The sequence below is a fragment of the Candidatus Nitrosopumilus sp. genome, from assembly GCF_040878665.1.
Lineage (GTDB): Archaea > Thermoproteota > Nitrososphaeria > Nitrososphaerales > Nitrosopumilaceae > Nitrosopumilus.
This window is the reverse complement of record NZ_JBBDLU010000003.1, coordinates 55,534-113,204: the sequence shown is the minus strand read 5'-3', so window position 1 is coordinate 113,204 and position 57,671 is coordinate 55,534. Positions and strand designations below refer to the sequence as shown.

Below are 57,671 nucleotides of genomic sequence, written 5' to 3'. Positions count from 1 at the left end.
TTGGGTTCTCCTGCAAAAATCGTAGGAAAGGTAATAATTAAAAATAAAAAAGTAGAATTTGAATATTTTAAAAAATAACTGAAATTAGAATCATAAACATCTAAAAATGACAATTATTTTAAATTTATAATGATGAAAATATCAAACCAAAAAACACCATGGATTGATATTATGTTGTAAAGACTTCTCGTATAACCTGAAACAATAATTACTTCATTGAAATAAGAAAAATAGTTGCAAATTAACAAAAACCAAATTCGTAATTATCTTACAATTCGATATGATCCTCTAATAAATTCCTCACATTTAGCAACTTGGAAAGATTTTGAAACTCAAACTTCTGATCCGCATGGGCTCATGACTGAAAACCTTCTTACTCTCTCTTTAAAAAATTCTATCCCTGATGACAATAAATCAATAGCAATTTCGTTAAGTAGTGGAATTGATTCTTCAATATGTTTAGCAATACTACGAAAAACGTTTCCTAAAAGAAAAATAATTGCTATATGTGGAGTTTTCGAAAATGGCTTTGATGAATCAACTGAAGCAAAAAAAATTGCAGACAAATTCTCTGCCGAATTTAAAATACTTCACATGGGTTCAATGTTTACAAACATGCCCGAGATCATCTCTATTTCCAAAAGACCTAGATGGAATACATACACTCATCTTATTGCTAAGGAAGCTAAAAAGAAAGCAAATTTTTTGGTAACTGGTGATGGCGCTGATGAACTATTTGGTGGATATGTTTTTCGATATCATAAATTCAACCAACTTTTAAAGTCAAAGGATCAATGGTTAGAAAAAACTAAAAAATATCTAGAGTGTCATAATCGAGATTGGGTTCCGGATCAAAATAATTTATTTGATAAATGTATCAAGTTTAATTGGAATAAAATTTGTAATTATTTCAAACCTTATTTTCATAATACTCTCGATCCTATTTCTCAGGTAATGCTAGCTGATTTTAATGGAAAACTATTATTTGATTTTATACCTACTGGGAAAGCAATATCTGATTATTACAAAATCAAAAACATTCCAATATTTTTAGATAAATCTTTGATAACTTTTGCACAAAAACTACCATTACATCAAAAATATGACAGCAAAACTAATAGAGGAAAATTAGTGTTAAGAACAATATCAAAAAGATTAGGAATAAATCATATTGAAGAAAAAAAAGGTTTTTCACCTAGTTTACTTTTTGATTGGCAGAAAAATGGTAAAGAAATATGTCAGTTATTCTTATTAAATAAAAATTCTCAGATATATAAAAAAAATCTAATCAATTATGATTGGACTGTAAAAGCATTTGATAAAATTGAATTTGATGGCGACATAAGATATCTGAATCGATTAATTTCTATACTTGCTTTAGAAATATGGATTAAAATTTTTGTAACAAACGAATTAAAAAGTACTAAAAAATTAGTCTAACGTTAATCATTTAGTGTCTTATTTATTATCTTACAAATATTTTCTTGATCTTCTTGTGTTAAATTTTTGTGAAGCGGAAGTGTTAATGCATTATTAAATAATTTTGCAGAATTTTCTAAATTACCTATTTTTTTCATATTCTTGTATGCTGGTTCCAAATGCAATGCGTACGTGCCAATCTGGCTTTGAATATTTTCATCAGCTAGTGCTTTTCTTATCTTATCTCTATAACCGTCTTTTTGTACATAGCAAGTATATGACTGAAATGTCTGCCTTGTGTTATTTCCTACATATGCTGGCTTGACATTTCCAATTTTTGATAATAATTCTTGATAAATTTTTGCCTTTTGAATTCTATTCTCAATTATCTTTTCAATTTTTTTCATCTGAACTAGCCCGATAGCACTTAACACATTTGATAACTTGTAGTTGGTTCCTATAGTTTCAAAGGAAGCACCTTTTGCTCCAAAATGCTTAAAGGAATAACACTTTTCTGCAATTTCATCATTATCTGTAGTTATCATGCCACCCTCTCCAGTTGTTATTACTTTTCTAGGATGAAAACTGAAACATGAAAAATCAGCAATTTTTCCGACAAACTCTTCTCCAATTTTTGCTCCTAAACTACATGCTGAATCCTCTAACATTTTTAGATCTAATTTTTTTGCCTTTTGATAAATTTGAGACTCTAATGGAACTCCTGCCCAAGAAACTGGTGAAAATACAGTCATGTTTTCATTATATGCCTCTTCTAAAATTTCACTAGTCATGTTCATACTATTAAGATCAACGTCTACCAAAACAGGTTTTCCACCTGCAAGAATTACAGCTTCTGCAGTTGCAGGATATGTATAATCTGGAACTATTACTTCCTGACCTTTAATATTTAGACATTCTAAAACGGCATGTAATCCAGTTGTACAGGATGTTACTGCTATTGCATGTTTAACTCCCACATAATCAGCTACGGTTTTTTCAAATTCTTTAGTAGTGATACCTTCAGTCAAAAATCCTGTTCCTAAAACTTCTTTAATCGCCTGCAATTCTTCTTCTCCTATATCCGGAACTGCTAAAGGAATTGTTTTTTTCTCCATTGACTAAATTTAGAGAAATTTTCCCATCTATTAAAGGTATTATAGGTAGATTTTTTAAAACATAAAAAATTTCAATATTGTTGAAAATCCTAATTTTGGGTTCTGAAGGTTTTGTCGGAAATAATTTGGTTGATGGGTTATCAAAAAATCATCAAATTTTTTGTGCAGATATGATTCCAAATAGCTCTCACAAAAATTACACTCAATTTGATGTGACTAATTCTGAGAGTGTTATGAAAACTGTCAAAGATGTAGATGTCGTAATTGACCTTGTAGCACATTCATTAATTTCTTCAATAGAAGGACCCAGAAAAAATGCCGAAGTGAATGTTATTGGTTTATTAAATATTTTAGAGGCATGTAAAATAAACAAAATCAAAAAACTCATTTTTACCTCAGCTTCATCCTTGGTAGGTGAACCTAAAACTTTTCAAGTAGATGAAAGTCACACAGCTATTCCAAAAACTGCATATGGTATTACAAAATTAGCCTCAGAACATTACTTACGTCTTTACTCAGAATTGTATGGACTAAATTATGTAATTTTTAGATTTTTTAATATTTACGGACCTTATCAAAAAAATGGTCTAATTCCAACATTGTATAATAGAATTATTAATAATCAACCTTTAACAGTTTTTGGAAAAGGAGATCAAGTGCGAGATTATGTTTTCATAGAAGATATCATTGATTTTTTTGAAAAATCGTGTATTTCTGATATTGGAAAAAATTCTATTTTTAACATGGGTACAGGCAGTGGCACTACTATCAAAGAGATTATAGAAATTTTAACAAAAATCTTACAAATTGAGCCTGAAATTGATTTTCAACCATTAAGACCTGGTGAAATAGGAAATTTTGTAGCTAACACTGATCACTTAAAATCTATTTTTAATCAAATTCCTAATACTTCTATTCAAGATGGTATAGAAAAAACAATTAAGTGGTTAAAACAACATTGAATTAAAATAACAGCGTAAATGGAAATTAAATATGTCTGTATCTTTATTTAACAATATCAAAAATCATAAAAAAATCATATCAGTTTATGGATTGGGTAATGTTGGTGGATCCATTGCTGCAGTTTGGCTACGTTCAGGTGCAAAAGTAATTGGTGTTGATGTATCTAAAAAACTACTTAACGATATTAAAATTGGAAAATCCCATAAAAAAGAACCTTTTGTATCTGAAACTTTTACAAAGAATTTAGCTTTAGGAAATTTCATTTTATCAACTGATGGAATAGAAGCTTCAAAAAATTCTCATGTAAAAATAATTTCTGTACCTGTAGGACTAATTGGAAAGAAAGTTGATCTTGAAATTGTTAAAAAAGTAGGAAAAAATATTGGATTAGGCCTAAAAAAAAATGACGCTGTTGTTTTATGTCCTTCTGTGCCGCCAGGTACATGTGAAAAAATTCTCTTACCTGTTTTAGAGAAAACTAGTAAATTAAAAGGCGGAAAAGATTTCTTTTTAGTTTACAATCCAGAGAGAATCTATGAAGGAAGAGCTATTGAAGATATTGAAGAAAATTACCCTGCAATAGTGGCAGGATTGGATGAATCTAGTTTAAAATTTGGAAAAGAATTACTCTCTATTATTTCTAAAAAAGGTGTGTTGGAATTATCATCTATTGCTGCTGCAGAGGCTGAAAAAATTTTTGAGGGTGTATATAGAGATGTAAATATTGCACTTGCAAATCAATTAGCTGACTTATCTTCTAAACTTGGATTTAATTATTGGGAAGCAAGAAAAGCTGCTAATTCTCAACCCTTCTGTCATTTACATTATCCTGGAACTGGTGTAGGTGGATTTTGTATTCCTGTTTATCCAAGATTTGTCATTGAATCTGGTGAAAAAATAGGTAAATCTTTGGAATTGTTGAAGTATTCACGAGACATTAATGATTTCATGCCTAAAAAATGTGTCAAAGATGCACTTTCAATGCTTACTAAATATAAAAAATCTAAAAAAGATTTGAAAATTACTATTTTGGGTTTAGGGTTTAGGGGAGACGTAACTGATTCCAGATTGTCACCTACATATGATGTTGCTAAAGAATTCTTACGTTATGGAAAAGTAACTATTCATGATCCATTTATTTTTGAAGATTCAAATCTACCAAAAAATATAACCTTAACTTCCTCATTAACTGAATCTTTAAAAAATGCTGATCTAGTTTTTGTTTCCACTGAACATAAAATGTATCAAAAACTTAAAACTTCTTCATTTTCCGAAACTAAAAAACCTACTTTAATATTTGATGGACGAAACGTATTAGATAGAACAAAAATCCAAAATGCACACATTCGAGTTATTGGAATGCCATTTGATTAGCATCAAATATTTCATAGTTTATTCTTAATAATTTTAATTCTTTACTAAATCCTAATTCTTTTGAATCTAATTCAACACTAAGGTAAGGGATTCCTTTATAATTAATAAACAATTTTGAAATAAACTCTGGTTGATTTAATGATTCTTTTTCAATAATTATGTGTGTTAATTGATTTTCTCTGCCTGCTTTTATGAATTCCTCTAAGGATTTTGATTTTTCATCATACGTTATAATTGGTTTTTCTATTATATCGTTTTTCAAAATTGGAAAATTATTATTTAATATATGAGTGATTTTGATGTATTCAATTCCACTATATTGATTAATTCCATTGCTTTTTTGTGATATTATTTTTGCTAATTCATATTGTTCTTCAGATTCGCTTACATTCAATCCTTTAATCTCTAAATACCCTATTGATGTAACTACAATTCCAATTATCATTATGGTAAATATTAAAGATCTTTTTTTAATTTTCTTTTCAAATAACTGTATTGAATAAACTGTTAGCAGACTAAATACTGGAAATAAAATATACAAATAACGTGTTTCATGAAATTCTCTTGAAAATGCATATAATGAAGGAATTAGCATGAATAAACTATAAAGAATTATTGTAAGTTTTTTATGATCAATATTTTGATATTTTTTTTGACTAATTATTACAAAGAATGCTATAACTATGAATATTATGAATGTGGGTATTGTTATCCAACCACTAAATTTGACTAAATTGATAATCGTGGTAATTGTTGCATCAAGAAAATATAGATTATTCTTTTCATTTATTGGGTATTGAGAAATATTTGAATGGGCTACTGCTCCTGCAGATACATGACTTAGAAAACCATCCTGACCTGTTGTGTCAATCCTAATCACGGTCATAGGTAAAAGTACTAAAATAAAAATCCCTAATGCAAGAAAATATTTTAGAATAAATTTTTTGCCTCTGAATCTAATAAAAAACATAATTGAAAATGGAATTATAATTAACAATCCCTCATATCTAACTAAAGCAAATAATGCTGCAATTCCAAAGCTTAAGTAAACAATTTTCATATTTTTACTAAGAAATAAAAACAATGAAGTAATTCCTAGTAACAGATAACTTGCTTCAGTAATTCCTAAGATGGAATTTATAATTAATCTTGGTTCTAAAGCAAATAATGATGCTCCAATAACCGAATAAAATTTCCCAACAAATCTTCTACATAATAAATAAACTGGAAAAATTGTAATTGTAGATATGACTATTGATACAATTCTTTGAGTTGCCATATAATCAAGAACATTATCTGATGGAATAATATAGAAAAAAATTGATAAAAATGTTGGCCAAGCATTATTAGGAAAGTTAGGTCCATAAGGAAAATGACCAAGTATACTCAAATCATTTGCGTAGAAAAAATACGCTAATCCATCTAATGTTATTGGTAAATTAAATGGAGTATAAATTAGTCTGATAGATATTGCAAGTATTCCAATTATGGATAAAATACATATTGATTTTTTATCAATCAACTTTTCTGTTAAATTATTTTCATTGATCATGTATTTACAATTCATATGTTTTAATTGATTATATACTTTGAAGAAATCCTATTTCCAACTTAGATTTTGTTTTTTGATTCATTTACAAAACATCCATTCCTAATTTAAAATTATTACCTAAAAACTAACCATTAACATTTAATTAATAATTAATATAATTTTTTACATGACACCAAATATCTTGTTTATTACAATTGACTCTTTAAGATCTGATAGATGCTATGGTAAAAATAAATCCTCTATTTTACCATGCATTGAATCTCTTATTGATAAAGGAGTATATTTTTCACAAAATTTTGTTTCGGTTGCACAAACAATGACAAGTTTATCTAGTATTTTCACTAGTGTGTATCCTATTAAATCTAAGAACATTCAATCTAATTTTAATAAAATTTCTACAACATACTTTGATTTTCTTAAAAATAATAATTATTATACATGTTGTTGTGTACCTGATCTTTATTTTCTAAAAGAAATGTCTACTACTTTCGATGATCAGATTGTTTATCCTTATGTTGAGACAACATCTCATATTCACATATCAGATGATCTTGGTAAGAATATTTTGGATAAATTAAATAATTTTGAATCTTCAATTCCTTGGATTTTTTATATTCACTTAATGGATCTTAAGGATCCTAAAGTAGGTTCGTCTAATTTTGATAATTCTAAATATGGGAAATCTTCATACGAAAAAAATTTATCTATAATTGATGTTTGGTTAGGGAAGATTATTAATAAAATTGATTTTTCTAATACCTTAGTAATAGTATCTGCTGATCATGGTAAGTATATTCCTGTTAATGGAAAGGACATCACAGATATTCCTACAATCCAAAAAATAATGAGTAATGGTAAGAAAATTTTACCATTTTTGACACCTTTGGGGGTAAAATGTTTTCATATTTTTCAAAAATTTGCAAAAAAAACTCGAGAAAGAAAACTAAAATCTGTTTATACTGATTATGAAATGAGATCATTTACTAATGAAATTAATTCAAATCTATATGATGAAATTTTAAACACTCCTCTAATAATAACTGGCTGTGGAATTAATTCTTCTAAACCTATATCTGAAATGGTGAGAAGTATAGATATTTTTCCCACAATTATTGAATTGATTGGATTAAAAAATAATATGAGTACTAAAAATGGTAGAAGTTTACTTCCTTTAATTAATGGAGCACAATTTGATGAAATTCCAATTTATTTACAAAGTCCTATTTATCCTACAAAACTAAATGATACTGTTGGAATAAGGACTTCAAAATTTAAATATTTTAGAAATCGGGAAGATCAATCAAAAGATATTCATTTATTTGATCTCCAAAATGATCCTCAAGAAATAACAAATGTAGCACATTTAAATAAAAAAATAATTGACAAGATGGAGTTTTTTTTGAATAATATTTATGATAATTTTTCTGAAATGGAATCACAAGAATTCTCTGATCAAGAATTAAAGAAAATTGAAGATGAATTACACAAATTGGGGTATATGTAAATTTAATTTTTCAAATAATTTGTTTATAAGCATAATTATGTTATAATATACTCAAAAATTGATTTTGAGATTAAAAAATAATAAAACATTATGAATAACCCTATTGTCTACGTTAATGATGTCTAACATTCGTGTGACCTATTCTGGATTATTTTTCTTCATTATCGGAATTATTACAATTTTTACTGGTTTAGCATTCATGTTAATTATAACTAGAAGCTTAACTTCTCAAGAGTATGGTACTTGGAATTTAATTAACGGATTAATCATGTATGCTGCTATTATTCAGCCGGTGACATCATATTGGGTAACTAGAGAAATTGCAAGAGGTGAAAAATCTGGAAAAACAGCAGTTTTTTCAAATGGATTATTTTCATCTGTAGGAATTCTGATTTATCTATTAGTGGCATTTTTCACAAGTAATCAGACTGATGTAAATCAACAAATTCTATTCTTTGGTGTTTTGCTTGTTCCTATTTTATTCCTAAATGGTGTTCTCGGTTCAATAAATATGGGATTTAAACCTCATGCAACAAGTATTGGACAATTTTTCCTAGAAATATCAAAAATTCCTTTAGCTCTGTTTTTTGTATATTTTCTAGATTTTGGTGTATCTGGAATAATACTTGCAGTATTTCTAGGACACATTCCAAGTATATTGTTACTTAGTTATTCTGCAAGAGAAAAAATTGTAGGTACAATAAAAAAAGAATTATTTAAAAAATGGATAAAACTTTCATGGATTTCTCTTTATCCTGGAATTGGTTCATTATTAAGATCCTTAGATATTTTAATTTTTTCAGTAATAACTGGTAGTGTGATAGGCCTTGCATATTATGGAGCCGCTTGGAGTGTTTCAACCTTAGCTGTTCATTCTGGGTCGATTTCTGCAGCAGTATATTCAAAATTATTGGGGGGAGGAAAAGCAGATTACTTAGAAGATAACATTACTCAAATCTTTTATTTTGCAATTCCGTTATCTGCAATTTCTATAACATTTGCAAGACCTGGGCTATTTGCATTAAATCCTATTTATGAAATTGCTGCACCTTTAGTATTGATTATGACAATGCGTGTAATTTTAGATACTTTCAATAAAACATTTGAACAATTTATCACAGGTGTAGAAAAAGTTGATATTAATTCAAAATCAACATTCAAAAATTATGTAAAAAGTAAATTATTTGTTATTCCCACAATTAGACTAATTCAAAATGGCGTCTATATGGTTCTCTTAATAGGAGGATTAATATTTTTAAGTTCTAATGATTTTGAATTTGATTTATTAATTTATTGGGTATTGTTGGGATTTTTTGTTTCTATTCCTACCACAATTTATTTATATATTTTAGTTCATAGAAATTTTCAAATTAAAATTGATTTTAAACGAATAATAAAATATTTATTTATTTGTTTAGTTACTTTTGTTCCAGTATTTCTCTTAGCAGAACAATATTTAGACTATGATGAAAGAATAATTGTTTTTTTACCTAATCTTTTGGTATTCATTGGCTTAGCTATAGGCGGATATCTCTTACTAACTTGTCTTTTAGATCTGAAAACAAAACAATTGTTTAATTCAATTATTACCGAAATTAAGACTAAATTAAAATAATGTTTTTTAGGTGTTAAAAAATCAATATTATTTTTTAATATTTTATTCACGTTCTCTAACAACAGTGACTAATGAAAATAATAGAATTGCTGTAACTATCAGAATCGTACCTAAAATAGTGGCCCCTATTCCTATCAATGAAATGTTTGTAATTATCTGTCTTGATTCCCCAAATATTTGAATAGTCCATACTATGAAAAATAATCCTGTGATAAGAAATGTTAGTCCCGGAATTCCATAAAATTTTAGAGGATGTTCAATTGAAATAAATTTCATAGTACTGAGTATTACTGAAGTTCCATGTGAAACTGGATTATGAGTTGATGTATCTCCATCATACAAAACTTTGATTGGTACTTCAATAATTTTAAATTTTTTTGAATTAGCTTTGATTAAAATTTCTGTTGATACACCCATTCCTTGATCTGATGGAGTGATTTCCTTTAGAACATTTTGATTGTATGCTCTAAATCCACTTTGTGAATCAGTTAACTTTTCATTTAATGATGCATTAGTTAATTTTGTAATTGCTTTAATTCCTATCTTTCTATATTCTGGAATTTCTCTAGTATCTTCATCGTTAAGAAATCTTGAACCAATTACAATATCTGCACTATAATTTTTTATTGGCGTTAAAACTGTCTCAATATCTTCAATTCTATGTTGTCCGTCTGCATCAAATGTAACCAAAACATCTACATTCAATTCCTTGGCTTTAAGAAAAATACTTCTTATTCCAGATCCATACCCCAAATTTTTTTCATGTTTGATTACAATTGCCCCTAATTCTTTTGCTATTTTTCCAGTTAAATCATTTGAACCGTCATCACAAATAATAATCTTATTTGTAATCTTTTTTAATTTTAAAATAATTGAAGCGATATTTTTTTCTTCGTTATATGCAGGAATACCAATTGCTATCTCCAATTTAATCACTAATGCTTATCAAATATTATCCATTGTATTCTATAAGGTTTATTAATTTTATTCTAATAGAAGATATAATTAGACAGTATTTCAAGAATTAACATGATAGTTGAAGAAATAAAAGAAATTTTGAAAAAATATGATTATGGCCAAAACTCTGAAACTACATCTCGAATTGAAGCAATGTTAGAATCAATTCGAGATGATAATCAACTCCACAAACTTGATTATGTTATTGAGTGGTTTAACAAAAAAAGAGAAGAATCAGATATGATTGTAGAAGAAATTGACATTAATGATTTACAGAAATGGAGTGTAGATAAAAAATCTGGAAATATTCGTCATGATTCAAATGGATTTTTTGAGATTATTGGAATTAAAGTTTCTAATACATTTGATCGTGAAGTTGGAAAAAAAGGATGGACCCAACCTATAATTGCAAAAAATCCAGGTGGTATTCTTGGTTTACTAACGAAAAAAATCAACGGCATTCCACATTATCTACTTCAAGCAAAAGCAGAACCCGGAAATATTGGTAAATTACAATTATCTCCAACTCTTCAAGCAACCACAAGTAATCTCCTTAAAGCACATGGTGGGATAAGGCCTCTTTTTGCAGAATATTTTGACAATCCAAAAAATGCAAAGGTAATTTATGCAAAATGGCAATCAGAAGATGGTGGAAGATTTTATTTAAAATCAAATTATAATATGATTGTCGAAGTGGACAAAGATGAAAAATTTGAAATACCTGACTATTTTATTTGGGTGACTCTATATCAAATAAAACAATTATTAAAAATTGAAAACTTTGTTGGTCCCCATATAAGAGGTATCATATCTTATCTATAGAAAAATTGACTCCTATTAGATTTGGAATTATTGGTTGCTCAAGAATAGCCAGACGTTCAGTAATTCCTGCCATCATTAAATCAGAATTTTCAGAATTGGAATTTATCGGTAGCAGATCTACTGAAAAAGCAAAAGAATTTTCAAAAGAATTTAATTGTAAAAAATTTGGTATGTATGAAGACGTAATATCTGATAAAAATGTTGATGCTGTATACATTTCGACTCCTATTGGAACACATGAAGAATGGTCTGTTAAAGCAGCTTTAGAAGGAAAACACATCTATTGTGAAAAATCCTCTACTACATCATTTGAATCTGCAAAAAACATGATTGAATGTTCAAAACAAAATAATGTTAGAATTATGGAGGGGTTTATGTTTAGATTTCATCCTCAACATAAAAAAGTGAAAGAATTGATTGATACAAATAAAATAGGTGATTTAATTTCATTTGATGGGAAATTTGGATTTCCTGCATTTCCTGAAGGAGATATTCGTTATAATAAAGATCTTGGTGGAGGTTTTCTAAATGATTCTGGATGTTATCCAATTGCTGCAAGTAGAATGATCTTTGATAAAGAGCCTGTAAGCGTATCGTGTAATTTATCTATAGATCCAAAAACTGATGTGGATATTAGAGGAACTTCATACTTGGTTTTTGACAATAAAAATACAGCCTCTATAACTTATGGAAATGGAAATTATTATCAGGCTAAATATGATTTATGGGGATCAGAAGGAATTATTTCTTCAGAAAGAGCATATTCAGTTCCCATAAATTTTGAAACCAATATTAAATTACAATTCAGTTCTAATCATGATTGGACTTCAAAAAAAGATGAAAATTATAAAATTACCCCAACAGATCATTTTCTTGAAATGATTAATGAATTCTGTTTAGATATATCTCAAAAACAGAAATCTAAAATTAATTTTGAAAATGAATTAGAAAATCAAGCTAAAGTAATGGAAGCACATAGACTTTCAAATAATAAACAAAGACTTGTAAGTTTAGATGAAATAAATTAGAAAAATCATTTATTTATGGAAGTAAATTGCTTGTCCAGTAGGTAATTTCATAAGAATTCCAGATTTTTTTTCAAAAAATAATTCAATAATGTTTTTTGTATCTTCATATTGATCCCATCCGTAATCATCAAAAATAATTACGCCTCCTGAAACTAATCTAGGATAAAAAAACTCTAAAGTGGCAAGTGTAGGTTTTGAAGAATTAAGGTCTATGTGTAAATAGAAAATTGATTCTGGAGATTCAGGTTTACTATTTAGCGAATCTGGAATATGACCTTTATGATATACTATATTATTTGAAAACTCACTTAGATTTTTTTTAGTCAAATCTATATCTAATTTTTTATATAAATTAACATGCCAAGATTCACTCTCTAAAAGTCCTTCTTCTTTCATATCTTCCCATGCATCATAGAGATGCATAGAGAATTTTGATCTTTCAATTTCATAAGAAATTGTCCTTAAAGCAAAAAATGCAGTATATCCCCATTCAACACCACATTCAACTAATGTATAATTTTCAGTTTTTGCAAATTTTATTGCATGTTTTACTGCATAAGTTATATTCCAATGCCTCCAACTAAGATCATTCATTATTTCCGAAGTTGTTCCTTGAATTTTTTTATCAAACATAAAATTTTTCATAATGAATTCATTTATTTCAAGAAATTTTTTTCCTTCATCATTTAACCACGGAGGTTCATGTATTGTTGTCATTCCCCAACCTGAGAATTTAGGTTTTTCAAAAAAATTCTTTTTTATGAAACTTAAGAATGGCCTCAATGTTGGATGTTTTGAATAAATTTCTTGACCGTATTTTATTAGATTATTTTTTTCCATTACTCATCAAATTTTTTAATACATTTGATAACTTTGTCTTGATATTTTTTTTCAATATTTGGAAATAATGGCAATGCCAAAATTTCATTATATGTTGTTGAACTATTTTTTACATTTGATAATTTACAAAATTCTTTGTATGCACTATACAAATGAATTGGCATCCAATAAACTGTTGTTCTGATCCCTTCTCCCTTTAATTTTTTGTATAATTGATTTCTTGATAATTTGAATGGTTTTCTAACTTTAATTGTATACAAATGATATGAATGATTTTTTGTCTTAACCATATCTGGTAATATTATGCCTGGAATGTTTTGTAATTTGGTATGATAATATAATGCCGCTTTTTTGCGTAATTCATTTATTTTTGTAATTCTTTTGAGTTGTGAAATTCCTAATGCAGCTCGAATTTCATCTAATCTATAATTATATCCAGGCTCAGTTATTTCAAAAACCCAAGGATATCCACTAGAATAACGACTTTTGAGAGATCTTGACATACCATGACTACGTAATTGTCTTAATTTTTCTGCCATTTTCTTTGAATTAGTAATTATCATTCCCCCTTCTGCGGTTGTAATGTTTTTTGTTGGATAAAATGAAAAACACCCAGAATTACCAAATGTTCCAACATGTTTTGAATTATAGAAAGTTCCTATTGCGTGAGCACAATCTTCTATAACTTTTAAATCATTTTCATTAGCAATTTTTAATATTTCATCTAAATTACAAACTTGACCGTATATGTGAACTGGAATTATTGCTTTAGTTTTTTTTGTTATATTTTTTTTTAAATTGGTAATTGACATAAAATAATCATCTTTATTGATATCTACAACTACTGGTTTTGCATTACAAGCTAGTATTGCATTGGCATCAGCAACAAAAGTGAGATCAGGTATAATCACCTCATCATTTTTTTTTATGCCTAATGCCATTAAAGATAAATGTAAAGCAGCAGTACAATTTGATACTGCAATTGCATATTTTGATTTTGTATATTTACAAAAATCTGACTCAAATTTTTCTAATTGAGGACCTAGTGTTAACATAGTTTGCTCTAATGCCTTGCTGACATTTTTTTTATCTTCTTTAGAAATCCATGGAATATATGCTGGAAATTTGATGTTAGGATCATTAAAAATATCTTTTTTCATTCTTTCACACTCTTTTTCTTGTATTTATTCTAATTTTCTCCCCAAAATTGTTTCGTATATTTTTAGAAAATTTTGAGCCATAGACACCGAATTACATTCTTCATGTACAAAATTATATCCTGCCATGCCAAGTTTTTCTCTTAAAATTGAATCATTTAGCAATTTTTCAGTTGCATCTGCTAATTCATTGGGATTTTTGGGTTCCACTAAAATACCGTTTTTCATATCTTGAACAGTATATGGAATTCCATGAGATTTTGTAGAAATTACAGGTTTCTTAAAAGCAAATGATTCTAAAGGAACTAATGGCGATAATTCCCATTGTGATGGGAGTATAAGAAATTCACTTTCTCCATATGCGGATATTACATCCACTCTAGGTGGGTTTTCTATTACAATAATTCGTTCTTTTAGATTAAATTTTTCTATTAAATTGTACATCTCTTTTTGATATCCAAAATCTACACCCATTATAACAAGTTGAATATTATCATTTTTTTTTTCATTAACCACAATATTGAAAGATTTGATCAAAGTTTCAATGCCTTTGCTTATTGAAAATCTTCCAACGAATAGTATAAAATTTGTATCAATATTATATTTAGTTTTAAATTGGATTTTACTTTCCAGTGATTTCAAATTTATTCCATTTCTAATTATTAATGTCTTTGATTTTTTATAAATTGATGAAAAAATATCTTTTTCATATTCATTAGCTGCACATACAGCTGAAGCATACTTTATAATATATTTGATATACCAATCTTGAATTCTATAGAGCAATTTCAAAAATATTCCAGATTCTTTTAAGAAAGGATGAGTTGTTAAACCCCCTTGATCTGACACAATAAGTGGAATGTTAAGATTCTTAGAAGCAAGCCATGCAATTATAGATTGAAAACTTCTTAACCCTATCGTGTGAATGATATCTGGTTTATCATTGATTATCTGTGAGTACATTGAAGGATTTACAAAGAATAATTTTACAGAAAACCATGAATGTGTTCTATTAATTTCAAATTTTTCAAATTTTTCAATCCTAGGTAACTCTTTATTGAATTTGTTTGCACCATTTGAAAAATCTAGATCAGTTGTGTATATAGTCACATCGTGACCTAAACATGATATTTCTCTTGCAATATCTACAGCCAAAAATGCGATACCACCAAACTGCGTAGCAGGAAATGAAGCAGGGCAAATAATAGCAATTTTCACAACTTTTTTTAAATTGTTGAATATTTGAGGGTTACTAGAAATAATTCTGTAAAAAAGAAATTAATTTTTTTATATTTTACATTTTTACTTATTTTTTCCTATATACTTTTCAAATGAAGTAAATTGAAATTTTTTAATAATTTTATCCATTCTAGAAAATGCTTTTTCCAAATTATGATATGTGATGAAATTATCTTTTGTAGATAAAGGGATTTTTTTCATGAATTCAGGTGCAAGCTCCCAAGAATGAATATAAAATGTAGCTGGAATGTTATCTTTTTCATAGGTTTTAATTGCATTTTCAATTATTTTTTGGGGAAGTATTCTAAGATAAAATCCCCCAGCTGCAGGTATTCTTTTGCCTAAAAATTTTGTTGTTAATAATGGAAATTCTATCAACTTTCCATTTGGGTTATCTTTTTCTAATGAATCACTTGAAATTCTATAAGGTTTCTTTGATGCATTGGGCATACCATACATGTTAGTTTTTGCAGGCATGATGCTACTATCATAAATATAATCATTTTTTTCTAATGAATCAATTGCCCATGATGTAGATTCGTTTAATGAAAATGTTGGAGATCTAAAACCTTTTGATTTTCCATTTGTAATTTTTTTAAATATTTTTAATTCCTCATCAAATTTTTCTTTATATCCCTTATCTACTAAATTATTATGATACATTGTATGAAATCCAATCTCATGTCCATTTGAAAGAATCTTATCAATCAATTCAGGTTTAAACTCTAATAATTCTCCAACAACAAAAAATGTAGCTAATGTTTCATTTTTATTCAACCAATTTAATATTTTATCAATTCCATTAATCACGGTAGGTTCTTTTTCTTCATTACCTAGATTTCTCTGAATAAGTTCAGGATGATACCAATCTTCAAAATCAATTCCTAATAAATTCATTTTTTAAAAATTTCCATTTAGAAATCAATATTTGTTCTAGATTTAAAATTTTTAGCATGTTCATCTGTTGTTTCATAGCTTGGACCCACTTGAATAATCTTTTGTACTATTTTACACAGAGCTCGATTTAACAGATCATCTGAAAAACAATAATCTTTGATTGTATATTCTGATATGGTAATATTTTCTAACTGTGCATTTTTTTTAAATATTAAACGTATATCTGAACCATTAAAATTACTATTTGTCAAATCTGCAGCTCCTACATCAGTCGCATATAATTTTGCATTTTCAAAATTGACATTTCTTAAATTTGCAGAATTCAAATATGCAAATGATAGATCAGCTCCTTTTAAATTAGAGTTACTAAGATTACTATTTTTCAGCATTGCATTTTGTAGTTGAATAAATTCTAAATTTTTATTTTCTAAATTAATATTTTGAAAAATTACTCCATTTAATTTAGCATATGTAAGATCAACATTTTCAATAGAAGTATTTGAAAATTTAGAACCATCAAAAATTGCACCCTTAATTTTTACAGAATTTAATTTAGCATTAGAAAAATCTACACCAAATAATTTTGTACCATATAGTGTTGCACCTGACAAGTTTGCACCATTTAATCTTGAACCACTCAGATCTGCTCTTGAAAGATTCACTCCAGTTAAATCTGCATTTTCTAGATTTGCACCTTGAAAATTAACTCCTAACAAATCGGCACCATTTAATTTAGCATTTGAAAAATCACTATTTGCAAAATTTGTTTGAGATAATTTTGAATTAACTAATGATGCATTTCTAAAATTACTATTAATTAAATTAGATTCTGAAAAATCTAAATTATCTAAAATTGCACCCGAGAAATCAGAATTTGGAAGATTTGATGACTTTTTAAGATTATTAATATTTTTTATTTTATCTGTATTTTTTACTAAATTTTCATAATATTTAATATTGGAAAAATCTATATCAATAAGTTTAGCATTAGAAAAATCTACATTTACTATCGTCGTTTTGTCAAATGATGATTTTTCAATTAGAGCATTTTTAACATTTACATCAATAAATATTGAGTTATCTAAATTACTGTTAATTAATTTAGTATTCATTAAATTTGCTCCTTCTAAAAATGCCCCAGACAAATCTGCATTTGTTAAATCAGAACCATATAGATTGGCATTTTTTAAAAATGCATTTGTTAAGATTGCATTTTTTAATTGTGATGAAGCCAAATTAACATATGCTAAATCTGCTCCCGTGAAGTCAGTATTATGCATAAATACATCTCTTAAATTCTGTCCACAAAAATTTGAATATGATGCATCTACATTGATAAATTTTGCTTCTAATAGAATTGTTTTGTATAGTTTTGTATGTCGCATGGATGAATTATTGAGTTCAGCTAATTCTAAATCTGCATCTCTTAGATTGGAGCCATCGAGAATAGCTTCTTCAAGATTTGCTTTAAACAAATTTGCTTCTCTAAGATCAACCCCATACAATTTAGCATTTTTTAAATTTGAATGACTAAGATTTGTTTCCGTTAGATCTGAACCACTTAAATTTGCATTTTCAAAATTTGCATTTTCAAAATTCTTGCCTCTTAAAGATAATCCAGTAAGATCACAATTAGAAAAATTTTTGGTTAATCCATTTTGAGAGTTTTTTTGAATACATCTATCTAATTTTTCATTATTGTCATTCTCTGAATACAAATCAATTGGAAATAATATGATTATAATTATAATTATAAATGAGAATGCTAAAATATATTTCACATTTTTTTAATGCACTTCAACTATAATAATTAACATTTTTCATAATCTCATTGTTTTAATGGTTAATTTTTTTAATCACTCTTCCAGGATTTCCTACTACAACACAATAATCTGGAACATCTTGTGTTACAACACTACCGACTGATATAATTGAATTTTCACCTATTGTTACACCAGCTGTAACTATTGCTCCTGGAAACAAAACTGCTCCAGATTTTATGTTTACTTCTGCTACTTTTCTTGGAAATTCACCATTTTTTAAAAATAAATTTGCTGCTGGATTATTATGAGCATAAACCATTACATTGGAACCAAATGTCACATTATCCTCAATTTTTACTAACTGAGGATATACCAAGTCTAATAATACATAAGGTGAAAAATGACAATTCTTACCAATACTTACACCTCTACTTCTTTGTACTTTTGCAGTAAATCCGGAATGTGGAGATGAATATGCAATAGTATGAAAAATCCAAGATTTGAGAAATTTCATTTTCATTTTCAAGTTTCCAAAAGAGCCTTCTAAACCATAATACTCCATTAACTCTTTTTCATTAACTTTAATTGGATCATCCATCTATATCACTCCTAAATTTATCAAATTTTTAATTCACGCCTATCTGATAAATGCTACTATTAGGTAAAAGGGTTCAAACAATCTGAAGTAATCATAGATTGTTCTCATGACAAATATTAAAAATATGTTATAATGTTTTAATTAATTAATGATCTCAAAAGAAAAATTATCCTATTATATCAATAAATCAAAATCTCTAAAACCTTCAGATTTTGATAAAACGACTAGAGTCGCATTATTAAGTAGTTTTACCATTAATGGATTTGAGGAAACATTACGAGTTAAATCTTATGAAGAAAATATAGGATGTTTTACTTATGTTGCAGGTTATAATCAATATCCTCAAGAAATTTTAAACAAAGATAGTGAATTATATAATTTCAAACCTGACATTACTTTTTTAATCCTTGACACAAGAACAATTTTGGGAGATTTATTTTATTCTCCATATTCAATTTCTTCTGATGAAAGAAAAAAAATAATTGATCAAAAATTTTTAGAAATTACCAATCTTGTTGATAAATTTGTAAGTAAATCAAAATCAAAAATCATTGTAACTAATCTACACATTCCTACATATTCTCCTTATGGATTATATGAAACAAAAATAGAGTATGGATTTCATTTCATGATTAATGATTTTAATACAAAACTCAACAAAAATTTTATGGAGAATAATTCTGTATACATATTTGATTTTAATCAATTTATTTCAAAGTATGGCGAGAATGATATTTTTAATATTAAACAATTTCTATTTGGAGATATTAAGATCGCGTTAGATTTCATTCCATCATTAGTAGATGAATTTTTGGGTTATGTTATTGCATCATTAGGATTATCAAAAAGATGTATTGTACTTGATCTTGATAATACTTTGTGGGGTGGTGTAATTGGTGAAGATGGATTTAACGGAATTCAATTAGGTTCTAATCCTCAAGGAAATGCTTATGTAGAATTTCAAAAATTTTTACTAGCGTTAAATCAAAGAGGTATTTTATTAGCAATAAATAGTAAAAATAATCTTGAAGATGCACTTCAAGTTATAGATGAGCATCCAGACATGGTATTACGAAGAGATAATTTTGCATGTATGAAAATTAATTGGAATGATAAAGTATCTAACATGAAAGAGATCTCTAAAGAATTGAATTTTGGCTTAGATAATTTTGTCTTTTTTGACGACGATCCAGTTAATCGAGAGTTAATGAAATCTAATTTACCTCAAGTTTATACTATTGACTTACCAAAGGATCCATCACAATATTCAACTATTCTTCAAAATATAAAACAATTCAATATTTTTCAATTTACAGAAGAAGATTCTAAAAGAAATCAAATGTATTTGGATCAACAAAAAAGAAAAGAATTTGAAGAGACAATCACAAATCTTGATGATTTTCTCAAACAATTAAATCTAAAAGTATCAATCAAGCCAGCTGATAAATTTACCATTCCTAGAATATCACAGTTAACGATGAAAACAAATCAATTCAATTTAACTACTAAAAGATACAAAGAAGAAGACATACAAAAATTTTCAGAAGATCCCAATTATTTTATCGGTTGTGCACAAGTTGTTGATAAATTTGGTGATAATGGAATTACTTCTGTATATATCATCAACAAAGAAAATAAAAAAGAATGGTACCTTGATACTTTTCTTTTAAGCTGTAGAGTAATGGGAAGAGAAATTGAAAAAGCCATATTTTCATATATTATTTCTAAAGCTAATGAAGAGGGTGTAGAAAAAATTCGTGCAAATTATATACCTACCCAAAAAAATAAACCCATAGAAAACCTTCTTTCCAATTGTGGATTTGAGCATGATCATGATTCATGGATTATTACTCCAAAACATGGCTTCAAATTACCTAATTATATTGTCCTCATTGAAGAATAATGTCTAGACGATTGTATGGTCTTATAGCTAGAGTTATGGATATTGATATTTCCATCATTAATGATAATTCCAGTCCTGAAACAATTCCTAGCTGGGATTCTTTTAATTCATATGTTTTATTAGATGAATTGGAAACAGAATTTAAAACTGAATTTTCTATTGATGAAGTAGTTGAAACAAAAAATGTATCTGATATCAAAAACCACCTTAAACATCATGGAATAGTTTTAGATGATTGACACACCTAATACTTTGACTTTTAAAGAAGTTGAAGTAGGCCATTCTAAAAAATTCACTTTAAAAATTGATTTAAAAATGTTAAATGATTTTGCAGATTTATCTGGTGATTATAATCCACTTCATATGAGTAATGAATATGCTGAGAAAACTCAATTTAAGAAGCCAGTTTGTCATGGAATGTTACTTGCTTCTTTCTTTTCTCGGTTAGTCGGAATGTACATTCCTGGAAAAAATTCATTATATTTTTCTCAAACTTTAAATTTTCGTTCACCTTGTTTTGTTAATGATATTGTTTCTATTCATGGAAAAGTTATAGAAAAACATAATGTAACTAAAATGATTACTATCAAAACTGAAATTCACAATCAAGATAGCGTTTGTATAGTTGATGGAATTGCAAAAGTTATAGTACGAGAATAACGTATTATAAATAATTGCAAAGTATTTTCGGAATAGGTATTGATATAGTAGATATAAATAAATTTAAAAAAAAACCTTTTCACACCAATTCCAGTTTTTACAAAAAACTTTTTTCAGCAAATGAAATCAAATATTGTTTAAAATTTAAAAATCCTTATGAACATTTTGCAGGAAAATTTTCAGTTAAAGAATCTGTCAAAAAAGCTATTTCACCTAAGATCAAATTTCTTGAAATTGAAACATCTCATAATCTTTCAAAACCTATTGTATCATTAACAGGTAAATATGGTAAAAAATTTGTATTAATTAGTTCAATTAGTCATGAAAAAGATCTAGCTGTTTCTTTTGTTATTGTACAACAAATTAAATCTTAAGATAGCAGAGTTTTTTTTGCTTTTTTGCTTAGTTTTACTATCATTGAATTAAAAAATTCACTTCCTCGTCCTCCAGAATTATCTGAAATACTTATTGCATCTGGAAATGTTTTGATTAACTCTAAATCTGATATAATTTTTTTGTCTTCTAATTCTTTTTGACGTTTTTTAATAATATCTCTATTTTTTCTAATTTCTCTTTCAGCATTAATTTTAGCCATAAGAAATCCTTTTGAAATATATGCTAACCATACTAATACATCTGTTAAAAATAATGTAAATTTCATTTTTGCAATTGTTTCTTTTGAATAATGTGTTAAAATACAATACTTTCGATTTCTTTCTAACCAAAAAAATTTTTTTGCACCCCATTGTAGAGTATAGCTTTTCACATGATAAATAATTGATTTTGGAACAAAATATGAAGAAATTCCTAACTGTGCTCCTCTCCATCCGAAATCCACATCATCATGATAAAGAAAAATAAATGAATCTAACAGACCAATTTTTTTAATGGTATTTGCTGATGTAAATAAGCATGTTCCAGCAGCATAACCTATTTTCTCAATTTTGTTCCGTTGATTTTTATCAACTATACCTACATCTCTAGAAAAACCAAATCCAAACAAATGAATCATGTTCCCCGTACTTTGTAAAATCCCTTTTTCATTTAATGAAAGTATTTTTGGTTGATAAATTCCTTCTCCAAACTCATCATGTGCTTTAAATAATTCTTCTAACCATTCTGGTTCTACAATTGTATCTGGATTCATTATGACAATGTATTCACCATTTGCATTTTGAATTCCGATATTATTTCCATCACAATAACCAAGATTAATTTTATTTTCAATTAATTTTACATCCTTGAATTCTTCTTTACATTTTTTATGACTGTTATCGGTTGACACATTATCTACTATGATAATTTCTAAATTTTGATAGTTTGAATTTAGTATTGATCTAATACCATTTATCAATAAATCCCCTGCATTATAATTTACTATTATTATGCTTACCAGTGGTTGATTTTCTTGTGACAATTGCTATTTTTTTATTTTCCTGTGTATAATATTCCTTGTTCTATAAATTATTCTAAAATAGAATTTTTGTACCTTCACCTAACAGAAAAATTCTCTCATTTTCATTATATTGTTCAGTAAATGTGATTGTGGAATTTTTTGAAATTATACTATTTCTTATTTTCAATTTTCCTTTGATAATACAATCAGACATGATTATAGATTCAGCAATATCTACTTCTGAAATTAATGTATTATTTCCAATGCTTATGTTTGGACCAATTTTAGTTTTTGATTCAATTATACAATTTTCTCCAATTATAACTGGTCCTTTAATTTCAACATCTTTTTGAATAATTGAATTTTTTCCTATCATCAATTTACCTTCAATTTTTGCTCCGTCTTCTTTTGTTCCATAAAAATAAGGTTCCATTTTATTTAAAATTGCACCATTTGCATGAATAATATCTTCAGGAGTACCTGTATCTTTCCAATAATCAGTGATCGTATCATAGATTATTTTATATTTATTTTCAAGAAGTATTTGTAATGCGTCGGTTATTTCCAACTCATTTCTCCAAGAGGGTTTTAAATTTTTAATCATTTTAAAAATGACTGGTGTTAGAAAATAAATTCCTGTCACTGCAAAATTTGTTGGTGGATTTTTAGGTTTTTCTATAATTTTTACAATTTGATCATTTTTTATGTCTGCAATACCAAATCTAGATGGGTCATCTACTTCACATAACAGAATCAATGCGTCTGCATCTGATTCTTCAAATTTTTTTGCAAAATTCTGAATATTTTTTTGAATAATATTATCTCCTAAAAATACTATAAATTTTTCATTTCCTATAAAATCTTTACATAGATTAATTGCATGTGCGATACCTCTTGGTTCATCTTGTTCAATGTAAGAAATCTTGACTCCAAATTTTGAACCATCTCCATAATATTCTTTGACTTTATTTGCTCCTAGTCCTCCTATGATGATAGCAATTTCTTTTGCGCCTGTCTCTTTGATAGAATTAATACAATATTCTGACATTGGTTTGTTTGCTATAGGTAACAATTGTTTTGGACCTGTGTGGGTTAATGGTCTTAATCTTGTTCCATGTCCACCATGAAGTAATATTCCTTTCATTCACTAACTTCTTTGAATGGTTTTATTTAGTCTCTACTACTAAAATGGGTTTGAAATCGTATCCCACCATTTTTGGTTTTTTAGGTACCATTCAATAGTTTCTTCAATACCTGCCTCAAAATTATGTTTAGGTCTCCAACCAAGTTTTTTTTTAATTTTTGTAGAGTCCAAACTATATCGAAAATCATGACCTGGTCTATCTTTAACAAATTCCATCAGTTCTGTTGATTTATTCATGATTTTTAAAATTTTTCTAATGATGAAATTATTTGTTACCTCATTTGAACCTGAAATATTGTATGACTCTCCTACCTTTCCTCTATGTAATACTTCTAGTAACGCATCACAATGATCATCTACAAATATCCAATCTCGTATATTTTCCCCTGTCCCATACACAGGAATTTTCTTATTCTCTTTAGCTAACATTATCACTTTTGGAATTAACTTCTCTGGATGTTGTCTTGGTCCAAAATTATTAGTACATCTAGTTATTATTACATCTAAATCATATGTAACATGATATGAATTAACTAGTAGTTCTGCAGAAGCTTTTGATGATGAGTATGGACTAGATGGATTCAATCTAAAATTTTCATCTGCAGAAATTGGCTTCTTTAAGCTTCCAAAAACCTCATCAGTAGAAATCTGAATCAATTTTTTCTTAAATTTTCTTATAGCATCTAAAATTGTATATGTTCCAATAATATTCGAATCTATAAATGGTCTTGGATTTGAAATACTTCTATCTACATGAGACTCTGCAGCAAAATTTATTACAATTTCGTTTTGTGAAACTAATTTATCTATAATTTTTTGATTTTGAATATTATTTTTTACAAAACCATACTTTTTGTTATTATATACATCTTTTAGGTTATTTGAATTTGAACCATACAGCACTGCATCAATATTTGTAATCTTATATTCTGGGTATTTGTTTAGGGTTTTTAATATGAAATTACTTCCGATAAAGCCTAATCCTCCGGTTACAAGAATTTTCATGATTAATTCATTTTTTTAAAGGAAATAATGTTTTCCAATCTATTCTAGCATAATTTTTCACTACAAATTTCTGAATAAAACTTAATTAACTATGTCCAAAAATGATGTATTCAACTGATTTTTATGAAAAAACTAACTGATTATAGTATTGAACTAGAAAATCATCCTACAAAAGATATTGGAACTGAAAATGTAAATGGTTCTCTTTCTGTAATTTGGAGAGATTGGGATGGTTTAGTTGAAAATGAACCAAAAATGGTCTATGTAAGTTCAGTAAATCCAAATCAAGTAAAAGGACCACATATTCATACTAAACGGACTAGTTATTTTACCTGTATTCATGGTAAAGTTATTTTTATAATTAAAGAGCCATCTGGAAATTATTTGGAAATTGAATCATCTGAAGACAATCCTGTAATGATAATTGTTCCAAAAAATATTGCAACTGCTCATGTAAATTTATCTAAAACTATCTCTCGAGTTTTGACTTTGGCTGATATTGCTTGGAAACCAAATGATAATGAAATGATCAACACAACTTTTAATGATTATGATTGGAAAAAATGGAATTTAGACTAAATTGCAAACCTTATCTGAATTTATAATTTTATTTTCAAAAAATTCTAACATTTCTGAAATTCAAACAATGAACCAAAATAATGATTATAGTATAATTTCATTAGATTATGATGGACACAAAATATTACAATCTGAGAATATTGAACATGAAATTTCTGATACTTATCTTGATAGTAAAGATTTACAAACTATCCAAAAACTCTCTTACAAATTTGCAAAATGGTTTGAGGACAAAAAAATTTCCAAAATATTAGAATATGAAGGAATTAATCTTGGACTTTTAATACAAGTAGAATTTAATTATTTTCTAGTTCAATTTATAAAATTTTTTTTTGAAATTTCCAAAATTTCTTCTCAATTTCCACAGGCAACTTTTTTTGTATCTAAATCCTTATACGATTTAACATCTCTTTTTTCCAATAAAGTACACATGATTAATGATAAAGTTGATAATTATGAAAACTTCTATTATGATTCTGTTCATATACCATTACAGCTTGGTAATAAGACTTTTAGAATTAAAATCTCTAAAAACTCTTACAAAAAACTACAAAATGTTTTTGATAAAATTATTAATTTTATGTTCTCACCTAAAGATGTTGATTTTAAAAATTCCAAAAATTCTATACTTCTAGTTGAATTTGACACAATAAGATATCAAAGCATTTTTAAGGAATCTCGTAATTCAAAACTAAATACTGTAGGTTATAGTAGAAGACGACCTGCAATTTGGAACTTAGAATCTTATTCTATAATAAAAAATTCTGGTTGTAAAGTTCTTAGTTCATCTATTCTATTTAATAATGAATTAAAACAAATCATTACTAATGATCATACATCCATAGAATCTATGATTTCTTTATTATTATCACAAGAAAAATTTTTTAAATTTTTTTTTATGATCAATAATAAAACAGTATGGCCAGCATTAAAAGATACTTTCAAAACTTTAATTATAAAAAGATTTCACGAATCTATATTAGAAATTCAACTTGCAAAAAAAATTCTTACGAAATATAATTTTTCTTCAATTCTAGTTTGGTCTGAAATCGGTTCAACTGAACAAATTATGGTGAAATTAGCCAAAAAATTTGGAATTAAAGTAGTTGTTTTACAACATGGTCTATTTTTTGATTCAAATGATGTTGGTGCATTTGATATGAATGAGTCTCAAGGAGTTTTTCCTCATGATGCAGATTATTACATAGTTTGGGGAGATATAGAGAAAAATCATGCCATTAAAGGAGGAATTCCAGAAGAAAAAATACTCCCACTTGGAAGTCCTATTTTTGATAATCTTCCCTCTAATTCAATTTCTTCTGAAGAGTACATACTCTTGGCCACATCTGGACCTGTTCAAGAAAATGCTTTTGATCTTACTGTAAAAACAATTGAAAAAAATCGTCAAGTTATACGTGAAATATGCTCTATAGTAAATAAAATGGGAAAAAAACTAGTAATCAAAATCCACCCATCTCCTGATGAATTTGATCCAACCCAATTAGCTCAATCAATAAACTCTCAGTTTGTTGTTTTTAAAACTGGTGATATTTCTAAATTAATTGCTAATTCTTCTATATTTGTAGTAATTGATGTTTCGACCGTAATGCTTAATGCACAAATGATGAAAAAACCTGTTATTTCTATAATCACTAAAGATAGCGATTATGGTTTTCCTACAATAATTACATCTAATTCCTGTGTTTCCATTAACATAGAGGAGTTTGAAAAAACCCTTAACTCAATTTTAACTGATAAAAAATTATCAAATTCAATTATTAACAAGGGTGAAGAATATTCAAAACAATATGTTTTCAATCAGGGTTGTTCTGCCTTAAAGCTTTTAGACTTTTTAAATTCATTACAATAACTCATTTAATTTATTACAGTTTAAAGAATTATGAGAAAATCATTGACTCAAAGAAAAATCATATGATACTAAAAATTTAAATTTCCTCAATATGTTTAATATTTAGTTATATGTTGTCATAAATTAATTTCTCAATATTCCCATTTTCATCTCTAACTAAACTACCTTTTGCATCAGTTTTGAATAATTCTTTGTTTGCAAATTTATCTACAATTTTATAAAATCCTTCTCTAGTAATTTCCATATCTTCTAGAAAGTCTTGCATATATTTTTCTGGAATTTTTCCTTCAAATTCTTTCACAAGTTTTAATCCTTCTTCTCTAGTAATTTTTCCTGCTCTAATATCTAACGAAGCATGATCCGTTGCTCTTCCGTATCCAAATTTTATCCATTTAAAATAATCATGCATTCCAGTAAATTTGGTATCTAAATTTTCCCAATCTGTATAAGTTCCCTCTTTTGGTTCTGGATTTCTACTAAATCCTAACTTTTCAACAGTTTCAAGAATTTTGTCAATATCATATTTTATGTATTGTCCAAGGAAAATTCCTGTAACTCCCACACGTTTAAGCTCTTCATCTGATGGATAGTTGTATGCTTTAAGATCTTCAATGTCAATACCATGTTCAGTCATTATGGTTGGTTTTATCTTATCAAACCAAAAAACTCCATATTTTTCTAACCATTCTTTATCCATTATCATTCCGCCACCTGGTCCACCATATTCCATTTGAGGATTTTCACCCCAAATTATCAAAGGTACTTGGTATGCCACAGCTACTTGAAATGGTACTGTGAAAATTCCAACATGTTCAGGCCAGTTTACATCACCTAGTTCGATTAATCCAAATTTTTCCATTTTTTTATAAATATGTGGATTTGGAGTAAACTCAATACAATCAACACCGATATTTTTAATATTTTCAATATTTTTTCTTCCTAATGGAATAAGATCCCTTGGATGAAAATTAACTAGTAATGGTTTCAAACCAAATTCATTTACAATAGTATGAACTTGAAAATGAGAATCTTTTCCTCCGCTAATTGGAATTATGCAATCATATTTGCCGTTACCTTTACTTCTATATTTTTCTAGAATTACTGCTAAATCTTTTCTTCTTGAATCCCAATCAATTTTTTCTTTTTTTTCAGGAGCTTTGCAAGCATCACATATACCATTTTCATCAAATATTAACAATGGTTTTGTATCTGGATAAAGACATTTTTTACAATATTTCATTTAATCATGTTTTCATTAAGTCATATATTATAATTGTTTTACTTTAAAAGGCTCTGTCGGGTTATCGAGACCTGAAATATACAGTTACAAAAGCGTTAAGATGTGTTTGGTTTTGCAATCAAGACGTGTACCGGGAAAAATGGGGTGATATACGAGCATTTAAGATCCGTAACTGTATATTGCCAACAATGTTTTTTTAACAATTCCGGCAAAAAATTTTTCCGCTTCCTGTGTTTGTAATAATACATCTTTGTTGCAACTCCCAAAATATCATTTTTAACAAGTGCTGTGATGGTACTTGGATTAATTATCATGTGGGGTTCTTGCAAGATAAGTGATTCCATCTGCTCCTTGGTTGACTGGATACTCCTAAAACCCAAATAAACAACCTTTCCATAAAGATTTGTTTTATATCCGTCTGCATGTGTGAACTCAATATTACTACCGTATAACTTTGCAAGTTTTATCAGGTTTGGGTGTTTGCTATACCCTGTCATTTTGTTTTTAACTCCCATGTGACGTAGGAACAACAGAGCATTTCCCGCTGCATCCAAACTCGGGCAGATGATTTCCTTATCTTTTGGTATGACATCTTTTATGACATCATATATTTTTTGCAATACCAAAAACGAATTAATTTTCATCTGGGATCTATAAAGGCGTGTATCTTGAATGAATATGGTGTCCTCATCAGCACGCTGTAATACCTCACAAAATCCGGACTGAACTAGTTTTTCTAATGTGGGGGGGGGGCATGCAATAATGTTTTCTTGCATTGCACATCCATCCAATTATCATTTTCTGGACCATATTTTCGGGTAAATTCTTTTAGTACATATAAAAAATGTTTTATCTTGACCAGTTCAGAAACGATATTTATCTCACCTTTCATTTTTAGCCCATGTGAATTTTATTCGGTATTAATAAAAGCTTTATTGATTCTGACACTTAATTCTTAGGGTGATTCTGTTTTTGATGTCCCAACTTTTGACATGTAGAAGATCTACACTAAACACCAGATAAGTTGACAGAACTCTAAAAAATTCAGAAATAGAATGAATTTTTATCAATCATGAGATAGTGCTTTTTTGTTTTTCTATCACTTTCAAGATACCTTCATCAAGTGATATTTGAGGTACAAATCCAAGAATTTCTTTTGCTTTCTGAATATTTGGGATTCTTACCATGATTTCATTTCGATTTCTCTTGGATTCTTCAAAAGGTATGAATTTTACATCGCTTTTAGAATTAGCAATTCTGATTATTTTATGTGCTAGTTCTTTAATTGAGATGGGTTCTGTGTTGTTTCCAATATTTATCAGCTGTCCATCTGCTTTATCTAATGCCAAAGAAAAAGCATTTGAAATATCTGTTACATAACAAAATGCTCTAGTCTGTGTCCCATCCCCATGTACAATAATATCTTCATTTTTAATTGCTTTACTTACAAATTCAGGTAACACCCAATCGGTGGCTTGTTGATCTCCATACACATTAAACAACCTAAACATAGTATATTGTAAACCGTAATTTTTTGCATAAGCTTTGATGTATTCTTCTGCAGCAAATTTACTAATTCCATAAGTAGTTATTGGAATAGGTTTATCTTTTTCATCCATGGGAATTTTTACAGGCTCTCCGTATACTTCTGATGATGACGAAAAAATAATTTTCTTAATTTTATTTACTCTACATGCTTCTAAAACATTTTTTGTACCACCCATGTTTGTATCTAAAGTCATCACTGGATTTTCTTCTGTATTGATTACTCCCAATGTTGCTGCAAGATGAATAACAACATCACAATCTTTAATGGAATTAATTACATGCTCTGCATTTTTTATATCTCCTTGGATAAATTTATTATTCAACTTTTCCGATTTTTTAAAATCAAAAATTTTTACATCATGATTTTTACTTAAATTACTGACAATATTAGAACCGATAAATCCATTTCCACCTGTAACAATTATCTTCATAATTAATTTGTCTAAAATCTTAATATAAAAATTGAATGACTAGATTTTTTCCCTTAAATCTAATTCATAGGTATGTTGAATCATTTTGAATCCAAGTTCTTGAAAATATTTTGTATATTTCTTATTTTTGGGACTTATATTTGCCAAGAATCTTCTTTTGGGATTTAAATTCATCAATTCTTTTATTATATTTGAGTATAAAGAATCTTTTTCATTTTTTTTACATAAATGAATTCCAATTTCATTTTGTTTTGATAGATAAATTGAACCTATTTTTTTATCTTCATAAATAATTATATACCATTTTGAATATGGTTTTGATTTAACAAATTTTACATGTTCTTCCCATGTTGGCATTCTTTTATGTGAAATATTTGCAAGTGGTCTTCTTTGTTCAAGTAATTCAAATAAGAACTTATAATCTTCCTTTTTAACTGGTTTCAACATGATTTTTTTTATTGAATTCATGGTGATCACTGATTTAATTTATTAATTATCGAAATAATTTTTGTAACATTTTTTTCAGATAAATTTGGATGAGTTGGAATTGATACGATACTTTTTCCAATATTTTCTGTTATGGGTAATTTTATTTTAGAATTTTTGTACATTGTCATTTCATGTATGGGTTTGTAATGAATTCCTGTTTCAATTCCTGCATCACTCATTTTTTTCATAAATCTCTCTCTATTGTCGACACATATCCAATAGAAATGATATGCACAGTCATTGTTAAAAGGCATCTTTTGTTCAACTTTAGTTTCTTTAAAATATCGAAAAGCAATTTTTTTTCTTTTTTTATTTAAAATATCTAGTTTTTTCAATTGTACAATACCTATGGCAGCTGCAAATTCATTCATGTAAAAGTTCCATCCAAGTTCAGATATGTCATATACCGAGTCATGACGATTTGTAATGCCACACCATCTTCTAACTTTCAAAGTTTCTTCTTCCATTTTTTTTTCAAGTCCATTTAATGTGATAGCTCCTCCTGTAGGCATTGCTAAATTTTTTACTGGATGAAAACTAAAACAAACAGCATCACCATGTGCTCCGATTTTCTTTCCTTTGTAACTTGTCCCAGCTGCATGTGCTGCATCTTCAATTAACTTTAAATTATTTTTTTTACACATTTTTTTAATTTTTTCTAATTCACTTGGGAAACCTGCAAAATGAACAGGTAGAATTACTTTAGTATTGTCATTAATTTTTTCTTCAATCTTTTTTGGATCAATACATAAAGTATTTTTATCTACATCTACAAAAACTGGAATTCCTCCATTGTAAACTACTGCATGAGCTGTAGAAACAAAAGATAATGATGGAATTATGACTTCTTTATTCTTAATATCCATTAATGATAATGCTAAATGTAATGCTGAAGTCCCATTGTTTACCGCTATACATGAACCTGCATTAACGTATTTTCTGAAATTCTCCTCAAATAATTTCACATTTCCACTACCTGAACCTGAAGCCCAAAATTTACTTCGTAGAACCTTGATAATTGAACGTTCTTCGTTTATTCCAAACACTGGATCAAATAACTTAATCATGTTTTTCGTCTATTTTTTGTTTGAATTTGTTATCTCATAAGTGTATTGAATTAATTTGAATCCATTCTTTTTGAAAAATTTGATTGATTCTTTATTTTTAGGATTAATGTTTGCAAGATATCGTAAATTGGGATTCTTTTCTATTAACATTTTTAGTGCACATGAACCAATTCCTCTACCTTGAATTCCTTTTTTGATAAAAATCCCTACTTCGTTTTCAAATGTCAGAGATACTGTTCCTATCTTTTTATCTTCATGAATAATTATATACCATTTTGAATATGGTTTTGATTTAACAAATTTTACATGTTCTTCCCATGTTGGCATACCCTTATGAGAAATGAATATTTTGGATTCTCTTTCACTCAAAAGTTCATATAAGAATCTAATATCAGATAGTGTTATTTTTTTTAATTTTAAGGCTGAAGCCATGATAATAATTATCTCTTATTTTTCAATCTTATAATTTTTTAACATCTAAATAGCCTAATTAAGTGCATTATACAATTGGATTCAGTTGCAATAATTCAAGCTCGAATGTCTTCTACGAGACTTCCTAAAAAAATCCTAATGAAAATTAATGGTGTATCAATCATTGAATCACTATTAAATCAATTATCATATTCAAAATTTTTATCAGGAAAAATTATTGCAACTTCTGACGAAATATCTGAATTACCGTTAATCAAACAACTTGATTTTTTAAAAATTTCTTATTTTAGAGGCAGTCATACAGATGTATTAGATCGATATTATCACTGTGCGAAATATCACAATATTAAGCAAATTGTTCGAATTAGTGGTGATGCCCCTTTTATTGACCCATGTGTTGTTGACAAAACTATAAATTTTTTTAATAATTCAAATTTTGATTACGTTAATAATTTTAATGATAAAAATAGATATCCTGTTGGTTCAGAAGTAGAAATTTTTAGTTTTAAAACACTTGAACGTGCTTGGAAAAATGCTCAAAAACCATCTGAACGCGAACACGTAACCTCATACATTTACAATCACCCTGAAGATTTTAAAATTGGACATCTGGAGTATCCCTGTGATCTTTCGCATCTACATTGGACAGTTGACAGAATAGAGGATTTAGAATTTGTTAGAGCTGTCTATAAGAATATAGATAAAAAACCAATTTTGGTTGAAGATATCTTAGATTTACTGAAAATTAAACCTCATTTATTAGAAATTAACAAAAACATTGATTCTCACGAAGGTTATACAAAATCACTTGAAGCGGATAAAAATTAGTAATTTGAATGATTTAGTTAATTTAACTATGTTCAAAAACTATTTTTTCAATAAAAGTATTTTATCTTCAAATGATTTTAATTTTTATTGATAGTATGACAGAACTAGATAATCCTAATCATGTATTTGTAATAGCTGAAGCTGGTTCTAATTGGAAATGTGGAACTTTTGAAGAAGATCTGCAATGTGCTAAACATCTAATTGAAATTGCTGCAAAAAGCGGAGCTGATGCAGTAAAATTTCAAATTTACAGACCTGAAACTCTATATGCAGAAAATGCTGGTCAAAGTGATTATCTCTCTGAAAAAGGAATGAATCAAGAAATTAATGATATTTTTAAAAATCTTTCTATGCCTTATGAAATGATTCCACAGTTAGCTGATTATTCAAAACAACATGGAATTGAATTCATGTCCACTCCTTTTTCTGTTAAGGATGCTGTTGAAGTAAATCCTTATGTATCAATTCATAAAATTGCATCATATGAAATCAATCATGTTAGACTCTTAGAATTTCTTGCAAAAACTAAAAAACCTATCATAATTTCTACTGGTGCTAGTACGTTTGAAGAGATTGATTTTGCAGTAAATTTGTTGAAAAAAAATGGTAATGAACATATCAAAATTTTGCAATGTACTTCAAAATATCCTTGTCCAATTAAAGCACTCAATCTTTCGGTTATTCCTAAAATTAATTCCCGATATGACTTACCTGTAGGTCTATCTGATCATAGTATTGATCCAATTCTTGCACCTATTATGGCTGTAGCATTTGGAGCGATAATTATTGAAAAACATTTTACGATGGATAGAACTCTACCCGGACCTGATCATCCATTTGCATTAATTCCTAATGAATTGGAAATGATGGTCAAAGCTATAAGGAATGCTGAACTTGCAAAAGGATCTGGGGATAAACAAGTTCTTAATGAAGAATTGGAACTCAAACAATTTGCTACGCGTTCTCTCCAAGCATTAAAACCTATAAAAAAAGGTGAAACTCTTGTAGAAGGAGTTAATTTTGATGTTCTAAGACCCGGAAAACGGTCAAGAGGTATAGAATCTAGATTTTTAGAATCTGTTAATGGAAAAAAATCAAAGATTGATGTTGATACCGGAGATGGGATTACGGATTTTGAGTAATTTGGTATTTTGATAAAAATGAAAGATAAAATTCTTTTTTGGATAGATCAAACCTTAGTTGATTATGGTACTGCAAAATCTCTCCAAGAAAATCATGACTGTGATTTGTTTGCAATTATAGATATCACAGACAGAACAAAATTATTTTTTCAATCTCAAAAATTTGTAAATTTTAAAAAAATTTGGTTTTATCATGACTATTTTAACATTAATTCAAAACCTGATATTGATTATTTGAAATCATTTGAAAAAAAATATGATATTAATTTATGGCTTTTAGCATATAATGAAAGAATATTCTACAAATTCAATGATTACTTCAAATTTACAGAAGAAAATGTTTTATCGATTCTAGAACAAGAGTGCAAATTATATGAAAAGATTATTGATGAAATCAACCCAAATTATGTAATTATGAGTCAACCCCCATTTCATCATAATTATCTATTCTACAAAATCTGTAAAGTGAAAAAAATCAAAATCTTAATCTTAAAACCAGTACGAATTGGTTACAAATGTATAATAGCTAATGATGATGAAATGTTAGATTACAAAATAACTAAAAATATTTCAGTCAATAGAACTTTTGATGAACTACTTGACTATCATACAAATTTTAGTCTTCATAAACAAGGAGTAGAATTTGAAGAAAAATTCCAAAAATCCAAATCAGGATTTTTCAAAGCTGTATTTCAATTTCTTTTTATATCTGATAACAGCAATGTCAAAACCCATTATACATATTATGGAAGAACTAAATTGAGAGTACTTTTCAAATCTATCTTATATCAATTAAAAACAAAATATAGAAAAAATTTTATTAATACAAATTTACCCAAAAAAATTGAACAACACTTACCTTTTGTTTATTTTCCACTCCATATAGAACAAGAGCGTTCACTTTTGTTACTGGCTCCTTATTATACTAATCAAAGTGAAGTGATCAAAAATATTGCTCAATCTTTGCCTGTTGGATACAAACTAGTTTTAAAAGAACACCCAATGATGTTTGCACGTTGTTGGAGATCTATCTCTGATTATAAACAAATCATGGAAATTCCAAACATAATTTTTCTTCATCCTTCTGCAGATCATACACAACTTTTAAAAAACTGCTCATTGGTTGTAACAATTTCTGGAACCAGTAGCTTTGATGCTGCAATTTATCAAAAACCTTCAATTCTTTTCGTTGATACCGCATTCTCTACATTACCATCTGTTTTTAGATTGAAATCTCTTGAAGATCTTCACTCCGTAATTAATCAGGCATTAAACACTCAAGTCCAAGCTTCGGATGTAAATGAATACATAAATTTTATTGAAGACATTTCATTTGATTTTGATTTTGATGGATTTGTTCAACTCTTTGCAGATTATTTCTATTATGGAGGTTCTTTGGTTGATACTGAAATTTCGTTAGATAAGATGGCCAAATTTTTAGAACAACACAAAGAAAAATTTGAGTTATTATCTTCTGAATTTATAAAGAAAATTGAAAATTCTAAAAATTTATGAAATAACTAATTTTTCTGTAGTTAAAATTTGTTTTAATTTTTCTTTTGATAATAGTTCAACTTTATCTGATGAGTATTGTTCTGATAAATTAGATAATTGAAATTCAGGTAATAGTTCATGATCTTGGGTTTGTTTATCGAATATTACATAATCATCATTATTTTCATACGTATTTTTTAATTCATCTTTAATAATCAAAGATTCATGAATTTTTTCACCAGGTCTAATTGAAATTATTTCCGTTTCAGTTTTACTATTTAATAATTCAAGAATTACATCTTTCATATCTCCAACTTTATATGCTTTAATTTTTGGAATAAAAATTTCTCCTCCAACTCCTTTTGAAATTGCTCTAAAAATTAATCCTAAGGCTTCATCCATGGTAATGTTAAATCTTGTCATTTCAGGATCTGTTATAGTAATTTTTTTACCTGATCGAATTTGTTCTACTAATGTTGGAACCAATGATCCCCTACTACCTAACACATTTCCATATCTAACACAACTAAATTTAGTATCATGAAATCCTCTATAATGATTTGCTGATACAAATAATCGCTCCATTAGTAATTTGGTAGCACCATATGTATTCAATGGAGAAACAGCTTTGTCAGTTCCGACGGCAAGAGCTATTTTTACATTATTTTCTAAACAACTGTCAATCAAATTTTGTGTTCCATACACATTTGTTTTTACAGCTTCAAATGGGTTGTATTCTACTACAGGAACATGTTTTAATGCAGCTGCATGAATTACTATATCTACATCTTCTAAAGATCTAGATAATCTTTCTTTGTCTCTAACATCTCCAATAAAAAATCTTAATCGTTTATCTGATAGTTTAGATCTCATCTGAACTTGTTTCCATTCATCTCTACTAAAAATTCGAATTGTATCTACGTCTGTTTTTAGAATTTTATTTACTAATGCTGTTCCTAATGACCCAGTTCCACCAGTAATTAGTACTTTTTTACCATCAAACAAGATATTGGTGTTTTTATTAATTGAGTAAAAAACCTTGCCTTTATAACATGTTTACATTTATTTTTATTAAATGACTATTCCAGAACCAAATATTTTATTTTTAGTTCTTGATTCATTTAGATCAGACAAATGCGTTGGAGAAAATAAAACTGCAATCACTCCAAATATCGACTCATTAATTAAAAATGGAATTTATTTTCAACAAAATATTAGTTCTGCTTTTTCAACTTTGTTATCTACTTCAAGTATTTTGACTGGGCTTTATCCATTCCAGGCTTTAAGAAGTGATCGAAAAAATATGAAACTATTTTCTAATACTACATACATTCAACTTTTAAGAGATTTTGGATATTATACATATGCTGCAATTCCCAATGCACTTGAGTTTTGGGGATTAGCAAAACATTTTGAAGATAAATTTGTACCAAGTTACAAAGAATTAATTTTGTCAACAGGCTTTGGTGAAAAAGTTATTGATCAATTAAATTCTAAAAAAATGAGAGAACCGTGGTTAATGTATGCCCATACAATGGATCTTCATGAATTAGGCGAACTTCCTGAATCATTCAATGATTCTAAATTTGGATTAAATAGATATGATCAAATGCTTTCATCTGTTGATATTTGGATAGGAAAAATTTTACAAGAAATTAATTTAGATCAAACTATAGTTATTCTTACTGGTGATCATGGTTCTGATGAAGCATCTTATACACCATCAATGAAGTTTGTAAATTATGATAAAAAACCTCTCGATTTTGATATTAAAGCACAGAAATTTGTTTCAAATACCTTTTGGTTTAAACCTAATCTATCCCCAAAATTAAAATTTGTTAGAAATATGATTGGAAAATGTCTTCGACTACCCCAAAGCATACTTACAAAAATTCGATTTGTTCAAATAAATCGACAAAAAATCAGCATCCATGAAAAACGAATTTTAATGCATGCAATAGCTGATGTTGAAGAGATTTATGATAATTTAATTCGAGTTCCCCTAGTTTTCTCAGGTTATAATATTCCAAATGAAATTGTTATACAGAACCAAACACGCCTAATTGATGTTTTTCCAACAATTTGTGATTTGATAGGATTGCCTCCAAGAAAGGATAAGATTCATGGAAGAAGTCTGAAACCCTATTTTGATGGAGAAACCATGGATGAATTACCCGTAAGAATTGAATCTACTCCTAAATGGTTTGCTCCAACAAGTAAAGATCAACTTGGTATCAGAACTTCTGAATACAAATATTTCCGTAATAGAAATGATCCAAAAAAAGATGTATGTTTGTTTGATTTGAAAGTTGATCCTTTCGAAGAAAAAAATATTGCTAAAAAATATTCTCATATAGTTCAACAAATGGAAAATATTTTATCTACACTTGACGATGATTTTGCTTTGCAAGATGATTTTGAAGATATGAATGAAGAAACCAAAGAAAAAATTGAAACTGAATTAAAGAAATTAGGATATATTTAGAAAAAATAATTTATAATTAAATATTTACATAATCCCAATAAGTATTTTGCCAATTCCCATTATGATCTTTTTTCCACATATTACCTCTAAATTTTTCTGCTACACTCCAAAATTCTTCTATTGGAATATCTAAATGATTACATAATTTTTTTACGTATATATCAGCACATTTTCCATCATATTTTTTTACTAACTCTAATCCTTCTTTTCTAGTAATTCTTCCATCTCTAATTGCGTAACATGCATGATCATTTGCATGTCCAAATCCAAATTTTATATTTTTTAACATTTGACTAACTTGTGTTAAATCACTATCGATTTGTGCATACGGAACAAAAGTTCCGATTGTGGTTAGATCAAATTCATCAGAATGTCCCTTAAATCCATATTTTAATGCAAATTCTGCATTGTGGAAAAAAGACCATTCTTTAAGATAGTATTGTATCCAAATTGCTTTATATTCTTTTTCTTCTAAATTTTTTCTATCATAATGATACATGAATAAATCTCTATCTTCAATCTCATCATCATCCAGATATTCTTCCCAGCCTGTTCCAAGTGTGTTTGATTCATTTACTCTTAATGCATTTCCATCTGTCCCTAATCCCGTGAGAGTAACTCCTAAAGTTAAGGCTCCGTTTTCTCCTTGAATTATTAATGGAATGTCAAATTGATCTGCAATAATATATGCAGATGAATAAAGTGCATACTCAGTAATTTTTTGTGGATTTAGATATTTATAAAAATCTCTCCTCATCATTTTTTTCATTATTTTGGGATTGGGACGTAATGAAATAACATCAAAACCTAAATTTTTTAGATTTTCAATATTTTGTTTTCCTAATTCAGTAATTCCATCTGGTTCTCCATTAACTAAAAGACATCGTAAACCTAATCTATCACGTGCAGTAATTGCTTGAAATGTACTATCTTTTCCTCCACTAACTCCTATAATACAATCATAACTTGATCTTGTATTTTTTTTAGCCCATTTTGCAATATCTTGTAATTCTTTTTCTCTTGATCCCCAATTAATATTTTTTTTTTCTTCTTCCCAAAGACATGCACCACATATTCCTTCTTCATTAAAGTAAACTTTTGGTCTAGTGTCTGGTTGTATGCATTTTTTACAAACTCTCAATACATGTAAAATCAGGTAATTCTAATTAAAAGTGTTTAAAAAGATTTTTGAAATTTATGTTTAATCAAGAATAAATAACATTTTTTGAGATTTTAATGTTTTATACAAATCAATTAAATAGAAATTCATGATTAAAGTAAAAACTGATTAATAATGTATTAACCGATTTAAAACATGTCATTATTTTCTACAAATCATATATTTGTAATAGCTGAAATGGCTAATGCTCATGAGGGAGATCTGGAAAAAGCAAAGAAAATTACTTTGGCTGCAGCAAGAGCTGGAGCAAATGCAATAAAATATCAAAAATTCACAGCAAATGAATTAGCGGAACCCAATCATGAATTATATTCACTTTACAAAAAACTAGAAATGTCCAAAAAAGAATGGAGTATTTTAATAAAATTTGCAAAAAAATGTGGTTTAAAGGTTTTTGTAGATATTTTTGGAATTAAAAGTGCCAAATCTTGTTTAAATCTTGGAGTAGATGGATTTAAAATTCATTCAGCTGATTTAATGAATCCTACCCTTCTTAGATTTCTTTCAAAACAAAAAAATCCTATATTACTTTCAACTGCAGGATGTTTTTTAAATGAAATAGATGAGGCAGTTAAGATTCTACAATTTATACCTAAAGAAATTATCCTTATGCATGGATTTCAAGGATATCCAACTAAATTGTCTGATTTGAATTTAAACAAAATTAAAAAATTAAAGGAAAAATATTCATTTAAAATAGGTATTATGGATCATGTCTCTGGCAGCTCTGAATTATCTTCAATCATTCCAATGGTTGGAATTGGAATGGGGGCTACAATTGTTGAAAAACATCTTACATTGAATAGAGATGAAAAGGGTTTAGATTATTTTTCATCATTAAATCCTGATGAATTTAAAAAAATGATATTACATATAAGAAAAGTTGAAAAAACTTTTGGAAAAGAAGAATTTATACTTTCAAAAAATGAATTAATTTATCGATTAACACATAAAAAAAATCCTATCGCAAAAAAATTTTTAAAAAAAGGTACAAAACTAGATGAAAATTTATTCAATTTCAAACGTACAAAAACAAAAGATTCTGTATCTTTATATGATTTCCTTGGAAAGATTACTTCAAAAAATATCTCTAAGGGAAGTACTCTTAGTAAACATATGATAGATAAAAAATCTCATAAAATTGCTGCAGTTATTGCATGTAGAATACATTCGACTCGATTATTTGCAAAACAAATGCAACTTGTAGGTGATAGACCTATTATTGATCATATGATTAATCAACTTAAAACTTCAAAGATGATTACAGATATAGTTCTCGCAATTAGTTCAAGACCTGGAAATGAAGTTTTTGTAGATTATGCTCTTAAAAATGGAATTAAATTTATAATTGGTGATGATACTGATGTCTTAAAACGTTTAATCAACGGTGCAAAATATGTTAATGCTGATATTATATTTCGAATTACACCCGAAAATCCTTATATTTACTGGGAAGGAATAGATGAAATTTTACAAAAGCACGTTTCTGGTAATTATGATTTTTCAACATGTTTTAATGTGCCATTAGGAACTGGATATGAAGTTGTTAACCTGAGTTCCTTTGAAAAATCTCATAAAGAAGGCTCAAAAAAACATCGTAGTGAACTATGTTCATTATACATTAAAGAGAATATAAATAAATTCAAAATATTCCACATTTCCCCTCCCAAGGAATTTCAAAGATCTGAAATAAGATTGACTGTAGATACTCCAGAAGATCTTTATGTTGCAAGGTCAATTTATGACTCTCTTGGAAAAAAACACAAATTAATTTCCTTAAAAACTATCATTAAATTTTTAGATAATAATCCTGAATTGGCAAAAATTAATTCTGGTGTCCCTTTAGATGTAAGTAGAATTTGGATAGATGACGATCCTTTGAAAAAATAAATTTCTCATTTTTTGATTTAGTCAAAATTTAACGACGAAATTCAAAATATTTTTTATTTCTACATATTGTTTTAATACTCTAAATCGTAATACACAATAATAACTAGATTAGTTGGTATATTATGTTAAAAGAAGAATTGGTTGAAGATAAATTAGAATTAATTAAATCTGGCCAAAATTTTTTAGGCATTTTAAATGATATAAAACGAAGACCTGAAGATGCTGCATTTGAATTAGGCATTACATTGGAAGAAATTAATTTAATAATTTCTGGTCAAAAGACTGTTTCACAAGAAATTTTAGAAAAAGCTGTCAAAATTTGGCCAGTAAATGCAAGAGATTTTTACATAATTCGAGATGACTGTCCAACAGGAATTAAAATAATGACAATGAAAGAATCTGAAAAAAGTAGTAGAATTATGGATAGAGCAGGTAAACACTATTACGAATATCGTGATACTGCTATGAGCTCTGTTGCACCATTTCGCCCTGAATGGATAATGGAATTATGTTATGTAGATGATAATAATCCGAACAATCCTTTAGCACAATGGAATAATGGTCATTTTATGCATCAATTTACTTATTTTATTGGCGAAGTCAATTTCTATTATAAAACATTGAATGGAGAAAAAAAAGTAGCGATAATGAATACTGGAGATTCTATGTATATTACTCCATTTGTATCTCATACATTTACTACAAGAAAAGGAGCAAAACAGAATGGATTGATTTTAGCTCTAACTTATGGAAACAAGCTTACTGGTGATATTCAACAAGAACTTTCTGCATTATCTACTAATCTGGGTTCTGAATTTGCTCTAGATTTTTCAAGTAATAAAAAAACTTCATCATCTCTACTGAAATTCCATAGGGAAATTGCAAATATTTCGTTAGAAGAGCTTTCTAGACGTACAAATATTCTTACATCCGATTTAGAAAGTTTTGAAATAGGTGATCACATTCCATTAAATAATGATCTTAAAAAAATTGCAACTGCATTAGAGGTTAACACAAGAGATCTTATGCCAAATGATAAGATAGAAGATAGAGTAATTATAAAGCATCACAATGACGGAAAAAAATGGTATTTTCCTGAACTAACAAAGGCATATAGTTTCATTGATCTTGCTTCAACTGTAACATTACCATACTCTAAAGCATTTGAAGTTGAGGTTTTAGATTCACAAAATAATGATCTTGATCTAAAAGCTGGGCTTCATCAATATATTTACAATATTGGAGATACTCCAGTTAAACTAACTTGGGAATTTGATGGAAAGCAGTTATCCAAAAATATTAACTCAGGAGATTCAGTATATGTAAAACCATTTGTCAGGCATAATTTCAGAGGAAAAGGTAAAATTTTGATTTTACGAATTGGAGGAAAAATTGTTGGTGATTCTCAGCGAGAATTATCATTTGTTGGAAGAGAAAATGCCAAACGAGCAATTGCAGAAACTATGCAATGGTTTGACTCAGAAGGTAAACATTAGAAGCATATTACAAATATTTTAAGATAAAAATGAATAAAAAAAATTTAATTATAGTTATGATTGATGGAGGAAGGTTAGATCGTGCTTTACATTCTCCAATTTTTAATAAATTAAAATCAAAATCTGTATTTTTCTCTCAATCTATTACATATGGACCCCATACAATAGCAGCAATGCATGCAGTGTTTAGTGGTTCATATGGAACTAGAACTGGTACAAATAGTTATTGGTCTACATTCAAATTTAAAAAAGATAAATTCAAAACGATTACAGAATATCTTAAGGAAAATAATTACTATACATATGCCGATGTTATTAATGAACTTGTTGTACCCAAGCAAGGATTTGATAAATACATAGTTCACGATGAAATAAATGATGATTTAACTCAACGTCATAAAGATTTACTACAAAATGTAACTCAGAAATTAAAATCAGACCAAAATTTCTTCCTATATTTACATTATAGTAATATTCATACTGGTATAATGACTCAAGTTCTAAAAAAATATACAAATTTTAGTAAAGAATATTTTGAACATCGAAAACAAAATGAGGAACGATATGATTTGTTATTTCATTCAGCTGAAAATTATTTTGATGAACTTTTTAATAAAATATATGAATTACAATTAGATGAAAATTCAATCATACTTGTAATGTCAGATCACGGTGTTAGTGTGGGTGAAAAATTTGGAGAGCGAGCATATGGAGTATTTTGTTATGATTATACATTAAGATCATTTACATATTTTATGGCAAAAGATTTTGCCCCTAAAGAAATTACCCAACAAGTACGAACAATTGATTTTATGCCTACAATATTGGAATATCTTGGAATCAAATTAAATCCTGAATTTGAACATCTGGATGGTATTTCATTAATACCATTAATCAAGGGAGAAAATATTCAAGAACAATTGGCATATTCTGAAACTGGAAACCCATTGGACAAAAAAGAACCTCCCAAGGAACCAAATACAATGTCAATTCGTTCATCAAAATGGAAATTAATCTATAATCAGCATAACCAAACAAAGGAACTTTATGATTTGGAAAATGATCCAAAAGAAGAAAAAAATCTAATTGGAACTGATTTGCAAATTGAAAAAAGTTTATGGGATGAATTAAAAAATATTCAGAATACTATTTGAACATTATTGATGCTTTTTCTAAATCCTGATTTGTGTCTATTTCACACCATTTTCCAGTAACAATTATTGGTTTAACATTGACTTTAGAATTTACTAATTCTTGAATTATGTCAGTAAGATATCCTTTATGTAGAGAAGGAGCATTTTGGAAAGATCCTTTATGGAATCTTTCAAGATCAAGGAATTTTTTTACAAATATTTTGGAACCTTTAGCTGAAAGTTTCATAATTCCTAAAAATTCACCAATATTATTTTTATTTATAATGTGTTTTCGAATCTCTAAAACTTTATCTCCATCTAATAAAACATTTTCTGCTTCTTCTGTTGTATGTTCTGTTCGATTTTCATAGTTTTTCTCCCAGTTCATATCAACTGCAATTCCAATATCAACATCAGATTCAATAATTTTTGATAATATCGAATAATCAAATATTATATCAGAATATACAATTAATACATCTCCAAAAATGTAATCTCGTGCGGCCATTAGACTACCCAAAATATCATGATGTTGATAGTTGATATCTTCTACATATACTGCATTTGTGAAAGTGAACTTTTCTTTATGAGGTCCAGTAATTATTACAAATTTGTCATATTGAATTTTTTCAAACATCTCTTGTTGATATTCCATTATAGTTTTTTCATTAACTTTAATCAAATATTTTGGGAGATCTTTAGTTTTAATCCCAAGTCTTTTTCCAGTTCCAGCAGCAATTACTATAATGTTCATTTTAACTATTGATTGCTTTCATAAATCTGGTTTTTATTAATGTAGGTTCAATGTCTATTCTTTTACTAACATATTTACTTTTTTCTATTTTAATTAATAGAAGTATGGGACCATTAATTTTTTTTATTTTTATTAAAATTGATTTTAAAGATTTTTCGGAATCTGTTTTAAAAATTTTATAGTTTGTATTTTTAGCAAGCAGATCAATTTTTACTGATGATGAATTTGTTGGTTGACCTCCTGTGGATTCATGAGCATTATTATCAAATATAACATGAACCAAATTTTTTGGTTTTAATGAACTGATTGTTACTAGAGATCCAAGATTCATCAAAATATTCCCATCTCCATCAAAAACATGTACACGTTTTTTTGGTTTTTTTAATGCCAATCCAAGACATATTGATGAAGCAAGTCCCATAGAACCTATCATGTAAAAATTTGACGGTCTATCTAAAACTTCATGCAAATCCCTACTCATAAATCCATTAGCAGATACTGCTATGTCTGATTTTGTAAGTGATCTCACAACAATTTCTACAGCTTTATGTCTAATCAAGAAATTCTCTCCTTACAATTAACGCACAAAATTTGTCTTCTTTAATTTTTTTTAGTGCCCAATCACAACTTTTTCTCCAATTGTTATCTGTAATAATTTTTGATTTCAAACCTAATATTTTTATCAAATCTGGTTGAATCTTTCCAATTTTGGTGTGTTCTGGTGCGTCATCTTCTCTATATCCACGCCAACCAATCAAAAAAATCATTGGAATATTATAAAGTTCTACTAATGATGTAATGGTACTCAAAGAATTTGCAAAACCTGCATTTTGCATAAAAACTAATGATGGACTTTTAGACATACTCATTCCAGCTGAAATTCCAATCGCTTCTTCCTCTCTGGTTGTAATAATTATTTGTTTTTTCCTTAAACCTTGATCTACAAAATACTTTAACGTAGAATCTGGAACTCCCACAAAATTTTGTATTCCGTTTTTATTTAAATAATCAAAAATATTACGTTGTTCTTTTTCCTTCAATTAACATAGCCCATTTTTTTTAAGTTAGTTTTAATCATTTCTTCTTCATTTTTAAGGTCATACATTTTTTGTAATTTAAAAATATCTTCCATAGAAGAAATTTGCCCATTAATTTTTTCAAGACTCTCTGAATTTTTTATTTGTTCTAAAATTTGATTCATTGCTGTGTATGATGCACGTAACGTTTGATTTGCATAAATTACCATACTTATATCATGTTTTTTCAAGTCATTTAATTTTACATTTGGATATGATGTAGGAACAATAACTATTGGAATATTTCCATTCCATGTATCCACAAATTCAAATATTTCATTTGGTGTATTTTGTTTAGAATGAATTAAAATTGCATCTGCTCCTGCTTTTTCATATGCTTTTGCACGTTTTATTGCCTCATTCATTCCTAGATTTGCAATTAATGCTTCAGTTCTAGCTATTATTGTAAAATTAGGATTTTTTTTGGCTTCTTTTGCTGCAATTATTTTTGCAACAAATTCTTTTTCAGAAAGTAGTACTTGTGTACCTCCTTCAAGAAGACTATTCTGTTTTGGAAATACTTTATCTTCAATACTAATTGCAGCGACACCTGCATTCTCATATTTTTTTACAGTATAACTTACATTGCTAGGGCCTCCAAATCCTGTATCACAATCAGCAATTACTGGAATACTACAAGCATCTACCATCGATGTTGCTACATTTAGAAATTCTGTCATTGTCATAATGCTTGCATCAGGTAAAGCACGTGTGGCAGAAATTGCAAAACTACCTGCCCAAATAGCATCAAATCCATGTGTCTCAACAATCTTTGCAGACATAGCATCAAATGCTCCACCCACTTTGACTAAATTACCCGAGTTTAGTTTTTTTCGTAAAATATTAGTTTGAGACATGAATTGTCATTCCTATCCAATGTTTTATTATTAAGGTATACAAAATTTTCACGTAATAATTAATTATATTCTGATTAATTGATGTTATATAAGTGCAAAAGAAACCGCTTGTCTTCTTACATCCTTTATGATAAATCTTGAGCCATGCCATGAATTAGGAGTTTCTTCAAAACAAACTAAACTATTATCTAAATTATATGGTTCAAAAATGAGGCTTGACTCATCCTCGTTTTCACATATGTAAGTTCCACCAGGATCTCCTTTTTGCCATCCTTTGTTGAAATACATTAGTACATTAATTCTAGAATTAGGTGAACCATCAGGATTAGTATATCCATCTATATGTGGTAAACTAAAATCTCCCTTATGAGAATTAATGAATCCAACACGTACCACTTTTTTAAATTCTATCCCTGTAAATTTTGACATGTTTTCTACAAAATCTTCAGTAGCTAAATATCTAAAAAACTTATTCCATGCATAGCTGAATTTGGGATTTTCTTTTTCTAGAAATTGTTTCGGATCCTCTAATTCCATATTTCTAGATGAACGAGAATAATCTTGATAATGCTTCCAAGATTCATCATATTTTGGATATGTTTCATATAGATCTTCATAAAATTCTTTATTGAACACATCTTCAACAAATGCAAATTTGAATGGTTTATTATTTTTGAAAGTTTCACTATTTTTAAAATAATTCTCCCAATTCATTATTCCGTCAAAGTCATCCATACATTTCATGGAAAATTAACTCCGTATTAAAATTATGCTTAGATTAGTTTTGCATTCATTTTGTATAGAAAACCAGTTAGTATGATTTTATATTTTTGTTTAATTATTGGACTTAAAATTTTATATTTCAAGGAAATTTTATAATCCGCATTCACTGAAACTTTGGTTCCAGATTCTTTTTTTTCAAATAAAACATCAATAATTGTCCCTTTAAAAGGTCCAAAAATTATTTCAGAATGTGTTTGTTTACCTCCAATCATTGTATGTTTAGATTTTTGAATTATTTCATGACTAAATAAACTTCTAAAAATTAAAATTTCCTCTGTAATGGTTTCATTGTTAGTTTTTTCTAGAATTTTGACGCTTTTAATTGATGATTCTAAATACTGTGGGTAGTCTTCAAATGAGGTTGCCAGTTCTATCAGTTTATCTGTAGGTGCTGGTAAATTGATTGAAAATTCTATATCTGACATTTAATTTTATTTTTATGACAACCTATAAAATCGTTATTTATAATAAAAATTATATCAATCTGTAATATTTTTAAAATAGATGTCTCAATACTTTATAATCAAGGTTGAGAGTATGTGCATAGAATTCAATGTTTACAATTAAACAACCATCAACTATAGTATTTGGTAATAAATCCGCACAAAATTTTCCATTACCAGAAAATTCATTAGTTATTACTTCTAACGGGGCAAAATCACGTGGATGGTTTGATTATATTGGATTAAAAAATGCAAGTATTTTTGATAATGTTGAATCAAATCCTTCATTTACAACTGTAGAAAAAATCTTAAATGAATTCAAAACAAGTGAATTTTCATCTATAATTGGAATTGGAGGGGGAAGTTCACTTGATGTTGCCAAATTTGTTGCCTTTAAAATGAAAAAAAGAAAATTTTTAATTCCAACCACTTTTGGAAGTGGAAGTGAAGTAACTAGAATATCAGTTTTAAAGATTAATGGAAAAAAACAAAGTTTTCATGATGATGCATTATTTGCTGATGTTGCAATTATAGATTCACATTTTATTCAAAATTCATCTGACAAAGTAATCAAAAATTCTGTTATTGATGCTTGTGCTCAAAGTACAGAAGGTTATGATAGTAAATTAGGAAATATTTATACAAAATTCATGTGCGAGAAAGCGTTTGATCTTTTAGAAAATGGAATTATACATAAAAATTATGAAAATATAGTTTTAGGTTCATTATATGCAGGATTAGGTTTTGGAAACTGTTCTACTACTCTTGGACATGCGCTATCATACGTATTTTCTAATGAAGGAATTCCTCATGGGCATGCATTAGCATTTACCACTACAGTTGCTCACAAATTTAATAATTCAAAGTTTTATACAAGATTCAAACATCTGGTAGAAATATTAAATTTTGATCCTATTCATTTAAATCAACATATGAAAGATGCCGTAAAATTAATTCAAAAAGATAGAAAACATCTTGATAATAATCCAAAGGTTGTTTCAGATGCTGATATTGTAAATTTATTGACATTAATTAACAATCAACAAGTTTTTTGATAGTTATAATCTTTTTTTGATAAAATCAATTGACTTTACTGGAGTAGGATCAGTCCCTGTTAGAATTGCCTTGTAAATTGAACAGTAATCTAAAATGTAAACTAGATTTATCAATTTTGATAAAATGCTTCCCTCAACAGAAGTAATTTCGCTATAGATTATTTTATTTTGATTAAAATACTCTTTAATTATATTCCATCTTTCTTTCGTTTTTGGATGATCATCCTTTCCTTGAATTAGAAATGGTTTAACATTACTCTCTTTTTCCCATGAAACAATCCCATTATGACATGCTTCTAGCACATCTTCAGCAGTTGCATGAATTTTGGCATTTTCTTGTAGCACATTTTTGAATCTAACTGCAGCTGATTGTAATCCAAATGGATAGTATATCATAGGAATACCTGTAATCTCTTTTGCGATATTGATGGCTGGATTATTCTCAGTTAGATTTGTAGAACTAATTTTTTTACCAATTTTTTCTAATTCTGTTATGGATTCCAAAATATCTTCTTGTTTGATTTCAAGTTTTGAGTGCACTACTTTCAACATGGTATACAAGTAAGAAGTAAAAGAAGCTCGAGGAGAGTGATATTTAGTAACAAGTCGGTGTTCAATGTTATTTTTTTTACAATACTCTAACATCTTTCCTCCAGAGGAAAATGCAATGACTTTGCTTTTTAATTTAAAAGCAGAATCTAATACAGTCAAAGTCTCAGCAGTATTCCCTGAAACGCTAACTGCAATGACTAGTGAATTAGAATCCACTGTTGTGGGTAGAAGATATCCCTTTACAACATTGACATGAATCTTTGTTTTTGATAAAACAGATGAAAACATGTCTCCAATAGCACCAGAACCACCCATTCCAGCAAAAACAATATGATCAATATTATCAAAATCTACTGGCTCGTGATGTGATTCAAATGATTTACGTGCAATCTCTGGCCATGAATCATAGATTTTGTACATTCCCTGAGTGTCTATTTTGTCCATTGTTGCAATGTCTAGCAATACGATTCAAGATATCCAAAAACAATATAACAATTTGTAAATCTAAAAGTCCTTTAGAAGTCTAGAGTACATGTTTGCATAGTTGTGTCTGCCTGATGATTTTAGCAATTTCTGATATTCTTTGAATTTATCTGCCTCCGTTCTTCTCCGAACCTGCGAATCATAAAATTCCTCACTAACAGAAGGACCAACAATACTAGGATCGACTTTAAGCTTGTATTCTTTGCCATACCCTCCCCTGCCACGAGAATAAGCACGGGATACCAAAATTCCAGTGTTTTCAAGTTCGACTAGCAAGTCAGATACACGCCTGTACTTTAGCGGGTTATACTCTTTTGATACAATTTCAGTGTATTTTTTAAAGATGTGTGAGGTTGCACTCCACGACTGTTCTTTTACAATGGCAAGTGAGACGATAGCCCCTACAACACATCTCATGTGGTATGACGCATTTGCAACAATCTCATCTATTCTGTCTTTTTGGATTATTTTTTGAGCTTTTTCAACATCGTCTTTTTTTATTGCACCGTCACAAATCTCTCCTGCCACTCGCAGCAAGTCAAGTGCACGTCTTGCATCACCATGGTCTGAGGATGCAAGCTTTGCACAATGATTTTTGAGGGTAGAACCATAGAGTCCAGATATCTCTTTTCTGCAAATACAGAATTTTTCTTTTCAATTTTTTCCTAATCTCTGTGATCTTTTTTCTAGTTAGTTTCACTGGCGACACATATATAAATTTCAGAAAAATAACTGAAACTATCATAGGATCCAAACCCCAAGTCAGCTGAAAATCCAAGGTAAAGAATAAATCGATAGTTCAGTCTTGCGATCTCAAATAGTTAAATTCTATAGATATCTACATACACATACGGAACAAACATCAATTGCAGTATCCAAAGAGTCAAAGGAAAAATGGGAAAAATTCAAAAATCACAAACATGAATCCTTTGAGGCAATGATTAATCGAATTTTAAAATCTCAATTTGAAGAGGATGCTGAACTACTTACTGATGTAGATATTTTAGAAATTGAACAATCCATCAAAGATATCAAAAAGGGTAAATTTAAGACATTAGAACAAATGAAAACAAAATACAGCCTATGATTCATAACTTGGACTAGACTGGACATCAGATAAGGAAACTTAAATAATTCAAGATGATAATTGCATAGTATGTCAGTTAAGATAAAAGATATCAAAACCAAAGTGATCAAAGAAGATGACGGTTTCTATTCTATTGCATGTTCTGCATTAGGAGTTTACAGTACAGGTAAAAATTTACAGGATGCCAAAAAAAACTATCTAAAAGCACTTGAGCTTCATTTGTCTGTATTGAAAGAAAAAGCAACAGAAGCAATTGCAATTTGAAAAAACTTTCTCCAATAAGTGGTAGAGAATTAGTCAAGATCCTTTGTAATCGATTTAATTTCCAACCAATAAGACAAAAGGGAAGCCATGTAACGATTACAAATGGAACTATTCACGTTACTGTACCATTAAAGGAAATTCGTGTAGGACTACTTGGGGTAATTTTGAGAGATTGTAACATATCAAGAGAACAATTCTTGAAAGAAGTTTAATGACCAAATTTGGATCATATCTGTACTATTTTGATTTTCAGAGTCTTTTTTAATTAACATAAATTATTTGACAAAGCATTTTTCCAATTGATTTTTAAAAAGCCTGATTTTAATACGAATAATGGACAATACTGCAATTGATTCTTCTCTAAGAACTGTAGAATGGAAAGACAACAAAGTAATCATGATTGATCAGACCAAGTTACCAAACCAACTAGTCTTTGTAGAATATGATGATTATAATCAAGTAGCAGATGCCATTAGAACTCTGGTTGTAAGAGGGGCTCCAGCTATTGGAGTATCTGGTGCATTTGGATTGGCATTAGCTGTATTGCAAAGTAAATCTGTAACAAAAGATACATTATTACAAGATCTTGAAAAAGCAAGAAAAATTCTATATGATACAAGACCTACTGCTGTAAATCTGAAATGGGGATTGGACAAAATTATGAAAATTGCAAATTCTGGAGATTCAGTTGATCAGATAAGACAGCTAGTAATTAGTGAAGCAAAAAAAATGGCAGAAGAAGATATTGAGATTAACAAAGCAATGGGGAAGAACGGCTCTATACTATTTGATAACAACGATACTATAATGACTCATTGCAATGCAGGAGCTCTAGCTACGGTAGCATACGGAACAGCACTAGGTGTTATCAGAGCAACAAGAGAGAGTGGAAAAAATGTCAAAGTTATAGCTACTGAGACAAGACCAATCCAGCAAGGTTCTAGACTGACAGCATTTGAATTAAAACATGACGGATTTGATGTAAGCCTAATTCCAGATACTGCTGTAGGCTATTCCATGGCAAACGGACTAGTGAATAAAGTTATAGTCGGAGCTGATAGAATTGTAAAGACAGGACATGTCTTTAACAAAATTGGAACTTATCAGGTAGCTACAATGGCAAAACAACATGGAATTCCATTTTATGTTGCAGCACCACTATCTACAATTGACTTGGAAACCAAAGCCGAAGATGTAATCATTGAAATGCGAAAAGGTTCTGAAGTAACTGGAATTGGTGATAAAAAAACAGCACCTGATGATATCAATGTGATAAACCCTGCATTTGATATGACTCCGCCTGAACTAATTTCAGGAATCATTACAGAAAAAGGTGTGGCTACAGCACCATATGACCAATCAATTCCAAAATTATTTCAAGCTAATAATTAGAAAGTTTTTATTGTTTTTCAAACTGCACCATACAATATGAGTACTGTATCTGTGCAGGCAATTGAGGATTCTTTGAAACTATGTATGGATCCCGAAGTTCCTCTAAACATTGTAGAGATGGGATTAATCTATAATATTGATGTCACAGAAAACAATGACGTTAACATCAAAATGACAATGACTACTCAAGGCTGTCCATTACATGAAACTCTAGTTGCAGATGCAACAAGGTATGCCAAAAAAGTTCCTGGAGTAAATAGTGTTAAGATAGACATTGTGTGGGAACCTGCATGGTCAATGGATAAAATGAGTGAAGAGGGAAAAATGAAACTAAAAAGCATGGGTGCTGCAATGAGTACTCCTGCACCAATTAACTATGAAACTGCATTGCCTCAAGGAGTTGGAAAACTAATACAACAAGAAGATGGCTCTATGGTATTGGCAAACGAGCATGATCAGGGATTTATGGTGAACCAGGCAATAGTTGATTTTTGGAAGTCATGTAACGGACAACGCAAAGTAACTGAACTGGTAGAAGTTTTTGCCCAACAGACAGGACTGCAAAGAAACCAAGTTGAAAAAGAAGTCATGCAGTTACTACAGCAACTGCGAGAAGGTGGATTGATTGCAATTGCGGGTCAACCAGACACTCCAAATGTTGAATTTAAAAAATAAATCAAGCTAACAAATACACTAATTATATTTCTCAGACTGACTATTCTCAAATGTTGAAAATTTACTAATCTCTAACAAAGTTTGATTCAGACAACAATTATGGGTTTGATATACGTCCACAATATGGTAAATGTCTATCTGTAATGAAAAAGGGAGACAAGTTTGACTCTAAACAACTTGTAAATGATCACAGAAATGAATTATGCCCAAGGCTAGATTAAATAACATTCTAAAAATAAACTCTACGAAGATTTCTTTATTACATACATTTTGTTTTAGAATTTGTATACTTTTGACTAGAAAAGATTTTGTCCTGAATCTGCCTTTTAGGGAAATAACTCCATCTGATGCAGAACAACCGTTTGCTAATGAATTACAGCCAATTAACCACATTGATCTTTCATATTTAGTAAATTTGAATATTGAAAACAGACACATCTTTGTTTACGAACTTGACGGAAAAGTTCTTGCCTTTATGACATTTTTGAACAGAGAAGATCATTTTCATCTGGATTTAGTTGAGGTAAACCGTTTGCATGATGAATCCAAATGTGTCAAGCCCGGCTTTATGCTAATTACACTTCTTGAAAATCTATCAAGAGGATCAGGGCATTCCAGAATTACTTTGCATTCAATCCAGGACCGTATACACTACTATCAAAATTTGGGATACCAAGTAACTGGGAATCCAATACCTAATCCTGACTATGGGCCCCTCACACCCATGGAAAAAGCACTTTAAATTTGGGTGTCCCCATTTGGGGACAATGTTTAAATGCTTACTATGCTCATACTATAGTATGACAAAAACAAGACGAACAGTCAATTTTAGTATTGAGTTAGACGGTGTACTGGGATTATTGGCTTCATCTTCACAGCAAAACTTGTCAGAGTTTTTAGAATACAGACTAAGAGAGATTCCAGAAGTTAAAAACATGCTGCAAAAAATAAGAACAGTTCCAGAAATGCCACCAATGGTAAAAGGAAAGATCCCAAAACCTGTTCATAATGAATCAGAACTACTGTCTGCCTAGACTGATACAATCTCTTCAATGGACTCATCATCAAGATAATCTGAAATGTTTTCCATGGTATCGATGAATCGTGTTGAATCAATCATGATTTCAAAAGTATTGGAATTGAAACTACGGATGATCCTCGTAAAACAATTGGCAATGCAATGTCAATAATATACATCAAATATTTTCCTGTAGAGAAAATAAAATTTAATGAATATGAAACAAAAACAAGTGCAAATGAAATCATTAAAGCAAAAGTTGCAGATGATCACACTGAAAGAGAAGCAATGAAAAACGATTCAAAAGAAGACAGTATGTTTATCCCACAATCAATGTATCGATAACAACATAAATTACAATTCATACATCTTAAACAATAATATCTCATCTTTCCTTGAAGCACATTTTAGTAACAAGCAGACAAAAAATCATAGATAAACTTACACCCAAAAATTGCATGGTTTTCCTAAAAAATATAGTTTGAGTTTGCACCATCAAAGTTTATTGTAACTCCAGATAGATATTTTATCTTGTTTTCAATTATTGCTTTGACAAAATTTCCAATCTCTTGTGGCTCGCCAAGTCTTTTCATGGGTAATGATTTTTCAAATTCTTGAACATTTTCTATTAATTCTTGTGTCCTATCTGTATTAATTGGACCTGGTGCAATGTTGATGCAACTGATGTTTTTTTGAGCGTACTCCTTGCTTAATACTTTGAAAATCTCTGCAAATGCTGCACGATATGCTGATGATATTATCAATTTTGCATTTGGCTCTTTGATTACACTTGAACTTATCAAAAATATGTATCCACCATCATTAATTTTGATATTTTGTAGAATAGTAACAAACCCCAAGAATAATTGATTGTGGTATAGTTTCCAATCATCTTCTGTTATGGTTGCAAATGGTTTTGGTACAGGACCTCCTGTGTTTAGAACTAGAATGTCTGTTTGATTATGATTCTCTAGAAATTTCCTCACACTATTCAAATCTGATGTATCAATGTCTTTTTTTGATGCTGCAAAAACATCAATCTCTATAGATTTTAGAGCATCTGAGATTGCCTTGCCAATCCCTCGTGAACCGCCAAGAACTATGGCACTAGTCATATATTTTCAAAATAATTCAAGATAATTAAATCTCTTGTAACTGTCTTTTCCCGGTAAATTATTTTTTGTATGCCTTGGAGCGATGTTTTACTCCAAGTGTGAATGACACCATGTTATTACAAAAATTGTGTATGAATCAAACACACATGTGAAAAAAGTCTATTGCAACAACTGATTTAGGCATTGATCTTGATACACACAAAAATTAAATATTTAATTACTATAATACACTATAGTATACTATGGTAGAAACCACAACTATTCAGATCTCTAAAGAGATCAAACGTAAACTTGAGACTCTAAAAAATCACAAACAAGAGACGTATGATGCATTATTAACACGATTTTTACAAATTGTAACTGATGATGATTCTGGTCTGCTTACTGATGATGACCTTCTAGAAATTGAACAATCCATGAAAGACCTCAAAGAAGGAAAATACATTACAAATAAGCAACTCAGAAAAGAACTCGGTCTATGACATGGACTGCTGTTTGGTCCGATATTGCCAAAAAACAACTAAAAAAACTACCCAAAGACGTTCAAACACGCATTTTAGATAAAGTCGATGAAGTTGAATTAGATCCATTTACATACATTTCAAGATTAACTGGAACCAAATTTTTTAAACTCCGAGTTGGTGATTATAGATTAATAATTGACATAATAAATGATAAACTGCTTTTACATATTCTAAAAACAAAAAAACGTTCAAACGTTTACAAAGATTGAAATGGTAAATATTCTTTAATTTTACTTTCAATAGGTATTGTTTTAGCTATTTTAGGAATGAACCTAAGAATATTTTTGCTAAGATTTATTTCGCAAGCCTCAAAAGATTTGAGTTAATTAATTCTTGATCCTAAATCACTACTAATCTGTGATGGGGTTGATGGGAATTTATCTCCTATCCTGTTCCCTGCAATCACGGCTGCTTCTTTTAGAATATTTTCAGTTTCCTCATTTGATGTGCTATCTAATTCAAAGCTTCCACCAAACGAATCTGTCATCATTCCGCCCAAAAGATTTGACATTACTTCAAATTCAGCGCCTGCTTGTGGGATGAACCTACCTAATGCCGGTCCTATTGAACGCATCATGCCAATCACTGGTCCCAATGTAACCATTGCATCTCCCAGTTCATTCATAGTTGATAATCTTAATTGAATTTGTTCAAGTGCAAGTTTAAGATTGCCTAATAATTTCTCATTCTTTCTTAATTCTACAAGCTCGTTTGCAAGTACTCTGCCTGTAGTTTTATCATGCTTTTGTTGTGCAACAATAATTCTACTAAATAATTTTGCATCTTTTTCTTGTAGTTTTTTGTGCATATAGTCAATTTTTGAAAATGTTTGATTGAGTTTTCCAACAGATTGTTGTATTCGTGGTTTAAGTGGAGGTTCTTTTTTAATCATGCCATGAATCTGATCATTTAATCCTGGCTTTTGTGTTTTATTCCAATTATCTTGAAACGTTGGCATGTTCTTTGTATAAAAAAATTTTCTCAAATTATTGCCAGTATACTAAAGTACACCAACTGAATAATATTTTCAATCTGATGGTGATTTTTGATATTTTTAGTTGATTTATCAAGCCTATATGATCAACCGCCATCTTTAAACTCATTATTTTCAAAAATATTTTATTAATTTAATTAGAATGTTTTACTAAAATTTCCTAGTTTTATATTCAAACATATCTATAATTCTGCAAGTTTTTATCATAGGACGCTTATGCTCGAATGTCCGTATGGCACTTTCCTCTTCTATAATGGAAGCTCTGAAAACATTAGAACCTAATACACTAAACTCATCATCGTTTTCATTTTTTGAATTTTTTAAATATGATACAGATGATCTAC

The 57,671-nt window shown here is 28.6% G+C and carries 63 protein-coding genes (2 of these 63 only partly in view); 33 read left to right on the top strand and 30 right to left on the bottom strand.

What is annotated here, in order from left to right:
- Together WDZ98_RS03175 and WDZ98_RS03170 are read left to right on the top strand one after the other, a co-directional pair.
- Positions 1-78: the 3' portion of a DapH/DapD/GlmU-related protein gene (locus WDZ98_RS03175; protein ID WP_368056996.1), read on the top strand. 495 nt of this gene lie to the left of the window's left edge; 78 of the gene's 573 nt are visible here — the last part of the coding sequence; the start codon falls outside the window, past its left edge; it ends in the stop codon at positions 76-78.
- A 156-nt stretch (positions 79-234) separates the two neighbouring features.
- Entirely contained in the window at positions 235-1,440 is a 1,206-nt protein-coding gene (locus WDZ98_RS03170; protein ID WP_368056995.1) for an asparagine synthase-related protein, read from the top strand.
- Between the two features lie 2 nt (positions 1,441-1,442).
- On the opposite strand, the gene WDZ98_RS03165 is transcribed toward WDZ98_RS03170, so the two are convergent.
- Positions 1,443-2,534: a DegT/DnrJ/EryC1/StrS family aminotransferase gene (locus tag WDZ98_RS03165; RefSeq protein ID WP_368056994.1), complete on the bottom strand. Its 1,092-nt coding sequence runs from the start codon at positions 2,532-2,534 to the stop codon at positions 1,443-1,445.
- Positions 2,535-2,614: 80 nt separating this feature from the next.
- On the opposite strand from WDZ98_RS03165, the gene WDZ98_RS03160 reads away from it, so the two are divergent.
- Positions 2,615-3,496 carry an NAD-dependent epimerase/dehydratase family protein gene (locus tag WDZ98_RS03160; protein ID WP_368056993.1) on the top strand — a complete coding sequence of 294 codons (882 nt, stop codon included), beginning with the start codon at positions 2,615-2,617 and terminating at the stop codon, positions 3,494-3,496.
- A gap of 31 nt (positions 3,497-3,527) precedes the next feature.
- Positions 3,528-4,871, top strand: a complete 1,344-nt coding sequence (locus WDZ98_RS03155) for a nucleotide sugar dehydrogenase (protein WP_368056992.1) — start codon at positions 3,528-3,530, stop codon at positions 4,869-4,871.
- Here the strand turns inward: WDZ98_RS03155 and WDZ98_RS03150 are convergent.
- Positions 4,849-6,423, bottom strand: a complete 1,575-nt coding sequence (locus tag WDZ98_RS03150; RefSeq protein WP_368056991.1) for an ArnT family glycosyltransferase — start codon at positions 6,421-6,423, stop codon at positions 4,849-4,851. The genes WDZ98_RS03155 and WDZ98_RS03150 overlap by 23 nt on opposite strands.
- A gap of 166 nt (positions 6,424-6,589) precedes the next feature.
- Here WDZ98_RS03150 and WDZ98_RS03145 point away from each other — a divergent pair, with 166 nt between their 5' ends.
- The gene (locus WDZ98_RS03145) at positions 6,590-7,927 is read left to right on the top strand and encodes a sulfatase (protein ID WP_368056990.1); all 1,338 of its coding nucleotides are present in this window, start codon (positions 6,590-6,592) and stop codon (positions 7,925-7,927) included.
- A gap of 118 nt (positions 7,928-8,045) precedes the next feature.
- Positions 8,046-9,542 carry a hypothetical protein gene (locus WDZ98_RS03140; RefSeq protein WP_368056989.1) on the top strand — a complete coding sequence of 499 codons (1,497 nt, stop codon included), beginning with the start codon at positions 8,046-8,048 and terminating at the stop codon, positions 9,540-9,542.
- 42 nt (positions 9,543-9,584) lie between these two features.
- Here WDZ98_RS03140 and WDZ98_RS03135 read toward each other — a convergent pair whose 3' ends face one another.
- Complete coding sequence (locus tag WDZ98_RS03135) at positions 9,585-10,469, bottom strand: glycosyltransferase family 2 protein (protein WP_368056988.1); 885 nt, start codon at positions 10,467-10,469, stop codon at positions 9,585-9,587.
- A 102-nt stretch (positions 10,470-10,571) separates the two neighbouring features.
- Here WDZ98_RS03135 and WDZ98_RS03130 point away from each other — a divergent pair, with 102 nt between their 5' ends.
- A complete protein-coding gene (locus tag WDZ98_RS03130; protein ID WP_368056987.1) occupies positions 10,572-11,321 on the top strand; it encodes an NDP-hexose 2,3-dehydratase family protein in 750 nt (249 codons plus the stop codon).
- A gap of 5 nt (positions 11,322-11,326) precedes the next feature.
- The gene (locus tag WDZ98_RS03125; RefSeq protein ID WP_368056986.1) at positions 11,327-12,349 is read left to right on the top strand and encodes a Gfo/Idh/MocA family protein; all 1,023 of its coding nucleotides are present in this window, start codon (positions 11,327-11,329) and stop codon (positions 12,347-12,349) included.
- Positions 12,350-12,358: 9 nt separating this feature from the next.
- Here the strand turns inward: WDZ98_RS03125 and WDZ98_RS03120 are convergent, their stop codons facing one another.
- The 6 genes from WDZ98_RS03120 to WDZ98_RS03095 all read right to left on the bottom strand — a co-directional run bounded on the left by WDZ98_RS03120 (position 12,359) and on the right by WDZ98_RS03095 (position 18,843).
- A complete protein-coding gene (locus WDZ98_RS03120) occupies positions 12,359-13,189 on the bottom strand; it encodes a class I SAM-dependent methyltransferase (protein WP_368056985.1) in 831 nt (276 codons plus the stop codon).
- On the bottom strand, positions 13,189-14,349 hold the full coding sequence (locus WDZ98_RS03115) for a DegT/DnrJ/EryC1/StrS family aminotransferase (protein WP_368056984.1): 1,161 nt from the start codon (positions 14,347-14,349) through the stop codon (positions 13,189-13,191). Before WDZ98_RS03115 ends, WDZ98_RS03120 begins: the two co-directional genes overlap by 1 nt.
- Positions 14,350-14,373: 24 nt before the next feature.
- Positions 14,374-15,564 (bottom strand): glycosyltransferase family 4 protein, encoded by a 1,191-nt coding sequence (locus WDZ98_RS03110; protein WP_368056983.1) that lies wholly within the window; start codon positions 15,562-15,564, stop codon positions 14,374-14,376.
- A gap of 84 nt (positions 15,565-15,648) precedes the next feature.
- Positions 15,649-16,482 carry a polysaccharide deacetylase family protein gene (locus WDZ98_RS03105; RefSeq protein WP_368056982.1) on the bottom strand — a complete coding sequence of 278 codons (834 nt, stop codon included), beginning with the start codon at positions 16,480-16,482 and terminating at the stop codon, positions 15,649-15,651.
- 17 nt (positions 16,483-16,499) lie between these two features.
- Complete coding sequence (locus tag WDZ98_RS03100; RefSeq protein WP_368060921.1) at positions 16,500-18,263, bottom strand: pentapeptide repeat-containing protein; 1,764 nt, start codon at positions 18,261-18,263, stop codon at positions 16,500-16,502.
- Between the two features lie 55 nt (positions 18,264-18,318).
- Positions 18,319-18,843, bottom strand: coding sequence for a DapH/DapD/GlmU-related protein (locus WDZ98_RS03095; RefSeq protein ID WP_368056980.1), 525 nt, complete (start codon positions 18,841-18,843; stop codon positions 18,319-18,321).
- Between the two features lie 148 nt (positions 18,844-18,991).
- On the opposite strand from WDZ98_RS03095, the gene WDZ98_RS03090 reads away from it, so the two are divergent.
- The 4 genes from WDZ98_RS03090 to WDZ98_RS03075 are packed head-to-tail and all read left to right on the top strand — an operon-like array spanning position 18,992 to position 21,780.
- Positions 18,992-20,746, top strand: a complete 1,755-nt coding sequence (locus WDZ98_RS03090) for an HAD-IIIC family phosphatase (RefSeq protein ID WP_368056979.1) — start codon at positions 18,992-18,994, stop codon at positions 20,744-20,746.
- Complete coding sequence (locus tag WDZ98_RS03085; RefSeq protein ID WP_368056978.1) at positions 20,746-20,985, top strand: acyl carrier protein; 240 nt, start codon at positions 20,746-20,748, stop codon at positions 20,983-20,985. Before WDZ98_RS03090 ends, WDZ98_RS03085 begins: the two co-directional genes overlap by 1 nt.
- Positions 20,978-21,406, top strand: a complete 429-nt coding sequence (locus WDZ98_RS03080) for a MaoC family dehydratase (RefSeq protein WP_368056977.1) — start codon at positions 20,978-20,980, stop codon at positions 21,404-21,406. The genes WDZ98_RS03085 and WDZ98_RS03080 overlap by 8 nt, the downstream gene beginning before the upstream one ends.
- Before the next feature lie 14 nt (positions 21,407-21,420).
- Positions 21,421-21,780, top strand: coding sequence for a holo-ACP synthase (locus WDZ98_RS03075; protein ID WP_368056976.1), 360 nt, complete (start codon positions 21,421-21,423; stop codon positions 21,778-21,780).
- On the opposite strand, the gene WDZ98_RS03070 is transcribed toward WDZ98_RS03075, so the two are convergent.
- Genes WDZ98_RS03070 through rfbB form a run of 3 tightly spaced genes read right to left on the bottom strand, consistent with a single transcriptional unit; the run spans position 21,777 to position 24,951 of the window.
- Positions 21,777-22,823 carry a glycosyltransferase family 2 protein gene (locus WDZ98_RS03070; RefSeq protein ID WP_368056975.1) on the bottom strand — a complete coding sequence of 349 codons (1,047 nt, stop codon included), beginning with the start codon at positions 22,821-22,823 and terminating at the stop codon, positions 21,777-21,779. The genes WDZ98_RS03075 and WDZ98_RS03070 overlap by 4 nt on opposite strands.
- Positions 22,824-22,875: 52 nt before the next feature.
- A complete protein-coding gene (locus WDZ98_RS03065; protein WP_368056974.1) occupies positions 22,876-23,946 on the bottom strand; it encodes a glucose-1-phosphate thymidylyltransferase in 1,071 nt (356 codons plus the stop codon).
- A 39-nt stretch (positions 23,947-23,985) separates the two neighbouring features.
- Entirely contained in the window at positions 23,986-24,951 is a 966-nt protein-coding gene (gene rfbB, locus WDZ98_RS03060) for a dTDP-glucose 4,6-dehydratase (protein ID WP_368056973.1), read from the bottom strand.
- A 123-nt stretch (positions 24,952-25,074) separates the two neighbouring features.
- On the opposite strand from rfbB, the gene WDZ98_RS03055 reads away from it, so the two are divergent.
- Both WDZ98_RS03055 and WDZ98_RS03050 read left to right on the top strand, forming a co-directional pair.
- Complete coding sequence (locus WDZ98_RS03055) at positions 25,075-25,530, top strand: WxcM-like domain-containing protein (protein WP_368056972.1); 456 nt, start codon at positions 25,075-25,077, stop codon at positions 25,528-25,530.
- A gap of 1 nt (position 25,531) precedes the next feature.
- Positions 25,532-27,400 (top strand): hypothetical protein, encoded by a 1,869-nt coding sequence (locus tag WDZ98_RS03050; protein ID WP_368056971.1) that lies wholly within the window; start codon positions 25,532-25,534, stop codon positions 27,398-27,400.
- Between the two features lie 106 nt (positions 27,401-27,506).
- Here WDZ98_RS03050 and WDZ98_RS03045 read toward each other — a convergent pair whose 3' ends face one another.
- From WDZ98_RS03045 to WDZ98_RS03020, 6 genes are all read right to left on the bottom strand, one after another.
- Positions 27,507-28,640 (bottom strand): N-acetyl sugar amidotransferase, encoded by a 1,134-nt coding sequence (locus WDZ98_RS03045; RefSeq protein WP_368056970.1) that lies wholly within the window; start codon positions 28,638-28,640, stop codon positions 27,507-27,509.
- A 95-nt stretch (positions 28,641-28,735) separates the two neighbouring features.
- The gene (locus tag WDZ98_RS03040) at positions 28,736-29,416 is read right to left on the bottom strand and encodes a hypothetical protein (protein WP_368056969.1); all 681 of its coding nucleotides are present in this window, start codon (positions 29,414-29,416) and stop codon (positions 28,736-28,738) included.
- A gap of 294 nt (positions 29,417-29,710) precedes the next feature.
- A complete protein-coding gene (locus WDZ98_RS03035) occupies positions 29,711-30,619 on the bottom strand; it encodes an NAD-dependent epimerase/dehydratase family protein (RefSeq protein ID WP_368056968.1) in 909 nt (302 codons plus the stop codon).
- A 39-nt stretch (positions 30,620-30,658) separates the two neighbouring features.
- Positions 30,659-31,087 carry an N-acetyltransferase gene (locus tag WDZ98_RS03030; RefSeq protein ID WP_368056967.1) on the bottom strand — a complete coding sequence of 143 codons (429 nt, stop codon included), beginning with the start codon at positions 31,085-31,087 and terminating at the stop codon, positions 30,659-30,661.
- A 5-nt stretch (positions 31,088-31,092) separates the two neighbouring features.
- The gene (locus WDZ98_RS03025) at positions 31,093-32,175 is read right to left on the bottom strand and encodes a DegT/DnrJ/EryC1/StrS family aminotransferase (protein WP_368056966.1); all 1,083 of its coding nucleotides are present in this window, start codon (positions 32,173-32,175) and stop codon (positions 31,093-31,095) included.
- A gap of 9 nt (positions 32,176-32,184) precedes the next feature.
- On the bottom strand, positions 32,185-32,607 hold the full coding sequence (locus WDZ98_RS03020) for a GNAT family N-acetyltransferase (protein ID WP_368056965.1): 423 nt from the start codon (positions 32,605-32,607) through the stop codon (positions 32,185-32,187).
- Between the two features lie 75 nt (positions 32,608-32,682).
- Between WDZ98_RS03020 and WDZ98_RS03015 the strand changes: the two genes are divergently transcribed.
- The 3 genes from WDZ98_RS03015 (at position 32,683) to WDZ98_RS03005 (ending at position 36,092) form a co-directional block, all read left to right on the top strand.
- Positions 32,683-33,435 carry an acylneuraminate cytidylyltransferase gene (locus WDZ98_RS03015; RefSeq protein ID WP_368056964.1) on the top strand — a complete coding sequence of 251 codons (753 nt, stop codon included), beginning with the start codon at positions 32,683-32,685 and terminating at the stop codon, positions 33,433-33,435.
- A gap of 95 nt (positions 33,436-33,530) precedes the next feature.
- Entirely contained in the window at positions 33,531-34,577 is a 1,047-nt protein-coding gene (locus WDZ98_RS03010) for an N-acetylneuraminate synthase family protein (protein ID WP_368056963.1), read from the top strand.
- 18 nt (positions 34,578-34,595) lie between these two features.
- A complete protein-coding gene (locus tag WDZ98_RS03005) occupies positions 34,596-36,092 on the top strand; it encodes a hypothetical protein (RefSeq protein ID WP_368056962.1) in 1,497 nt (498 codons plus the stop codon).
- On the opposite strand, the gene WDZ98_RS03000 is transcribed toward WDZ98_RS03005, so the two are convergent.
- Complete coding sequence (locus WDZ98_RS03000; RefSeq protein ID WP_368056961.1) at positions 36,087-37,076, bottom strand: polysaccharide biosynthesis protein; 990 nt, start codon at positions 37,074-37,076, stop codon at positions 36,087-36,089. The two genes, WDZ98_RS03005 and WDZ98_RS03000, sit on opposite strands and share 6 nt — an antisense overlap.
- 70 nt (positions 37,077-37,146) lie before the next feature.
- On the opposite strand from WDZ98_RS03000, the gene WDZ98_RS02995 reads away from it, so the two are divergent.
- Positions 37,147-38,556 (top strand): sulfatase, encoded by a 1,410-nt coding sequence (locus WDZ98_RS02995; RefSeq protein ID WP_368056960.1) that lies wholly within the window; start codon positions 37,147-37,149, stop codon positions 38,554-38,556.
- Between the two features lie 16 nt (positions 38,557-38,572).
- Here the strand turns inward: WDZ98_RS02995 and WDZ98_RS02990 are convergent, their stop codons facing one another.
- Positions 38,573-39,697, bottom strand: a complete 1,125-nt coding sequence (locus tag WDZ98_RS02990) for an N-acetyl sugar amidotransferase (RefSeq protein WP_368056959.1) — start codon at positions 39,695-39,697, stop codon at positions 38,573-38,575.
- 174 nt (positions 39,698-39,871) lie between these two features.
- Here WDZ98_RS02990 and WDZ98_RS02985 point away from each other — a divergent pair, with 174 nt between their 5' ends.
- The 3 genes from WDZ98_RS02985 to WDZ98_RS02975 all read left to right on the top strand — a co-directional run bounded on the left by WDZ98_RS02985 (position 39,872) and on the right by WDZ98_RS02975 (position 44,276).
- Positions 39,872-41,626, top strand: a complete 1,755-nt coding sequence (locus WDZ98_RS02985) for an N-acetylneuraminate synthase family protein (protein WP_368056958.1) — start codon at positions 39,872-39,874, stop codon at positions 41,624-41,626.
- A gap of 122 nt (positions 41,627-41,748) precedes the next feature.
- Positions 41,749-43,122, top strand: coding sequence for a hypothetical protein (locus tag WDZ98_RS02980; protein WP_368056957.1), 1,374 nt, complete (start codon positions 41,749-41,751; stop codon positions 43,120-43,122).
- A 29-nt stretch (positions 43,123-43,151) separates the two neighbouring features.
- Complete coding sequence (locus tag WDZ98_RS02975) at positions 43,152-44,276, top strand: sulfatase (RefSeq protein WP_368056956.1); 1,125 nt, start codon at positions 43,152-43,154, stop codon at positions 44,274-44,276.
- On the opposite strand, the gene WDZ98_RS02970 is transcribed toward WDZ98_RS02975, so the two are convergent.
- From WDZ98_RS02970 to WDZ98_RS02945, 6 genes are all read right to left on the bottom strand, one after another.
- Positions 44,269-45,009, bottom strand: coding sequence for an NTP transferase domain-containing protein (locus WDZ98_RS02970; protein WP_368056955.1), 741 nt, complete (start codon positions 45,007-45,009; stop codon positions 44,269-44,271). The two genes, WDZ98_RS02975 and WDZ98_RS02970, sit on opposite strands and share 8 nt — an antisense overlap.
- Before the next feature lies 1 nt (position 45,010).
- Entirely contained in the window at positions 45,011-45,568 is a 558-nt protein-coding gene (locus WDZ98_RS02965) for a thiamine pyrophosphate-dependent enzyme (protein ID WP_368056954.1), read from the bottom strand.
- Complete coding sequence (locus WDZ98_RS02960; protein WP_368056953.1) at positions 45,561-46,049, bottom strand: thiamine pyrophosphate-binding protein; 489 nt, start codon at positions 46,047-46,049, stop codon at positions 45,561-45,563. The genes WDZ98_RS02965 and WDZ98_RS02960 overlap by 8 nt, the downstream gene beginning before the upstream one ends.
- Positions 46,046-46,942, bottom strand: a complete 897-nt coding sequence (locus WDZ98_RS02955; protein WP_368056952.1) for an isocitrate lyase/phosphoenolpyruvate mutase family protein — start codon at positions 46,940-46,942, stop codon at positions 46,046-46,048. Before WDZ98_RS02955 ends, WDZ98_RS02960 begins: the two co-directional genes overlap by 4 nt.
- Before the next feature lie 84 nt (positions 46,943-47,026).
- On the bottom strand, positions 47,027-47,677 hold the full coding sequence (locus WDZ98_RS02950) for a 2OG-Fe(II) oxygenase (RefSeq protein ID WP_368056951.1): 651 nt from the start codon (positions 47,675-47,677) through the stop codon (positions 47,027-47,029).
- A 38-nt stretch (positions 47,678-47,715) separates the two neighbouring features.
- Complete coding sequence (locus WDZ98_RS02945; RefSeq protein WP_368056950.1) at positions 47,716-48,150, bottom strand: type II toxin-antitoxin system RatA family toxin; 435 nt, start codon at positions 48,148-48,150, stop codon at positions 47,716-47,718.
- Positions 48,151-48,278: 128 nt separating this feature from the next.
- Here WDZ98_RS02945 and WDZ98_RS02940 point away from each other — a divergent pair, with 128 nt between their 5' ends.
- Complete coding sequence (locus tag WDZ98_RS02940; protein ID WP_368056949.1) at positions 48,279-49,223, top strand: iron-containing alcohol dehydrogenase; 945 nt, start codon at positions 48,279-48,281, stop codon at positions 49,221-49,223.
- Between the two features lie 3 nt (positions 49,224-49,226).
- Here WDZ98_RS02940 and WDZ98_RS02935 read toward each other — a convergent pair whose 3' ends face one another.
- Both WDZ98_RS02935 and WDZ98_RS02930 read right to left on the bottom strand, forming a co-directional pair.
- Positions 49,227-50,219 (bottom strand): SIS domain-containing protein, encoded by a 993-nt coding sequence (locus WDZ98_RS02935; RefSeq protein ID WP_368056948.1) that lies wholly within the window; start codon positions 50,217-50,219, stop codon positions 49,227-49,229.
- 60 nt (positions 50,220-50,279) lie between these two features.
- Positions 50,280-50,786, bottom strand: coding sequence for a hypothetical protein (locus WDZ98_RS02930; protein WP_368057078.1), 507 nt, complete (start codon positions 50,784-50,786; stop codon positions 50,280-50,282).
- 277 nt (positions 50,787-51,063) lie between these two features.
- Here WDZ98_RS02930 and WDZ98_RS02925 point away from each other — a divergent pair, with 277 nt between their 5' ends.
- The 8 genes from WDZ98_RS02925 to WDZ98_RS02890 all read left to right on the top strand — a co-directional run bounded on the left by WDZ98_RS02925 (position 51,064) and on the right by WDZ98_RS02890 (position 55,039).
- Positions 51,064-51,345, top strand: coding sequence for a hypothetical protein (locus WDZ98_RS02925; RefSeq protein ID WP_368056947.1), 282 nt, complete (start codon positions 51,064-51,066; stop codon positions 51,343-51,345).
- 69 nt (positions 51,346-51,414) lie between these two features.
- Complete coding sequence (locus WDZ98_RS02920; protein WP_368056946.1) at positions 51,415-51,609, top strand: type II toxin-antitoxin system HicB family antitoxin; 195 nt, start codon at positions 51,415-51,417, stop codon at positions 51,607-51,609.
- On the top strand, positions 51,606-51,821 hold the full coding sequence (locus WDZ98_RS02915) for a type II toxin-antitoxin system HicA family toxin (RefSeq protein WP_368056945.1): 216 nt from the start codon (positions 51,606-51,608) through the stop codon (positions 51,819-51,821). Before WDZ98_RS02920 ends, WDZ98_RS02915 begins: the two co-directional genes overlap by 4 nt.
- Before the next feature lie 121 nt (positions 51,822-51,942).
- Positions 51,943-53,001 carry an S-methyl-5-thioribose-1-phosphate isomerase gene (gene mtnA, locus WDZ98_RS02910; protein WP_368056944.1) on the top strand — a complete coding sequence of 353 codons (1,059 nt, stop codon included), beginning with the start codon at positions 51,943-51,945 and terminating at the stop codon, positions 52,999-53,001.
- Positions 53,002-53,037: 36 nt separating this feature from the next.
- Positions 53,038-53,676, top strand: coding sequence for a PqqD family peptide modification chaperone (locus tag WDZ98_RS02905; RefSeq protein ID WP_368056943.1), 639 nt, complete (start codon positions 53,038-53,040; stop codon positions 53,674-53,676).
- 292 nt (positions 53,677-53,968) lie between these two features.
- Positions 53,969-54,418 (top strand): GNAT family N-acetyltransferase, encoded by a 450-nt coding sequence (locus tag WDZ98_RS02900; RefSeq protein ID WP_368056942.1) that lies wholly within the window; start codon positions 53,969-53,971, stop codon positions 54,416-54,418.
- Between the two features lie 58 nt (positions 54,419-54,476).
- On the top strand, positions 54,477-54,710 hold the full coding sequence (locus WDZ98_RS02895) for a hypothetical protein (protein ID WP_368056941.1): 234 nt from the start codon (positions 54,477-54,479) through the stop codon (positions 54,708-54,710).
- A 146-nt stretch (positions 54,711-54,856) separates the two neighbouring features.
- Complete coding sequence (locus tag WDZ98_RS02890) at positions 54,857-55,039, top strand: hypothetical protein (protein WP_368056940.1); 183 nt, start codon at positions 54,857-54,859, stop codon at positions 55,037-55,039.
- A 122-nt stretch (positions 55,040-55,161) separates the two neighbouring features.
- Here the strand turns inward: WDZ98_RS02890 and WDZ98_RS02885 are convergent, their stop codons facing one another.
- Positions 55,162-55,809, bottom strand: coding sequence for an SDR family oxidoreductase (locus tag WDZ98_RS02885; RefSeq protein ID WP_368056939.1), 648 nt, complete (start codon positions 55,807-55,809; stop codon positions 55,162-55,164).
- A gap of 242 nt (positions 55,810-56,051) precedes the next feature.
- On the opposite strand from WDZ98_RS02885, the gene WDZ98_RS02880 reads away from it, so the two are divergent.
- The gene (locus WDZ98_RS02880) at positions 56,052-56,291 is read left to right on the top strand and encodes a hypothetical protein (RefSeq protein ID WP_368056938.1); all 240 of its coding nucleotides are present in this window, start codon (positions 56,052-56,054) and stop codon (positions 56,289-56,291) included.
- On the top strand, positions 56,288-56,542 hold the full coding sequence (locus tag WDZ98_RS02875) for a type II toxin-antitoxin system RelE/ParE family toxin (RefSeq protein ID WP_368056937.1): 255 nt from the start codon (positions 56,288-56,290) through the stop codon (positions 56,540-56,542). Before WDZ98_RS02880 ends, WDZ98_RS02875 begins: the two co-directional genes overlap by 4 nt.
- A gap of 113 nt (positions 56,543-56,655) precedes the next feature.
- On the opposite strand, the gene WDZ98_RS02870 is transcribed toward WDZ98_RS02875, so the two are convergent.
- A complete protein-coding gene (locus WDZ98_RS02870) occupies positions 56,656-57,291 on the bottom strand; it encodes a Snf7 family protein (RefSeq protein ID WP_368056936.1) in 636 nt (211 codons plus the stop codon).
- A 268-nt stretch (positions 57,292-57,559) separates the two neighbouring features.
- Between WDZ98_RS02870 and WDZ98_RS02865 the strand changes: the two genes are divergently transcribed.
- Positions 57,560-57,671, top strand: partial view of a hypothetical protein gene (locus WDZ98_RS02865; protein WP_368056935.1) — the beginning only. The gene runs 1,139 nt beyond the window's last position; only the first 112 of its 1,251 coding nucleotides appear in the window; it begins with the start codon at positions 57,560-57,562; its stop codon lies beyond the right edge, outside the window.

What these genes read in the sequence shown, in the direction of transcription:
- WDZ98_RS03165 (WP_368056994.1), bottom strand. Translation starts at nt 2,534, where the DNA reads ATGGAGAAAAAAACAATTCCTTTAGCAGTTCCGGATATAGGAGAAGAA.
- WDZ98_RS03155 (WP_368056992.1), top strand. Translation starts at nt 3,528, where the DNA reads ATGTCTGTATCTTTATTTAACAATATCAAAAATCATAAAAAAATCATA.
- WDZ98_RS03150 (WP_368056991.1), bottom strand. Translation starts at nt 6,423, where the DNA reads ATGATCAATGAAAATAATTTAACAGAAAAGTTGATTGATAAAAAATCA.
- WDZ98_RS03145 (WP_368056990.1), top strand. Translation starts at nt 6,590, where the DNA reads ATGACACCAAATATCTTGTTTATTACAATTGACTCTTTAAGATCTGAT.
- WDZ98_RS03140 (WP_368056989.1), top strand. Translation starts at nt 8,046, where the DNA reads ATGTCTAACATTCGTGTGACCTATTCTGGATTATTTTTCTTCATTATC.
- WDZ98_RS03130 (WP_368056987.1), top strand. Translation starts at nt 10,572, where the DNA reads ATGATAGTTGAAGAAATAAAAGAAATTTTGAAAAAATATGATTATGGC.
- WDZ98_RS03120 (WP_368056985.1), bottom strand. Translation starts at nt 13,189, where the DNA reads ATGGAAAAAAATAATCTAATAAAATACGGTCAAGAAATTTATTCAAAA.
- WDZ98_RS03115 (WP_368056984.1), bottom strand. Translation starts at nt 14,349, where the DNA reads ATGAAAAAAGATATTTTTAATGATCCTAACATCAAATTTCCAGCATAT.
- WDZ98_RS03105 (WP_368056982.1), bottom strand. Translation starts at nt 16,482, where the DNA reads ATGAATTTATTAGGAATTGATTTTGAAGATTGGTATCATCCTGAACTT.
- WDZ98_RS03095 (WP_368056980.1), bottom strand. Translation starts at nt 18,843, where the DNA reads ATGGATGATCCAATTAAAGTTAATGAAAAAGAGTTAATGGAGTATTAT.
- WDZ98_RS03090 (WP_368056979.1), top strand. Translation starts at nt 18,992, where the DNA reads ATGATCTCAAAAGAAAAATTATCCTATTATATCAATAAATCAAAATCT.
- WDZ98_RS03085 (WP_368056978.1), top strand. Translation starts at nt 20,746, where the DNA reads ATGTCTAGACGATTGTATGGTCTTATAGCTAGAGTTATGGATATTGAT.
- WDZ98_RS03080 (WP_368056977.1), top strand. Translation starts at nt 20,978, where the DNA reads ATGATTGACACACCTAATACTTTGACTTTTAAAGAAGTTGAAGTAGGC.
- WDZ98_RS03065 (WP_368056974.1), bottom strand. Translation starts at nt 23,946, where the DNA reads ATGAAAGGAATATTACTTCATGGTGGACATGGAACAAGATTAAGACCA.
- rfbB (WP_368056973.1), bottom strand. Translation starts at nt 24,951, where the DNA reads ATGAAAATTCTTGTAACCGGAGGATTAGGCTTTATCGGAAGTAATTTC.
- WDZ98_RS03055 (WP_368056972.1), top strand. Translation starts at nt 25,075, where the DNA reads ATGAAAAAACTAACTGATTATAGTATTGAACTAGAAAATCATCCTACA.
- WDZ98_RS03045 (WP_368056970.1), bottom strand. Translation starts at nt 28,640, where the DNA reads ATGAAATATTGTAAAAAATGTCTTTATCCAGATACAAAACCATTGTTA.
- WDZ98_RS03040 (WP_368056969.1), bottom strand. Translation starts at nt 29,416, where the DNA reads ATGCAAGAAAACATTATTGCATGCCCCCCCCCCACATTAGAAAAACTA.
- WDZ98_RS03035 (WP_368056968.1), bottom strand. Translation starts at nt 30,619, where the DNA reads ATGAAGATAATTGTTACAGGTGGAAATGGATTTATCGGTTCTAATATT.
- WDZ98_RS03030 (WP_368056967.1), bottom strand. Translation starts at nt 31,087, where the DNA reads ATGAATTCAATAAAAAAAATCATGTTGAAACCAGTTAAAAAGGAAGAT.
- WDZ98_RS03025 (WP_368056966.1), bottom strand. Translation starts at nt 32,175, where the DNA reads ATGATTAAGTTATTTGATCCAGTGTTTGGAATAAACGAAGAACGTTCA.
- WDZ98_RS03020 (WP_368056965.1), bottom strand. Translation starts at nt 32,607, where the DNA reads ATGGCTTCAGCCTTAAAATTAAAAAAAATAACACTATCTGATATTAGA.
- WDZ98_RS03010 (WP_368056963.1), top strand. Translation starts at nt 33,531, where the DNA reads ATGACAGAACTAGATAATCCTAATCATGTATTTGTAATAGCTGAAGCT.
- WDZ98_RS03005 (WP_368056962.1), top strand. Translation starts at nt 34,596, where the DNA reads ATGAAAGATAAAATTCTTTTTTGGATAGATCAAACCTTAGTTGATTAT.
- WDZ98_RS02995 (WP_368056960.1), top strand. Translation starts at nt 37,147, where the DNA reads ATGACTATTCCAGAACCAAATATTTTATTTTTAGTTCTTGATTCATTT.
- WDZ98_RS02985 (WP_368056958.1), top strand. Translation starts at nt 39,872, where the DNA reads ATGTCATTATTTTCTACAAATCATATATTTGTAATAGCTGAAATGGCT.
- WDZ98_RS02980 (WP_368056957.1), top strand. Translation starts at nt 41,749, where the DNA reads ATGTTAAAAGAAGAATTGGTTGAAGATAAATTAGAATTAATTAAATCT.
- WDZ98_RS02975 (WP_368056956.1), top strand. Translation starts at nt 43,152, where the DNA reads ATGAATAAAAAAAATTTAATTATAGTTATGATTGATGGAGGAAGGTTA.
- WDZ98_RS02970 (WP_368056955.1), bottom strand. Translation starts at nt 45,009, where the DNA reads ATGAACATTATAGTAATTGCTGCTGGAACTGGAAAAAGACTTGGGATT.
- WDZ98_RS02955 (WP_368056952.1), bottom strand. Translation starts at nt 46,942, where the DNA reads ATGTCTCAAACTAATATTTTACGAAAAAAACTAAACTCGGGTAATTTA.
- WDZ98_RS02950 (WP_368056951.1), bottom strand. Translation starts at nt 47,677, where the DNA reads ATGGATGACTTTGACGGAATAATGAATTGGGAGAATTATTTTAAAAAT.
- WDZ98_RS02945 (WP_368056950.1), bottom strand. Translation starts at nt 48,150, where the DNA reads ATGTCAGATATAGAATTTTCAATCAATTTACCAGCACCTACAGATAAA.
- WDZ98_RS02940 (WP_368056949.1), top strand. Translation starts at nt 48,279, where the DNA reads ATGTTTACAATTAAACAACCATCAACTATAGTATTTGGTAATAAATCC.
- WDZ98_RS02935 (WP_368056948.1), bottom strand. Translation starts at nt 50,219, where the DNA reads ATGGACAAAATAGACACTCAGGGAATGTACAAAATCTATGATTCATGG.
- WDZ98_RS02920 (WP_368056946.1), top strand. Translation starts at nt 51,415, where the DNA reads ATGTCAGTTAAGATAAAAGATATCAAAACCAAAGTGATCAAAGAAGAT.
- mtnA (WP_368056944.1), top strand. Translation starts at nt 51,943, where the DNA reads ATGGACAATACTGCAATTGATTCTTCTCTAAGAACTGTAGAATGGAAA.
- WDZ98_RS02905 (WP_368056943.1), top strand. Translation starts at nt 53,038, where the DNA reads ATGAGTACTGTATCTGTGCAGGCAATTGAGGATTCTTTGAAACTATGT.
- WDZ98_RS02895 (WP_368056941.1), top strand. Translation starts at nt 54,477, where the DNA reads ATGACAAAAACAAGACGAACAGTCAATTTTAGTATTGAGTTAGACGGT.
- WDZ98_RS02890 (WP_368056940.1), top strand. Translation starts at nt 54,857, where the DNA reads ATGTCAATAATATACATCAAATATTTTCCTGTAGAGAAAATAAAATTT.
- WDZ98_RS02885 (WP_368056939.1), bottom strand. Translation starts at nt 55,809, where the DNA reads ATGACTAGTGCCATAGTTCTTGGCGGTTCACGAGGGATTGGCAAGGCA.
- WDZ98_RS02880 (WP_368056938.1), top strand. Translation starts at nt 56,052, where the DNA reads ATGGTAGAAACCACAACTATTCAGATCTCTAAAGAGATCAAACGTAAA.
- WDZ98_RS02875 (WP_368056937.1), top strand. Translation starts at nt 56,288, where the DNA reads ATGACATGGACTGCTGTTTGGTCCGATATTGCCAAAAAACAACTAAAA.
- WDZ98_RS02870 (WP_368056936.1), bottom strand. Translation starts at nt 57,291, where the DNA reads ATGCCAACGTTTCAAGATAATTGGAATAAAACACAAAAGCCAGGATTA.